Source organism: Mesorhizobium sp. M0052, from assembly GCF_040323255.1.
GTDB lineage: Bacteria > Pseudomonadota > Alphaproteobacteria > Rhizobiales > Rhizobiaceae > Mesorhizobium.
The window spans coordinates 111,984-165,000 of sequence record NZ_JAMYUS010000001.1 but is presented as its reverse complement, the minus strand read 5'-3'; the positions used below and the strand labels follow the sequence as shown (position 1 = coordinate 165,000).

Below are 53,017 nucleotides of genomic sequence, written 5' to 3'. Positions count from 1 at the left end.
AACCCCGCCCGAAATCGCCGAACTGGCCCAGCTCGAAAGCGGCGGCGATTCCGGCGAGGTCGCCAAGACCACCAGGCTGGTGGCGCCGCGCCAGATCGCCAAGGCCAAGGACCGCCGGCGCATGGAAGTGTCGATGGTGACCAAGGTCGGCGACCGCGACGTTATCCACACCATGCCGTTCGTGCAGATCAAGATGGCGCTGGCAGCCGGCCACACCACCAACCGCGCCTATCCGCCTTTCGACCCGATGCAGGTGTTCGGCGACGATGGCGACTCGACGCCGGCGCAGCCGGCGACGGCCTCCGCAGTTGGCGGCCAGATCTACGGCGCCAAGGTCGAAAGCGAGATGAGCCTCAAGACGGTCGATTTCCCGGTTGAGACGGCCTCCTTCGACGAAAAAAGCGACCTGTCCGCCGACGAGGTTGAAAAAGTGGTGCGCGAAGCCGGCACCGACCTCAGCGACGGCGCCGTGCAGGTCGCCTCCCTGCATTATGTCGACCCGCAGCGATTCGGCGATGCCTTCGCCGAATCGATGGCCGGCTCCTACGACGTCAAGATCGTGCCGGAAAATGTCTCGGTGGCGCCGCGCGTCGCGCTCGACGACCAGACCCCGGCTTTCGCCGAGGAAATCATTCCCTTCACCAGGGACCGCGACATTGCCGAGGCTTTCGCTGATTCGGGCTATACGGGCGATGACGCCACCGGCATGGCGGAGGCGATCGGCAAGCTGCTCAACGCACCGGCGCTGAAGACCGGAACCGTGCTGCGCGTCGGGCTCGAGGTACATGGCGACGCCGCCAAGGTCGTTCGCACCAGCGTCTATGACAAGACAACGCACATCGTCACCATCGCGCTCGACGACCGCGGCCAGTATGTGCCGGCGCAGGAACCGGAGCCGAACCCCGAATTGCTGACCGCGTTCGATGATTCGTCGGCGCCGGTGGTGGTGCGCGGCAATCTGCCGAACGTCTATGACGGCATCTACCGCGCCGCCTATTCCTACGGCATGTCGAAGAAGCTGACCCAGCAACTGGTCAAGCTCCTGGCCTCCGGCGTCGACTTCCAGTCCAGGCTCAATCCATCGGACCGCATCGACGTGCTGTTCTCGCAGCCGGACGGCGACGACCAGGCCTCCGACGAATCGGAACTGCTCTATGTCTCGTCGACCTTCGGCGGCCAGACGCGCAATTTCTACCGATTCCAGATGCAGGACGGCTCGACCGACTATTTCGACGAGGACGGATCGAGCGCCGAGCAGTTCCTGTTGCGCAACCCCCTGCCCGCCGGGAAATTCCGCTCCGGCTTCGGCGCCCGCCGACATCCGATCCTCGGTTATGTCCGCATGCATACCGGCGTCGACTGGGCGGCGCCGATCGGAACGCCGATTATCGCCGCCGGCAACGGCACCATCGAAAAGGCCGGCTGGGCCGGCGGTTACGGCAAGCAGATCATCATTCGCCATGCCAATGGCTACGAGACCTCCTACAATCACCAGAGCGCCTTTGCCAAAGGCATCGAACCGGGCGTTCATGTCCGCCAGGGCCAGACCATCGGCTTCCTCGGTCAGACCGGCCTCTCCACCGGTCCGCATCTTCACTACGAGCTGATCGTCAACGGCACCAAGGTCGACCCGATGCGCGTGCGCCTGCCGGTCGGCAAGGTGCTGAAGGGCGACGACCTGGTCGCTTTCAAGCGCGAGCGCGAGCGCATCGATGAACTGCTCAAGCAGGAAGACAGCAATCCGCTGAAGGTCGCGAGCGCCAAGATCGAAGGCTAATGCATGTCGCCCAGAAGTGTGCCGCGGCTCTGGGACAAGGACATGCGTCAAAACAAAGACTTAAAGCGCGTCGTATGAATCCGTTTCAGCGCGACGCGCTTTAAGCCGTCACACTCGACGCCGGCGAATCATAATCGCCCCATCAGAGCATTCCGAATCGGGTCGGCTCCGAATCAGGTCGACTGCTCCTCTTCGGCTCGTGACCAAGGCAGCTTTTGCCCCGAAACGGTGGCCCAGGCGATAATAGCGGCAAGGAGGCAAAGCACGGCCGTCACTGTCGACACGGCCGCGAACGCCGCATCGCTGGCGGCGAGCCGTGTTGCATCAAGGTCTGGCGCCAGGCCGGCCAATGCCGGTTCGCCGAATCCCGGAATGCCCGGCCTGACGCTGGTATCGAGCATCGTCGAATAGACCCAGGCCGCGAGCGAGCCCATCGCCGCCACAGCAATCAGCCCGCCAATGCGCGAAACCGCATTGTTGATGCCGGAAGCGGCGCCGGTATCCTTGTCCTCGACCGCGGTCATGACCGCCGTCGACAGCGGCGACACCACCAGCGCCATGCCGAGCCCCATCACGGCCATCAGCGGAAAGATACCGGTCCAGAAATTGTGCATGCCGGCATGAGTGAGCAAAGCCAGCCCGGCAAAGGCGATGGCAACTACCAGGCAGCCGCTGGCGATCGGAAAACGCGGACCGATGCGATCCGACCACTGGCCGACGAGACCCGACAGCAGCGCGATCGACGCCGACAGCGGCAGGAAGATGAAACCGACCTCTTTGGTGCTCAGCCCCCATCCGGCGATCAACAGCATCGGCAGGTAGAACAGATTGGCCGACAGGGCGAAATACAGGAAGAAGGTGGCGAGGTTGGCGCCGGCAAAGGCGCCGATCCGAAACAGCTTGAGATCGATCATCGGCTCGCGCTGCCGAAGCTCGAAGACGATGAAGATGATAAGCAGCACGGCGCCTGCGGCGATGCTCGGCCCCGACATCAGCCCGCTGCCTTCGGCGCTCATCGAGGTCAGTCCGTAGGCAAGCGCCCCGAAGGCAAGCGTGGCGAGAGCGGCGCCGCCGAGATCGAGGCTTCGCTTCTCCGTCGGCGCGTCGGCGGGAATCTTGGCCAGCAGGAGATAGATCGAGATCAGCCCGAGCGGCAGGTTGACGGCGAAGATCGCCCGCCAGATACCGCCGCCAAAGGCCGACAGGACGAAGCCGCCGAGCACCGGACCGAGCGCCGTCGTCAGCGCCGAGGCGGCGGCCCAGATGCCGATCGCCCGGCCGCGCTCCTTCTTCGGATAGCCCTTGGCGATGATGGCGAGGCTGCCCGGCACCATGATCGCCGCACCAATGCCCTGAATGGCGCGAAAGGCGATGAGCACCAGCGCATTCGGCGCCACCGCGCAGGCCAGCGAAGCGACGATGAACAGCGCAATGCCGGCAACGAAGGCGCGCCTGAGGCCAAACCGGTCGCCGGCGGCGCCGCCGGCCAGAATCAGCGCCGACAGCGTCAGCGCATAGGCGTTGGAAATCCACTGGACCTCGGCCAGGCTGGCGCCTAGGTCGACGCGCATTGCCGGCATGGCAATGGCCAGGATCGACCCGTCGATGAAGCCGAGCGCTGACGCCAGGATCGCCGCTACCAGCACGAACTTGCGCTGCGACTGCGGGCAAAATGTACCGTTGGAAAGCGACCTGGTCAGGGGAACGGCTGCGGCTTCGCTCGGAGACTTCATGAGCGTCTGCTTAGACTTGTTGCGGGCCGGCAACAACCAGCCAGCACCCTGCGCTCATGAATCCAGCTTTGGATCGGCCTGCCTTGTGGGCAGGCCGATATCACTGCGCTGGAGCGCTCACTTGCTCCGCAACATCATCGGCCGAGGGACCGCCGACGAACTCGACGGTGACGCCCGGCGACACCAGCTTGGCCAGTTCACGCGCATCCCAATTTGTCAGGCGCACGCAGCCATGGCTTTCGGTCTTGCCGATCTTGGAGGGATCGGGCGTGCCGTGAATGCCATAGGTCGGCTTGTCCAGCGCGATCCACACCGAGCCGACCGGGCCGTTCGGACCCGGCGGGATGGTCAGGATCTTGTCGTTCTGGCCCTGCTTGAAATTGATGCTGGGGTTGTAGGTGTAGTTCGGATCGAGCGCGACGCGCGACACCGTATGGGTGCCGGTCGGCGAGGGCGTGTCGGCTGAACCGATGGTGGCCGGATAGGCCGCGACCAGCTTGCCACCGGCGTCATAGGCGAACACCTGCTTCTTGTCCTTGTCGGCGACGATGCGAGCGACCGGCGTCGCCACCAGCCTGCCGAAATTGGCGACCTTGATGATGGTGCCGGGACGGCTGAAGTCTGCCTCGGGATTGAGCCCCTTCAGGTAGTTCTCATCCATGTGGAAGCGTTCGGCCAAGGCTTCGGTGACGGAGGTGTAAGCCATGCGGTCGAGTTGCGCCTTCTGGCTGTAATCTTCCGGTATCGAGGCGACATAAGGCCCCGCCGCGTCTTCGGGCGTGATCGTATAATTGGCGAAAGCATCGCCACCGGTTTGCGCCAGCGCAGCCTGGATGCCGACCGCGTCGGTCGAGCGCAGATTGCTGCCGGTGATCTGGTTATAGGAGGCAAGCGCCTTGTCGACATTGGAGCCGAAGCGCCCGTCGACGACGCCGGGTGAAGCGCCGGCGCGGTCGAGCAGCACCTGCAAGGCGGCTACATCCTGGCGTGCGCCGAGTGAAAGCGAGGGATCGACCACGGTCTTGCCACCGGCTTTCGGCGGCAGCGCGGCCTGGTCGGCGGGCGCCGCCGGTTCGGCGGGATCGATAGAGGCTTCGTTCAGCGGCTGGCGCTTGACGGGCCGCGGTTCAGCGGATTTCGGCGCTTCCGGATAGGTGTCGCTGTCATTGGCATCATCCTGCGGAGCGGCCCCCAGGAATCTGTCGCTTTCAGGATCGTATTCATCAACCGGCGGGCCGGGGATTCGTCCCTGATCGTCCAGTTGCCTGCGGCGGAAACGCGCCATGTCTTCGGGATCGTCGAGATAGTAGCGGTCGTCGTCTTCGACCGGTGCGCGTCCAAGCTCACGTGCCCGCATTTCCCGGCGCAGCGCGCGGCGGTCGAGCCTGGTCTGCGGCGGCTGGATGGCGATGACCTTGCCGGTCTCGGCATCGACGATGACGCGGTTGCCCCTGGCGTCGTAATAGATGTCGAGATTGCCGTCCTGGGCAAGCACAATGCCGCCGCTATCGGCGGCGCGGACGGCCGGCAGTGCGTTGTCCACAGTCGGCGATGCCATGGCGCTGGACGTGAGCAGCCCGGCGGCGAGCACCGAAAAGGCAAGGATCGTGCGGAACATGGTGGTCAAACTCTCCGGTACTTACAGCGCCGCGCGTCCGTTTGGACGCGCAAAGGACGCTGTAACACTTCATGTCTGCGCATGATCCTTTCCGAAAATCGAATTTCGATTTTCGGGGTCATGCGTAATTGCCGCCGCCCGGCAGTGTTCCCACCAGAACGTTCTCGCCACCGTTTGGATGCGCAAGGAACGCCCTGATCGTCAAAAGCCTGCAGGCAAACCCCTTCGCCAGCAAACCACAACATAAGCTTTCCAACATGAACCGGGCATGAAGATGGCGGATTACTGGTTGCTACAGGCCCAATTCCTTGCGCGTCTGCTTCGTCAGCTTGAGGACGACGAGGCGGTGGCTTTCGCCGAGATAGTCCTTCAGCGCATCATCATCCATGCTCTGGCTTGTCTGACGCTGGATCCATTTCATGCCGCGCGAGGCGAGATAGGGCGCCGGCCGGCAGCCGGGCTGATCCTTCAGCACGTCATAAGCCATTTCAGAGCATTTGAAGGTGACGAAGACGCCACCCTCCCGGTCATGGCCGGCGATGGTGAAGACCTTGCCACCGACTTTCCAGACATCGGCCCCGCCCCACTGCACGACGTGCGTCGTCTGCGGCAGCGAGGCGCAGAAGCTGTTGTAGTCGTCCAGCGTCATCTGCACCCCCGTCAAAGGATTGTTGTTTCATAAGAAAATGCCGCGCGTCCGGTCGGACGCGCGGCGTTGGATCAGGCTGCCGCGTCGGTCGGCACCACAGTGGGCCTGGACCGGAAATTCAACCGGTCGGAGCCGGCGGTGACCTTGACGGTCGAGCCGTCGAGTATCTCGCCAAGCAGGATTTTTTCCGCCAGCGGATCTTGCAGGTCCTTCTGCATCACCCGCTTCAGCGGCCGTGCGCCATAGGCCGGGTCGTAGCCCTTCGCCGCCAGCCAGTCGATCGAATCCTGGTCGAGCGACAGTGTGATCTTGCGGTCGGCTAGCAGGCTTTCCAGCCGCTTGAGCTGGATCTCGACGATGCGGCCCATATCCTGCCGGCGCAGCCGGTGGAACAGGATCACCTCGTCGACGCGGTTGAGGAACTCCGGCCTGAACGAGGCTCTCACCACGCTCATAACCTCGTCGCGCACGGCATCGACGTCCTGCTCTTCGCTGAGATTGACCAGATATTCGGCGCCGAGGTTCGACGTCATGACGATCAGCGTGTTGCGGAAGTCGACCGTGCGGCCCTGCCCGTCGGTCAGCCGCCCGTCGTCGAGCACCTGCAACAGCACGTTGAAGACATCCGGATGCGCCTTCTCGATCTCGTCGAACAGCACGACCTGATAGGGCCGGCGCCGCACCGCTTCGGTCAGCGCACCGCCTTCCTCATAGCCGACATAACCGGGAGGCGCTCCGATCAGCCGGGCGACCGAGTGCTTCTCCATGTATTCCGACATGTCGATGCGCACCATAGCGCTCTCGTCGTCGAACAGGAAATTGGCCAGCGCCTTGGTCAGTTCGGTCTTGCCGACGCCGGTCGGTCCGAGGAACATGAACGAGCCGATCGGCCGGTTCGGATCCTGCAGCCCGGCCCGGGCACGACGCACGGCCTTGGACACCGCCTGTACCGCTTCGCCCTGGCCGACGACTCGCTTGCCGATCTCGTCTTCCATGCGCAGCAGCTTGTCGCGCTCGCCCTGCAGCATCTTGTCGACTGGAATGCCGGTCCAACGCGACACGATATGGGCGACGTGGTCGGGCGTGACCACCTCTTCGACCATGCCGGCCTTGCCGTCCTGGGCTTCGGCTTCCTTCAGCTTCTTTTCCAGTTCCGGGATCTTGCCATAGGCAAGCTCGCCGGCGCGCTGGAATTCACCCTTGCGCTGGGCAATGGCGAGGTCGTTGCGGGCCGCGTCGAGCTGCTTCTTGAGGTCAGCGGCGAGGCCAAGCTTCTGCTTCTCCGACTGCCATTTGGCGGTGATCTCGGTCGATTCCTCCTCGAGGCCGACGAGTTCCTTTTCGAGACGCGCGAGCCGGTCCTTTGACGCCTCGTCCTTCTCGACCTTCAGTGCCTCGCGCTCGATCTTGAGCTGCATGATGCGGCGATCGATCTCGTCCAGCGCCTCGGGCTTGGAATCGACCTGCATCCTCAGCCGCGACGCGGCTTCGTCGACAAGGTCGATCGCCTTGTCCGGCAGGAAACGGTCGGCGATGTAGCGGTTGGACAAGGTCGCCGCCGCGACCAGCGCCGAATCCGATATGCGCACCTTGTGGTGCTGCTCGTACTTCTCCTTCAGGCCACGTAGGATCGACACGGTATCTTCCACCGACGGCTCGTTGACGAAGACCGGCTGGAACCGGCGGGCAAGGGCCGCGTCCTTCTCGACATGCTTCCTGTATTCATCGAGCGTGGTCGCGCCGACGCAGTGCAGTTCGCCGCGCGCCAGCGCCGGCTTCAACAGGTTCGAAGCGTCCATGGCGCCATCGGCCTTGCCGGCGCCGACCAGCGTGTGCATCTCGTCGATGAACAGGATGATGCCGCCGGCCGCCGAGGTGACTTCGTTGAGCACGGCCTTCAGCCGCTCCTCGAACTCGCCGCGATATTTGGCGCCGGCAATCAGCGCGCCCATGTCGAGCGCCATCAACTGCTTGTCCTTCAGCGATTCGGGCACGTCGCCATTGACGATGCGCAGCGCCAGGCCTTCGGCGATCGCCGTTTTGCCGACGCCCGGCTCGCCGATCAGCACCGGGTTGTTCTTGGTACGCCGCGACAGCACCTGGATGGTGCGGCGGATCTCGTCGTCACGGCCAATCACAGGGTCGAGCTTGCCGGCGCGGGCATCGGCGGTGAGGTCGCGCGCGTATTTCTTCAGCGCGTCATAGCCCTGCTCGGCGCTCGCCGAATCGGCGGTACGGCCCTTGCGGACGTCGTTGATCACCTGGTTCAGCGCCTGCGCTGTGACGCCGGCCTTGGACAGGATATCGGCCGTCTTGGCCGACTTCTCCATCGCCAGCGCCTGCAGCAGTCGCTCGACCGTGACAAAACTGTCGCCGGCTTTCTTGGCCAATTCCTCGGCGGTCGAAAACACCTTGGCCAGCGGCTGCGCCAGATAAAGCTGGCCGTTGCCGCCTTCCACCTTCGGCATGGCCTCAAGGGCGGTCTCGACGCCAAGCTTGACGTCGCGCACGTTGCCGCCGGCGCGCTCGATCAGCGAGGCGGCCAGCCCCTCGTCGTCATCGACGAGGACCTTCAGCATATGTTCGGGAGTGAATTGCTGGTGATTGCGCGAGAGCGCCATGGTCTGGGCGGACTGAATGAATCCGCGGACGCGCTCGGAGTATTTCTCGAGGTTCATATCTGTCTCCTTCCATCACCGGCCCGCTTTGCGGCACCGGATCAGATTGCGGTGACGGGCCCGCTCATCCGAGCCGGGTCCAGTTCACGCCAGATATGGGGCGCAAGCCATTGCCGCTCAAGACGTCCGGCTGATGATATTGCATGGCCGAGCAAACGAAAACGGCGGAGATTTCTCTCCGCCGTTTCATCGACTTATGTCTTGTGGGTCAGTTGTTGGCGTCGACGGCGAACGGGTCGCCGGCAGGGCTTTCGGCCGGCGCCGCATCAACCACGTCAACAGCGGCAGCGGTCTCGCCGGCGCCATCCACCACCTGGCCACCACCAGACTGTTCGTCACCGACCTGATCGGCATTGTTGCGCGGGCGGCGCGGACGTCGCGGGCGACGGGCAGCGCCGCTCTCGGCGGCTGCCTCATTGAGTTCGGCCCGGGCGGCAAGAGCCGCCGGCGACAGGTTTTCGTACAGCGGCGCCGACTCGGAGAAACCGCTCTCGGCTTCGGGCTCAACCGCGGAAACGGTTTCCGCCTGTGCCGGGGTTTCGGTGAAGCGCTGCTGGTCGCCGCGCTGGCCGTTCTGCTCGCCACGCTGGGCAAAGTCGCCACGCTGGTCGTTCTGGCCATAGCCGCCATTGGGGCGGCGGTCACGGTTGCGGCCATTGTTGTCGCGGCCGTTGTTGTTGCGGCCATTATTGTCACGGCCATTATTGTCACGGCCACTGTTGTTCTCGCGGCCGTTTTCCTGGCCGTATGCGAGTTCGGCCGGCGTGCCCTCAATCGTCGGCTGCGGACCGTTGCCGTGGTTCGCCATCGGCGCTTGCGTCTCGCCGCCATTGCCGCTGCCGGCATTGTCAAAATCGTCGCGATCTTCATCGTCGTCGAATTCGTCGCGGTTCTGCGGGGCATTCTGGATCGGCATCTGCGCCTGTGCGGCGGCAATGATGCGGTTGTAGTGCTCGGCGTGCTGGAGGTAATTTTCCGCCATAACCCGGTCGCCGGAGCTTTGCGCATCACGGGCCAGAGTGGCGTATTTTTCGGCGATCTGCTGAGCCGATCCACGGATTTTCACGTCCGGGCCGTTGCTCTCGTAGTTGCGCGTCAGGGGATTTGGGCCCTTGCGGTTGTTGTTGTTGTTATTGTTGTTGCCACCGCCGCCGCCATTGTTGTTGCGACCGCGCATGCGCCTGTTCTGCTGTTGTGGCCTCATAAGACTCTCTTCATTTTGAAATTTTCGAAAAACGTTTCACGAACGGAGGCGCTCATGCAGCCAGCCGTTTCGTTTCTTCACCGGCGTTCGCCCGCATCAATTGCGTTGGCGCCACGTGTCATCCCGTTCCGGTTACATCACTTGCCGGACGATTCCCGCACGAAGCTTGGGCGTCGTTTGCGCAAGAAGGCAGCTATTTCCAAGGAAAACCGAATCGCTAAGAGCACTGCCTGCTTCGTCTCATCCGGTTAGGGCGGACCCTAGCCGCATTCCCCGGCATTGCCAAGCGCTTTTTTGCACTGCATCAAGGCTTTCCCTGTTCAAACATAAGAACCCTGTCGTTTCCGCCAAGATCGACGAATGCCCCGGCCAGCCTGTAGCCGGCTGCCGCGAATATGTCTCTGACCTCATTGCGCTGCGAGTGGCCGATCTCGACCGCTATCTTGCCTTCTGCTTCCAGAAACTTTGCCGCCTCGGCGGCGATGATCCTGTAGGGGCCAAGACCGTCCACACCGCCATCAAGGGCTCTGTGCGGATCGAAATCGCGGACTTCGTCCTGCAGATTTCCAATGTCTCCAGACGATATATAGGGAGGGTTTGCGGCAATTACATGGTATCGGCCCGAAACTTCTTCGAACCAGTCGGAATGCAGCCCCACGAACCGGCCGGCGAGTCCGAGTTGCTCGGCATTACGTATCGCGGTTGCCAGCGCGTCTTGTGAAATATCGACCCCGGTGGCGGTCGCGGCCGGAACCGCGCTGAGCAGCGCCAGCGCAATCGCGCCGGTACCGGTGCCGAGATCGAGGATACGGCATTCCCCCAGCCTTTCGGCCGTCGCGCCGGCAAAAGGCAGGATCGCCTCGACCAGCGTTTCGGTGTCCGGCCGCGGCTCCAGCGTTTCCGGCGACAGCGACAGCCGCAGGCCGTAAAACTCGCGAAACCCGAGGATGCGGTGAACCGGTTCGCCGGCCATGCGGCGCTGCAGAGCAGCGCCGATTGCGGCAACCGCACCCGCATCGACCGTCCGTTGCGGGTCGGCGATCGCCTGCGTACGGTCCGTGCCGGAAAAATGCTCGACGATAAGCCTGGCATCCAGCGCCGGGTCGGAAAGGCCGGCCGCGGCAAGCCGCTCCCGCGCCACCCGCAACAACGGCCCGAGCGCGCCGGGCAACATGTCAGCCATCGAAGCCGATATCGGCGAGCAGCTTCGACTGATGGTCGGCGATCAGCGCATTGATGACCTCATCGAGCTCGCCCATCATCACCCGGTCGAGCTTGTAGAGCGTCAGGTTGATACGATGGTCGGTAAGGCGGCCCTGCGGGAAGTTGTAGGTGCGGATGCGCTCCGAACGGTCGCCCGAACCAACCTGCGATTTGCGTGACTCCGAGCGCTCCTCGTCCGCCTTGCTGCGCTCGAGGTCGTAAAGCCGCGCACGCAGAATCTGCATGGCTTTCGCCCGGTTCTGATGCTGCGACTTCTCCGCCTGCACCACCATGATGCCGGTCGGCAAATGGGTGATGCGCACCGCAGAATCGGTGGTGTTGACGTGCTGGCCGCCCGAACCCGAGGCGCGCATCGTGTCGATACGGATGTCTTCGGCGCGAATGTCGATGTCGACCTCTTCGGCCTCCGGCAGTACGGCAACCGTCGCCGCCGAAGTGTGGATGCGCCCGCTGGCCTCGGTCGCCGGCACGCGCTGCACGCGGTGCACGCCGGATTCAAATTTCAGATGGGCAAAGACTCCCCTACCGGAAATGGTGGCGATGATTTCCTTGAAGCCGCCGGCATCGCCGTCGCTGGCCGACACCGTCTCGAAGCGCCAGCCGCGTTCGGCGGCATAGCGCTCATACATGCGAAAAAGGTCGCCGGCAAACAATGCCGCCTCGTCGCCGCCGGTGCCGGCGCGGATTTCAAGGATGGCGTTCTTGTCGTCGGCCGCATCCTTGGGCAACAGCAGGATCTGGATGTCCTTCTGCAGCTCTTCGATACGCGCTTCGACGCCGGGCAGATCTGCCTCCGCCAGGGCCCGCATCTCTGCGTCGGTGCCCTTGTCGGCAAGCATCGCCTCGAGGTCGGCTTGCTCGCGCTCGACTGAGCGCAGTTCCCTGACCTTGGCCACCATGTCCTGCAGCTCGGCATATTCGGAAGCCATCTTCACATAGGCATCGGCTGCCGGGCCGGCCGACATCTGCGCTTCGAGCATCTCGAAACGCTTGACGACCTGATCCATACGCTCGCGGGGAAGATTGACCATGGCTAATGCTATAGCGGGATGGAGCGGTCGTCGGCGAAGGCCTGCAGCAGCGCTCGCATCGGCAGCCCTTGAGCTGGCGCCATCAGATTGTCGGCAAAGAAAGCCTCCAATTCCTCCAGTGGCAGTTCGGTCAACATCGCCTTGACCGGGCCGATCGAGGCTGGAGACATCGAGATCGAGCGGTAGCCGAGGCCGATCAGCGCCATGGCGGAAATGGGTTTTCCGGCAAGCTCGCCGCACAGCGTCACCGGCGTGTGGTTGCGAACCCCGGCGTCGGCGATCTGCTTCAGAACCCGCAGGAACGGCGTCGACAGCGTGTCGAAGCGGTCGGAGAGCTGCGTGTTCCCCCGATCGACCGCCATGACGAACTGGAACAGGTCGTTGGAGCCGACCGAGACGAAATCGACCGCCTTCATCAACTCGTCGAGCTGGAACAGCAGCGACGGCACTTCCAGCATGGCGCCCACCTTGAGGCTGGTCGGCAGATGGTGGGCAAAGCGGGAGAGATGCCGCACTTCGCGGTCGATGATCTCGCGCGCCTGGGCGATTTCGCCGAGCTCGGTCACCATCGGCAGCATCAGCTTCAGTTCGCGCCCGCCGCAGGCCTTCAGCAGAGCGCGGATCTGGGTCCTGAGCAGACCCGGCCGGTCGAGCGTCAGCCGGATCGCGCGCCAGCCGAGCGCAGGGTTTTCTTCCTGGACAGCGCCCTTGAAGTAGGGCAGCACCTTGTCGCCGCCGATGTCGATGGTGCGGAAGGTGACCGGCTTGCCACGCGCCGCGTCCAGCACGTCGCGGTAGAGCCGCTCCTGCGCCTCGGCGCGCGGGAAGGTCGAGGCGACCATGAACTGCAATTCGGTGCGGAACAGGCCGATGCCGGCCGCACCCGCCTCGGCCAGCTGCGGCAGGTCGACGGCCAGGCCCGCATTCATCAGCAGGTCGACCTGGACGCCGTCCTTGGTCACCGACGGCTTCTTGCGCAGTTCCCGGTAGACTTCCTGCCGGCGCGCCCGGAAGCGCACTTTTTCGGCATAGGCAGCTTCGAGGTCGGGCTGCGGCCGCAGATGGATGGTGCCTTCCTCGCCGTCGACGATGATGGCATCGCCGTTTTCCGCCATGGAAACGGCGCCCTTCATCTGGCCGGCGACCGGAATGCCCATGGCGCGCGCTACGATGACGACATGGCTGGTGGCGGCGCCGTCTTCCAGCACCACGCCGCGCAGCTTGTCCCTGGGATAATCAAGCAGTTCGGCCGCGCCCATCGAGCGCGCGACCAGGATGGCATCCTTCGGCAGTGACGCCGCGACGTCGTCAGGCCCGCGCCCCATCAGCTGGCGCAGCAGCCGGTTGGCGAGATCGTCGAAGTCGCTCATCCTCTCGCGCAAATAAGGATCGGTCATGTGCAGCATGCGGGCGCGCATGTCGCTTTGGACCTTTTCCACCGCCGCTTCCGCCGTCAGGCCGTTGCGGATCGCCTCTTCCAGCCGGCGCACCCAGCCGCGGTCGTTGGCAAACATGCGATACGCTTCGAGCACCTCGCGATGTTCGCCCTCGAAGGCGACATCGCGCCGCTCCAGCATGTCGTCGATGGAAAGCCTGAGCGAACCGAGCGACGTCTCCAGCCGGCGCACCTCTTCCTCACTGTCCTCGTTGAACAGATTGGTGACGACGATGCGTGGCTCATGCAGCACGACATGGCCGAGGCCGACGCCCTCGTTGAAGGACAGGCCGGTAAAGCTGACGGGACGGCGCAGATCGAGTTCGAGGCCGGGCCGGGTCAGGCGAGCGAGATCGCCGGTGGCGATCATCTCGGCGATCACCATGGCGGTCGTTTCCAGCGCCTCGACCTCGTCGTCGCGGTAGTGGCGCATGGTCTTGTTCTGCACCACCAGCACGCCCAGCGTGCGCCCTGCCCTGAGTACGGGCACGCCGAGGAAGGAATTGTAGATCTCTTCGCCCGTCTCCGGCAGGTAGGCGAAGGCCGGATGTTCCTGCGCATTGGAGAGGTTGAGCGGCCGCGCGCTGGCGGCAATGGTGCCGACGAGGCCCTGCCCCAGCCGCAGTTGCGCCAAATGGACGGCGTTCGGGTTCAGACCTTCGGTGGCATAGAGTTCGAGCACCGAATCGGCGCGCAGCACATAGAGCGAGCAGACCTCGGCGACCATGTTGGAGGCGATGTCGCGCACGATCCGGTCGAGCCGCTCCTGCGGCTCCAGCGGCTCCTGCATGAGCTCGCGGAGCCGTTTCAGCAGAACGCGCGGGCCACTGGCCGTATCACGCATCGCGGCTTCTTCTCCAATGGGCATTTTGCCCGCCGCAGTTTCCACTGCGACCGGCGCACACGCAACAACTCAAATCGCTCTCGCTACTGCTTATCCAGACCGTACACGGAATGCAAAGTACGAACCGCGAGTTCCGTGTAGGGACCGTCGATCAGTATCGAAATCTTGATCTCGGAGGTGGTGATGGCGCGGATGTTGATCGCCTTGTCGGCCAGCGCCTTGAAAGCGGTGGCGGCCACACCGGCATGGCTGCGCATGCCGATGCCGATGACCGAAACCTTCGACATGCCGGCTTCCGACTGCACCACGTCATAGCCGATCGAAGCCTTCAGACGCTCCAGCACGGCCAACGCCTTGTCCACGTCGCCGGACGGCACGGTGAAGGTCATGTCGGTGAACTTGCCGTCCTCTGAGATGTTCTGGACGATCATGTCGACATTGATGTTGGCCTCGGCCAGCGGGCCGAAAATGCCGGCGGCAACGCCCGGGCGGTCGCCGACGCGACGCAGAGAAATCTGCGCTTCGTCCTTGGCGTAGGCAATTCCGGTGACGACCTGCTGTTCCACGATCTCTTCCTCGTCGCAAATGAGCGTTCCCGGAGGATTGAGCAAATCCCCCATTCCGGGCGCATCGGGGTCGTCGAAGGACGACCGCACGAACGTACGCACCCTGTGCACCATGGCAAGCTCGACCGAGCGCACCTGCAAGACCTTGGCGCCGAGCGACGCCATTTCGAGCATTTCCTCGAACGAAATCTTGTTGAGCCGCCGCGCCTTCGGCTCGATGCGCGGATCGGTGGTGTAGACGCCGTCGACATCGGTGTAGATGTCGCAACGGTCGGCCTTGACCGCCGCGGCAATGGCCACCGCGCTTGTGTCGGAGCCGCCGCGGCCGAGCGTGGCGATGCGGTTGTCCGGGCCGATGCCCTGGAAGCCGGCGACGACAGCCACCTGGCCCTCGCCGAAGCGCTTGATCAGGAACGCGCCGTCAATGTCGAGGATGCGCGCCGCGCCATGCGCGTTGTCGGTCTTGATCGGGATCTGCCAGCCCTGCCAGGAGCGGGCATGGACGCCCATATTCTGCAGTGTGATCGCCAGCAGGCCGGCAGTCACCTGCTCGCCCGAGGCGACCACGGCGTCATACTCGCGCGCGTCGTGCATGGGCGAGGCTTCGCGCGTCCAGCCAACCAGTTCGTTGGTCTTGCCCGCCATCGCCGAAACCACGACAGCGACCTCATGGCCGGCATCGACCTCGCGTTTGACGTGACGCGCCACATTGCGGATGCGGGCGATGTCGGCGACGGAGGTTCCGCCGAATTTCATCACGATGCGCGCCATGGAAGCGAAATGCCTTTGACTGAAGCCGGCCCAGGACCGAAAGGGGAAGTAAGCGCTCGACAGAAGCCGGCCGCTGAATGCGCGCCTCCTTAGCCAAATGATCACGGTTTCGCAAGGCTGGCGGCGGATGCCGGCTTCAGGATCGCGGCATATTGCGTTCGGCCCCGCCGCCGCTTACCAAATGCTGCCCGCGGGAAACTCCTTTTGGTCCGGCATATCGAATGATTGTTCGCCTTCGACGCGCCATGCGGTGGCAATCGCTGCCGCTGTTCATCGGCTTCGCCGTGCTGGCGTTGATCGTCGGCACACGCGCCGTGCTGGTCGAGACCCAGAGAGCCAATCGTGAGGCCGCGCGCGAGGCGGTCGAGTATCAGGAATTGCTTTCCGGTTTGCTTGCGATGGCTCAGGAGGCCGAGACCAGCCAGCGCGGCTATCTCCTGACCGGCGAGAAATCCTACCTCCAGCCTTATCGGCAGGCGGTCGACGCCATTCCGGGCCAGCTTGCCCGCATCGACGGCATGACCGCGCCGGACGACGAACTCGTGCAGCAGATCAACCACGTCAAGGACGCGCTTTCACAAAACCAGGCCGAATTGGCTGAGACGATTGCACTCTACGATCGCGGCGATGCGGCAAAAGCTCTGGAACTGGTCCGCAGCGGCCAAGGCAAGGCCGCCATGGACCAGATCCGGGCCAGCATGGACACGATCCGGCGCATTGGCGGCGCAGCCATCGCCGCGCGCGACGCTCATACCGACCGGGTCGAAAACTGGCTGCGAATCGGCTCGATAGCGGCGCTGCTGGCGATCTTCCTGCTTGGCGCCTACACGGTTCGCCTTTCGCGCCGCCGGTTCCGCGCAGTGGCGATCGCCCAGGAAGAGCTGATGCGCAAGAACATCGAGCTCGGCAACGAAATCCAGACGCGTGAAAAGGCCGAATCGCAGATCCGCCAGATGCAGAAGATGGAGGCTGTGGGCCAGCTGACCGGCGGTATCGCCCACGATTTCAACAACATGCTGGCGGTGATCATCAGCGCCATGAACCTCGCCCAGCGCAAGCTGACGCGGGGCGAGCACGACATCATGAAATTCATCGAAGCGGCGACCGATGCGGCGACCCGGGCCGCAAACTTGACGTCACGGCTGCTTGCCTTCTCGCGCCAGCAGCCGCTCGCGCCTCAGGTTGTAGACGCCAATCGTCTGGTCGCCGGCATGTCGGACCTGCTTCGGCGGGCGCTCGGCGAAACCATCCGCATCGAAACCGTGCTGGCTGGCGGCCTGTGGAAGACCCATGCCGATCCGAGCCAGCTCGAAAATGCCATTCTCAACCTGGCGGTCAATGCGCGCGACGCCATGGGCGAGGACGGCAAGATGACCATCGAGACCGCCAACAGCCACCTCGACGAGGGCTACGCCGCCACCCATGCCGAGGTCAAAGCCGGCCAGTATGTGATGATCGCGGTCAGCGACACCGGCGCCGGCATGCCGGCGGACGTCATGGAGCGGGCTTTCGAGCCGTTTTTCACCACCAAGCCGGTCGACAAGGGCACCGGCCTCGGGCTGAGCCAAGTGTTCGGCTTCGTCAAACAGTCCGGCGGACACGTCAAGATTTACTCGGAACCCGGCCAAGGCACCACGATCAGGATCTACCTGCCGCGCTTCTTCGGCCCGGAAGAGGCCGCCATATCTTCGGAACGAGCCGGAAATCCTGCCGTGCCGGTCACCGAAACCATCCTTGTCGTGGAGGACGATCCACGCGTGCGGGCTTCCACCACGGATGCCATGCGCGAACTCGGCTACACCGTCATTCATGCCGCAAGCGGCCAGGAAGCGCTGGAAAAGCTGGGCGACAACCCTGGTGTGGCGCTCATGTTCACCGATATCGTCATGCCGGTGATGAATGGCCGCAAGCTCGCGGAGGAGGCGCTGGCGCGCATGCCGAAGCTGAAGGTGATCTTCACCACCGGCTTCACCAGGAACGCCGTCGTCCACAATGGCGTGCTCGACCATGACGTGCATTTCCTGGCCAAGCCCTTCACCATCGAGCAGCTGGCGGCGAAATTGCGCGACGTGCTGGACGCAAAATGACCGAGACCCTGGAAATCGTCACCTTTCGCCTCAAGCCTGGAGCGGAAGCGGGCTTTGCCGCCGCCAACGACCTGGTCGCCGACTGGCTGGCGCGGCAACCTGGTTTCGTAAACCGCTGCCTGGCGCGGCGGGACGATGGCGGATGGGTCGATGTGGTGCGCTGGCGAAGTCGCGAGCAGGCTCTCGCCGCCGCAGGCCGGATCATGGCCGAGATCGGCGATTGCGAAGCGATGCGGGCCATCGATCCCGCAAGTGTTGCGATGGAACATGCGGCGATTGTGATCTCGAGGCCATAGGTCGACTAGCCAGCAGTCGCAAAAACCGGCCTTGACTTTCTTGCCCCGGCACCCGACTTCCTAGCGTCCGAGGAGACCCGCCCTATGCCAGAGGCCCGACGATCGACAATCGATGCCGGAGAAGTGGAACGCTTTTCCGCGCTTGCCGCCGAATGGTGGAACCCGAACGGCAAATTCCGTCCGCTGCACAAATTCAACCCGGTCCGGCTTGCCTATATCCGGGACCAGGTGGCGGCGCGCTTCGGCCGCGATCCGCGGGCGGCGCGGCCGTTCGAAGGCCTGCGTTTCCTCGATATCGGCTGCGGCGGTGGGTTGTTGTGCGAGCCGATGGCAAGGCTTGGCGCCGAAGTGGTCGGCGCCGACGCCTCGGCAACCAACATCGAGGTGGCGAAGCTGCACGCGGCCGAAGGCGGCGTGACGGTGGATTATCGCGCTACGACCGCTGAGGATTTGGCCGATTCCGGCGAGAAATTCGACGTCGTCCTCAACATGGAAGTCGTCGAGCATGTTGCCGATGTCGACCTGTTCATCGGCAAGTGCGGCGAGATGGTCAAGCCCGGCGGCATCATGTTCGTGGCCACCATCAACCGCACGCTGAAGGCACTGGGCCTGGCCATCATCGGCGCCGAATATGTGCTGCGCTGGCTGCCGCGCGGCACCCACCAGTTCGGCAAGCTGGTGCGGCCCGAAGAGCTTGAAAAGGCGCTTGGCAGCGCCGCCATGACCATCATCGACCGCACCGGCGTGACCTACAATCCTCTCGCCGACCGCTGGGCACGCTCCAAGGACATGGACGTCAACTATATGGTGCTGGCGGAAAAACGATCGGTCTGAACGAAAGGGGGCGGCCGTGGACACTATGAGGGCCCGAGAGCTGGCGCTCGATCTTCCCGAAACGGTCGAGCAATCGCATTTCGGCAAGGCTGACTTCCGCGTCCGCAACCGTATCTTCGTCTCGCTGCCCGAAGCCGACCGTGCTGTCGTCAAGCTCGACCGGGACCAGCAAGAGATGATGGCCGCGGCTGAGCCATCGGTTTTCAGGCCCGTGACAGGCGGCTGGGGCCAAAAGGGATGGACGTCGATCATGCTCGAAGCCTGCGACGAACAGACATTCCGCAGCGCCGTTCGGACGGCCTGGCGAAACGTCGCCCCGCCGGCGCTACGGAAGCGCCTCGACGCGAGCCAAATTTAAGCTTGAGCAGTTCGAGCAAAGTGTGAAGCGGTTTTCCCGGGAAAAGCGCATAGCGCTTTGCCTAGGGAATTGCGTAAACCAAAGACCCTATGCCTTCTGGCTCTGCGCCTTGGTGGTGATGATCACGCCGATGGTGATGATCACCGCGCCGGCCCAGGTCAGCAACTGGTAGTGCTCGCCGAGGAAGATGGTTCCGGCAAACAGGCCGACGGCCGCCGCCACATAGCCGATCTGGCTGAGATAGACCGGACCGCCCACGGCCTGCAGCCGGAAGAAGAAGGCAAACATCGCCGAGGCCGAAGCGACTTGCGCCACGACAACCAGCGGCACGGCCCTGAGCGGGGCGAAGGCACTGAGGCCGAACAGCGTGAGAATGCCGATCAGCAGCAGCGTCGCCGAGGCCAGGTGGCTGCCGACGGCCAGTTCGATCGGACCGGTGCCTTCGGGCCAGTCGACGGTGCGATAGATATTGCCGGCGGCAAGGCTGACCGGGATCAAAAGTCCGGCCAGCACCCAGTAGACATCGGCCGGCTGGCCGGCCTCGCCGCGCGTCACCGCCACCATGACGGCGCCGATGAAGCCGACGGCGATACCGATACTGCCGAGCGTATTTGGCCGTCGAACGCCGAGCAGGATCGAAAACACCAGTGTGATGACCGGCGACAGCGTGAACATGATGCCGGTATAGCCGGCGCCGAGATGCGGGATAGCCGAAAACATCAGCAGATTGGGCACGGCGTAGGACACGGCGGCGGTGATGAAGAAATAGCGCAGTCTGTGCGAGGTGAGCCGCATGCGCTCGCCGTTCGCGAGCAACGCGCACAGCAGCACGCCCCCGGCGCCGAACGAGATGACGAAGGCCCAGACCATGGCCGGAACGCCGACAGCCGTCGCCAGCTTGCCGAACGGCAGGGTCAGGCCGAGCAGGCCGCCGGTGACGACCAGCAGGCCAAGCGCCGATTCCCAGAGAAATTTCATCGGATGGTCCCGTCACTCACTTGCGGCACTGGGTCGAAACTGTATCTTTAGGTAGCATACCACAAAGATTCTTAACGTCAAGATACTTAGCGGTGAGACAGATGGATCGCGCGGCAAAGGCGGTGGAGCAATGGAAGCGGGAACGGCCGGACCTGGAGGTGTCGCCAATGCTGGTGCTTGGGCGGCTGAACGAAGCCTCGTCGCTAATCGCCCGCGAGCGCCTCGCCCCGCTGTTTGCCCGTTTCGGACTGCAGGCCGGCGAATTCGATGTGCTGGCGACGCTGCGCCGCTCCGGCCAGCCCTACGCGCTGACACCGACCGCTCTATACGAGGCGACGATGGTGACCTCCGGCGCCATGACCAACCGGCTCGACCGGCTTGAGAAGGCCGGACTGATCCTGCGCGGCCCGCACCCCAACGACCGGCGTGGCATTGTCGTGCAACTGACCGAAAAAGGTCTGGCCTTGATCGACGAAGCCCTGACCGCCCACGTCGCCAACGAGCATGAAATCCTCGCCGGGCTCACCGGCACGGAGCGGGGGGCACTGGCTCAGTTGCTTGGCAAATTGATCGATAGCGCCAGCTGATCGCTCAATTGCGCTCCTCGGGAAAACTCGGGATCGGCATGAAATCGATGCCATCCTCGGCCAAGCTCTTGGCTTCGTCCAACGTCGCCTCGCCATAGATGCCGCGCGCATCGCTCTCGCCGAAATGGATCTTGCGCGCTTCTTCGGCAAACTTGTCGCCGACATAGTCGGCATTCTCGCGCACCTTCTCGGCCATCGCCTTCAGTTGCGCCAAAGCCTGCTTCTGGGTTTCGCCCATGGCCAGCGCAATTGTTTCCTGCTTCCGCGCGGTGGAGACGGCTGGCGCCATCAGCGCCTTTTGCACCTTGTGCGAGCCGCAGCTCGGGCAATCGACGAAGCCGCGCTTCTTCTGCGTGTCGAAATCGTCATTGCTGCGAAACCAGCCCTCGAATTCGTGCTCGTGCTCGCAGATCAGGGCAAAGCGGATCACGAAGCCGCGCCCCTGAGCCGCGGCGCTTCCACTGCGCCGGCATTGACGGCAAAATCACGCGCGTTCTTGAGATTGGGGATTTTCTTACGCGCGGCCGACGACTGCGCCGTGTCGATCTCGGCGATGATCACCTCCGGATCGTCATGGTCGGCCTCGGCGAGAATTCGACCCCATGGGTCGACGATCAGCGAATGGCCATAGGTTTCGCGGCCATCCTCATGCAGGCCACCTTGTGCTGCAGCAACCACATAGGCGCCGTTCTCGATGGCACGGGCTCGCAGCAGCACATGCCAGTGCGCCTCGCCGGTCTGGCGGGTGAAGGCGGCAGGCACCGACAAGAGGTCGGCGCCGGCCATCGCCTCGGCGCGGAACAGCTGTGGAAAGCGTAGATCGTAGCAGACGGCAAAGCCGAGACTAGCGCCGTCGATCTCGGTGACGACGGCCTCGGTGCCCGGCTCATAGGCGGCGGATTCGCGCCAGCTCTCGCCATTGTCGAGGTCGACATCGAACATGTGGATCTTGTCGTAGGTGGCAAGGGTGGCGCCGTCCGGCCCAAACAGCAGCGCCCGGTTGGCGAGCTTGCCGTCGGTGCGCAGGATGGCGGTCGAGCCGATGTGCAGGAAGACGCCGAGTTCGCTGGCGAGCTTGCGCGCGGCCGCCACGACGATGTCCTTGTCTTCCAAGGTGAAGGAAGCAGCCCTGGCTTCCTTGTCGCGGATCAGCGCACCGGTCATTTCCGGGGTCTGGATGTAGGTTGCACCGAGGCCTGCCGCTTCGCGCACCAGCCGTTCGAGATCGACCGCGTTGCGCTCGGGGCTCTCGCCCGAACGCATCTGAATCGCCGCCGCCTTGAAAATACCCATCGTCACGTCCTCTTTGAGCAATTCCAGGAAAAGTGTGTAACGGTTTTCCGTCCGGAATTGCGTAAAAACAAAGACATAGAGCGGCGCTACGAACCGCTCTTTGTCGTCGAGCCGTTGGCAAGCAGCCTATCCAGCTGCCCCCGTGCCTCCAACTCGTGGAGGTCGTCGGAGCCGCCGACATGCGTGTCGCCGATGAAAATCTGCGGAAAGGTCGAGCGGCCATGCGCCCGCGAAATCATTTCCTGGCGCAATTCCGGCGAAAACGAAGCGTCATGCTCGGTGTAGGCGACGCCCTTGCGGTCGAGCAACCGCTTGGCCGCTGCGCAATAGCCGCACATCATACGGGTGTAAATCGTCACATCGAGCATCGGTCCGTGCCTTTCTTTGACCTTATATAGTCGCGGACTCGTCGGCCCGAAAGTCCCCCGGCAGGACACGCGCAAAGGTCAGCACATCGACCGCTCCGGCGCCGCCCTTCTTCAGCGCCTTGGCGACCGAGCGCACGGTAGCGCCGGTGGTGTAGACATCGTCGACCAGAAGCACGCGGCGCCCAGTGATCTCGATTTCGGCTTCCGCAGGCACACGGAAGGCGGCGCGCACATTGTCCTCGCGCTCCTGCCGCTCCAGCCCGACCTGCTGGCGCGTGAGCTTGACGCGCCGGACCGCCGAGGGCGAGAAAGGCAGCCCGCTAAGCTGCGCAACCGCCCTTGCCAACTCCGCCGACTGGTTGAACTGCCGCCGAAAGAAGCGCCGCCAGTGCAGCGGCACCGGTACGACGACATCGGCGTCTGCAATTACCTCAGCGCCGGCGCGCAGCATCCAGCGCGCCATCCACGGCGCCAGATCGGTGCGATCCTGGTATTTCAGACCTTGCACCATCTGGCGGGCGACACCTGAATAGGCCACGGCCGCCCGCGCCCGCTCGAACGGCGGCGGATCGGCGATCGCCTCGGCCGACAGGAATCCCTCGCCCATATCGTGCGTGAATGGCGTGCCCATCACCGCGCACCATGGCCGCTCCAGCAGCCTGAGTTTCGGCCAGCAGGCACCGCACAAAACGCCGGGTTGCGAGACGTGCCTGCGACAGCCGGCACAGACCGGCGGGAACAGCATCCGCGCCGGCCAGTCCAACATGGCCAGTTTCAACATGGTTTGAGCGAGGCTCTTGATCTCCATCACCGGATCGGCCACGTGGTTTTGTCGTCCGCGCCAGGATATCACTAGACGGACAAACAGGGATGTCTACCGTTGCCGCCGATCATCGATACTGAACTTTGGCTGGTGCGCAAGCGCAGGGCGCTGGCCCACCCCGTAGCCGGCGCGGATTTTCTGATGCGGCGGGCGGCGGAAGACCTTGCCGACCGGCTCGGCGCGGTCGAGCGGAAATTCGGCAAGGCCGCGGTGCTGTTTTGCCAGACGCCGGACGCAACGGACGTGGTCGCTGCAAGCGGCAAGGCAGCGGAGATCGTGCGCGTCGAGGCAGATCCAGCGTTTCTGGACGGCCGGCCAGGGCTGATAGCACCGCTGGAAACAGTGCCGTTCCAGCCGGAAAGCCTCGACCTCGTCGTTTCACTTCTGTCGTTGCAGGCGATGAACGACATTCCCGGCATGCTGGTGCAGATCCGCCGCGCTCTGCGGCCCGACGGGCTTTTCCTCGGCGCCTTTGCCGGCGCCGGCACGCTTTCCGAATTGCGCGAAAGCCTGCTCGCCGCCGAGACCGAACTCTGTGGCGGCGCCAGCCCGCGTGTCATCCCCTTCACCGATGTTCGCGACGCCGGCGCACTGCTGCAGCGCGCCGGACTGGCGCTGCCGGTGGCCGACGTCGAAACGGTGACCGTCCGCTACGATACCCTCTTCGACCTCATTGCCGATCTCAGGGCGATGGGCGAAACCAGCGCGCTGACTGATCGCAGCCGGCGACCGGGAGCGCGAAAGCTTTTTACCCGTGCCGCCGAAATCTATGCCGAACGCTTTTCGGACGCTGATGGCCGCATCAGGGCAAGCTTTTCCATCGTCTGGATGTCGGGCTGGGCGCCCGATGCCTCGCAGCAAAAGCCCTTGAAACCGGGTTCGGCGAAGGTCTCGCTGAAGACGATACTGGAAAACCCCGGCGGGCGGTGACGGCGCTCCGGATCAGTGCTCGGCGAAGGCGTTTGCGAGCCTGCTGTTGTTGTCGCTGAACAGAAACTGGATCGCATTGCTGGCCTTGCCGACACCCCCGACGATGGCAAGCGACAGCACCGCAACGATCAGGCCATATTCAATGGCCGTGGCGCCTGTTTCGTCCTGCAAAAATCGGCGCAGCAATGGCTTCATGATCGTCGATCCCTCTCATCCCCGACCATATCGCCGACCTGTTAAGAAAGGTTAACGGCACAAGCTTAACAGGCTGTGAAATGGGCCTGCGTTGAGGAAGTTCTCAAGCTGGTGTCGACCTTGTTGGTCAGCAGTCGCCGCTGCGTTGGCCGTCGGCGCGGATGATGCAGACTGAGCTCGGTGAGGGCTGCAGCACGCTTCTGCGCAGAGTATAGGTGGCCCGCGAGCCGATCGAACCCGTGCTCATCGGGTCGAGACCGCCTGCAAGAGCATCGCGGCTGGATGATCGCGTCTGGTTGTCCAGCACGGGGACCGCGATCAGCGCCAGCGCCACTGCGGCCGAGCCGAACAACAGCGTGACGCGCAATAAGCCGACGCCGGCGGCGCGAAAGCTGCGATCTGGCCGGATCGAGTCCCATTCCCTGTCGAGGCTCATGCAATCGCTCCCCGCGAACCCGCTTTGCCGCAATTTTTCACGACGAGATAAATCTTCCATTAACGCTGGCTAGATCAGACCGCGAAATGGCTTTGTATCACAACAGGTCGATGAGGAACTGGATTAGCGGCGCGTCGGCCGGCGGCATGGGATAGTCGCGCATCTGCTTTGGCCGCACCCATTTCAACGCCTGCCCTTCCCTGGGCTGCGCGATGCCGCGGAAGCGGCGGCAGACGAACAGGGGCATCAGGAGATGGAAATCATCATAGGAATGGCTGGCGAAGGTGAGCGGCGCCAGGCAAGGAATGTCGGTCTCGATGCCGATTTCTTCCTGCAGTTCGCGGATCAGGCATTGTTCCGGCGTCTCGCCTGGCTCTACCTTGCCGCCGGGAAATTCCCACAGGCCGGCAAGCTGTTTGCCCTCGGGCCGCTGCGCCAGAAGCACGCGGCCATCGGTATCGACCAGCGCGCACGCGGCGACCAGCAGCAGGCGTTTGCCGGTGATCTCGCTCATGCGCCCGGCGGCCGGCGATAGTGGTAGCGATAGACTTCGTCGAAGCCCAGCGAGTGATAGAGCGCCAGCGCCGGCGCATTGCTGGCCTCGACCTGCAGCCAGGCTTCGCGAGCGCCACGCAGCCTCGCCCACTTCAGCGCCGACAGGATCAGGTTGCGGCCATGGCCCTGATTGCGCGCCGACTTGGCGGTGGCGATCTCAAACAGGCCGGCAAGATCGCCGTCATGGACGCAGATCAGCACCGCCAGAGGGTCGGCCCCTTCCTCCAGCGCAAACAGCCCGACTTCGGGTTGGATAGCGCCGATGATTTCCGAAAGACCGGGCCGCAGCGATGCATCCGAGCCGCTGACCTTGAGCGACGCGCCGAGAAAGCGGCTGATATCCTTCAGCGGAATCTGGTCCATGGCCGGCGCCAGTTGCGCGTCCGCCAGCGGCAGCCGCATCACCAGGGATTCGTCGAATGTGCTCCAGCCCTCATTGTCGAGATGCTTGGCCAGGTCCGGCCCCGACAGCGGCGAGATGCGGAAGGTCAGCGGCCTGCCATAGGCGTCGAAGCGCCGGCTGGCGCGGCCGATGCGCTCGGCAATGTGCTGGGTGTCGCCGGGATCGAGCGGGTTGACCGAGTTCAGCCGCTTGGCCGGATGGCCGGCTGTCAGCCGCACCACCCAGGTGCCGTCATAATGCACGGCCGCCGCCGGCCAGGCGCGAAACCCCGCAGCCTCGTAGCGGCGCACGATGGCCAGCATGCTTGCCGGATGCCTGGAAGCCAACTCCATCAGCTCCGGTAATCGCCATTGATGGCGACATATTCCTTGGTGAGGTCGCAGGTCCACACCGTCGCCTTGCCGCGGCCGATACCGATATCGGCGCGGATGCGAATGTCGTCGCGCTTCATATAGGCCGAGGTCGCTTCCTCGGAGTAGCCCGGGTCGCGTTCGCCCTCATGCGCCAGACGGTTGTCGCCGAACCAGATCGACAGCCGGTCGCGATCGGCCGGCTCGCCGGCCTTGCCGACGGCCATGACGACGCGGCCCCAATTGGCGTCCTCGCCGGCAACCGCCGTCTTGACCAGCGGCGAATTGGCGATGGACAGCGCGATGCGCTTGGCCGAGCGCGCCGATTTGGCGCCGGTAACGGTGACTTCGACCTGCTTGCGGGCGCCCTCGCCGTCGCGCACCACTTGCAGCGCCAGCGATTTGAGCACCTTGCCCAGCGCCCGGCGGAACGCGCCGAGACGCGCATCCTTGGGATCGCTGATGGCGGGCGCGCCGCGCTCGGCAGCGGCTCCGGTGGCGAACAACAGCAGCGTGTCGCTGGTCGAGGTGTCGCTGTCGACGGTGACGGCGTTGAAGGTCTTGGCCGTGCCGCGCGACAACAAGTCCTGCAGCACGGGGGCGGCGATCGGCGCATCGGTGGCGATGAAGGACAGCATAGTCGCCATATCGGGCGCGATCATGCCGGCGCCCTTGGAGATGCCATTGATGATGACGTCGGTGTCGCCAAGCTTGACCGTCGCTGTCGCCACTTTCGGATAGGTGTCGGTGGTCATGATGGCCTTTGCCGCCTCGGTCCACAGATCCGGCTTGCCGTCCTTGACCAGTCCGGCCAGCAAATGGCTGAATTTGGTGGTGTCGAGCGGCTCGCCGATTACCCCGGTAGAAGCGAGGAACACTTCGCCTGGCGTGCAGCCTGCGGCCTTGGCCGCGGCCTCGCCGGTCAGTTGGGTGGAGGCGCGGCCCTTCTTGCCGGTGAAGGCGTTGGCGTTGCCGGAATTGACCACAAGCACCCGCGCCTTGCCGGCGCCAAGGTTCTCGCGGCAGAAGTCGACCGGCGCCGAGGGGCATTTCGACTTCGTGAACACGCCGGCAACCGCTGTGCCGGCATCGAAGACCATGGCCAAGAGGTCGGTACGGTTCTTGTACTTGATCCCGGCCTCTGCGGTGGCGATGCGCACGCCCTCAATGGCAGGCATTTTGGGATATTTCTTCGGCGCGAGCGGCGAAATCGTTGCGGACATTGGGGACCTCGGGCGACGGAAAAACGCTAGGCGAAGGCCGGTTTGCCCGATAGCACGGCCCGGCGCAAGGGCGTTTTCTTGGCCGCCGCTGTGGGCAAGCCACCAGGGATTAAGCTTGCATTTCAAATCCGTTGGCGTCGGCGGGGCCCATGGCGTTATGATATCGGCCATGGGCAGGCTGGTGATCTTGGCGGTGGCGTTTATGGGGCTTTTGCTCCTGAGCGCCGATGCGCAGCCGGAACGGCGCGTGGCGCTGGTCATCGGCAATGGCACCTATGCCGAAGCCGGCACGCTCACCAATCCGGTCAACGATGCGCTCGATATTGCCGGCAAGCTGCGCTCGATCGGCTTCCACGTCATCGAGGGCAACGATCTCGGCAAGCGCGAACTCGAGCGCAAGATCGGCGAATTTTCCGATGCGCTGGAAGGTGCGGGCGTCGGGCTTTTCTATTACGCCGGCCACGGCCTGCAGGTGGAAGGGCGCAACTACATCGTGCCGGTCGACGCCCGGCTCGACATGCCGGTCAAGCTGCAGCTCGAAGCCGTGCCGATCGACGAAGTCCTCGACATCATGGAGCAGCAGACCAAGGTCAGCCTGGTTTTCCTTGACGCCTGCCGCAACAATCCCTTTGCCCGCAGCCTGAGCCGCACCGCCACCACGCGCTCGGCAACGGCGCTTGCCGGTCTGGCGCAGTTCGATTCGACGCGCGGCTCCTTCATCGCCTTCTCGACGGCGCCAGGCGCTGTCGCCATGGACGGCACCGGGCGCAATTCGCCGTTCGCCGCCGCCCTGCTGCGACACATGGCCGAGCCCGGCCAGAGCATCAACGACATGATGATCGCGGTGCGCCGCGACGTGGTCTCCGAAACCCGCGAGGGACAGCGCCCATGGGAACAGGGTTCGCTGCTCGAACGGTTTGAGTTTGTGCCCGGCGGCGAAACGGTTGCACAGCCGAAGCCCGCCGTCCCCCCGGCGCCCGAAACAAAGGTTGCGGCACTCGAACGGTCTGTAGGCGACGACAAGACCGCAATCGAGAAATTCCTGCGCGACGACTATCTTGCGCCCGATGCCGCGGCGATCGGCGAGACCGTCAAGCGGCTCTATGCGCCTTCCGCCACCATCTTCGGCACGCGCTATGACAGCGACGCCGTCGTCAAGCTCAAGACGGACTGGTTCGCGCAATTTGCATCCTGGTCGTTCAGTCTCGAGCCCGGCAGCCTCAATGTGACGCGGCAGGGCGAGAACCGCGCCGAAGCCGTGTTCGCGATGAGCTACGACTATATGTCGAAAGACAAATCGGCGGCGCGCATGACCGGCAAGGCACGCGTCACGCTTGGGCTGGTGAAGAGCGACGGCCAGTGGCGGATCGCCTCGGAAACCTCGCAAGCGATGAACTGAAAATCCCCGCGCAGGGCGAACGTGAGGCCTGCTTCTACAAGCGCTGGAAACGGGCCGTTTCGTTTGCCTGCCAGCTCACCTATATTGCCGGCGAGATTGTTGGCCAGGATTGCCGGCGAGATTGTTGGCGAGGACAGACATGGGCGAGGATCCGGCGCGCAGATCGATCGGGGCGCGGCGCAACCCAGACAGCGCCGAGGCCATTCTCGAGGCCGCGGAGGCGGTGCTGGTCGAGGCCGGCTATGCCGGCTTCTCCATAGAGGCCGTGGCGCGGCGGGCGCGCGCCGGCAAACCCACGATCTATCGCTGGTGGCCGAGCAAGGCGGCCTTGCTGTTAGAGGTCTACAAGCGGCAAAAGCGTGTCGACGTCCCCGATACCGGCAGTCTCGAAGACGACCTCGTCGGTTTCCTGAGGAACCTCTTCGCGCATTGGCGCGACACATCCTCGGGCAGCGTATTCCGCTCGCTGATCGCCGAGGCCCAGTCGGACGAAGCGGCGGCCGCGGCCCTGACTGGCTATGCCGATGGGCGCGTGTCCCACACCGCTCGGATCATCGAGCGCGCCAAGGCGCGCGGCGAGGTTGCGGCCGATATCGACGCAGCGCTGGTCGCCGACCTCATCGCTTCCTATGCCTGGAAACACCTTTTGACCAACCGGCTGGACGAAGATGAGGCGACAATCCGTGCCACTGTCCGCTATGTGATGTCAGGCATCTCCCGCAATTGAAAAGGGCGCCGAACGGCGCCCTTTGCATGTTTTTTCGGTGCCGGCCTTACTTGCCGGCTTCCATCGTGTCGACGGCCTTCTTCAGATTGGCGTCGGGGATTTCGACCTTGGCGGCGCCGCGCAGCTGCTTGACCAGTGCGAAATACTTGTCGCGGATCACCGCCTGCTTGGCCTGGTCCTTGACGTCGTCGAAGGCCGGCGGCTGTTTGGTGCGCTTGTCCTCGAGCTTGATGACATGCCAGCCGAATTGCGTTTGCACCGGCTCCTTGGTGTATTTGCCGATTTCGAGCGCAACTGCCGCCTTGTCGAATTCCGGCACCATCTGCCCCGGGCCGAACCAGCCGAGATCACCGCCATTGGTCTTGCCCGAGGGATCGCTGGTATGCTCGTTGGCGAGCTTCTGGAAGTCTGCGCCGCCATCGAGCTGCTTGATGATCGCCTCGGCCTCTTCCTTCGTCTTCACGAGGATGTGACGGGCATGAATCTCATTGACCGGCGGCGTGCTGGCGATTTCCTGGTCGTAGCGGGCGCGCACCTCGGCATCGGTAACCTTGTCGACGACGCCCTTCTCGACCATCTCGCCATGCAGCGCGCGCTGCTGCAGGAACGCCATGCGGCGCTGGAATTCGGGATCCTTGTCGAGCCCGGTAGCGACCGCCTGGGCGGCCATGACGCGGATTTCGATGGCCGCCGAAAGGGCGGCGGCGCGGCGCTGCTCGGGTGGCAACTGCGAGAACTGCTGCGACAGCTCGCCCTCGGCAAGCCCAAGGTCCGCCTCGGTCAGCTTCTGGCCATTGACGGTAGCGATGACGGCGTTCGGATCGACGGGGGCTGCCGCCGGCGCTGCTGCGGCATCGGCCGGGGCGGGAGCGGCTTCCTGGGCCATCAGCGGAGACAGCGACAGGGCCGACAGGCCGAAAGCCAAGCCAAGGCTGGCGAGCGACGCACGGCGAAACAGTAAGGACATCAAGATTAACTCCAAGGGGGGATTGGTAGGGCTTGCAGATCAGCCGGATTGTGGCGGAATTTGGCGCTGCCCATAGGGCTAACGCGGCGTTGACATCAGTTGAGCCCCCTCTTATCTGTCCAACGACTTTGCGTCCAGAACCGTTTTCCGGGCGCTTTTTGTGTTTGTCCGCGTTTCACGCGGAATTGATGGGGCCGGCCGGCGCTCATCTCAAAATTGAGAATTCTATCGAAAGGACCATCGGATGGTCAGTCTCGGCGGTCTCGCCCGTAAGGTTTTCGGTTCCTCCAACGATCGTCGCGTAAAATCGACCCGGCCGCGTGTCGAGGCGATCAACGCCATGGAAAACGAGATGCGGGCGCTGTCCGACGCCGAGCTTCAGGCCCGCACGGAAAAATTCCGCCAGGATATCGCCAACGGCGCTACGCTCGATGACCTGCTGGTGCCGGCCTTCGCCACCGTCCGCGAGGCATCCCGCCGCGTGCTCGGCATGCGCCCCTTCGATGTGCAGCTGATCGGCGGCATGGTGCTGCACAATGGCGGCATCGCCGAAATGCGCACGGGCGAGGGCAAGACCCTGGTCGCCACCCTGCCCGTTTATCTCAACGCGCTTGCCGGCAAGGGCGTCCATGTCGTCACCGTCAACGACTATCTCGCCACCCGCGACTCCGAATGGATGGGCCGCGTCTACAAATTCCTCGGCCTTTCGGTCGGCGTCATCGTCCATGGCCTGTCCGACGAGGAACGCCGCGTCGCCTATGCGTCCGACGTTACCTATGCCACCAACAACGAGCTCGGCTTCGACTATCTGCGCGACAACATGAAGTATGAGCGCGCGCAGATGGTGCAGCGCGGCCACAATTACGCGATCGTCGACGAAGTCGATTCCATCCTGGTCGACGAGGCGCGCACGCCGCTGATCATTTCCGGTCCGCTCGAGGACCGTTCGGAAATGTACAACACCATCGACGCCTTCATGCTGCAGCTCGGCCCGGCCGACTACGAGATCGACGAGAAGCAGAAGACCTCGATCTTCACCGAGGAAGGCACCGAGAAGCTGGAAAACCTGCTGCGCGCGGCCGGCCTGCTCAAGGGCGAGTCGCTCTATGACGTCGAGAACGTCGCCATCGTCCACCACGTCAACAACGCGCTGAAGGCGCACCGGCTGTTCCAGAAGGACAAGGACTACATCGTCCGCAACGACGAGATCGTCATCATCGACGAATTCACCGGCCGCATGATGCCGGGACGCCGCTATTCGGAAGGCCTGCACCAGGCGCTCGAAGCCAAGGAGCATGTGGCGATCCAGCCGGAAAACCAGACGCTGGCCTCCGTCACCTTCCAGAACTATTTCCGCCTCTACAAGAAGCTGTCCGGCATGACCGGCACGGCGCTGACCGAGGCCGAGGAGTTCGGCAACATTTACGGCCTCGAAGTCACCGAGATCCCGACCAATCTGCCGGTCATCCGCAAGGACGAGGACGACGAGGTCTACCGGACGGTCGAGGAGAAGTACAAGGCGATCGTCAAGGAGATCAAGGAAGCGCGCGCCAAGGGCCAGCCGACGCTGGTCGGCACCACCTCCATTGAAAAATCCGAGCAACTGGCCGAGCGCCTGCGCAAGGAAGGGTTCAAGGATTTCGAAGTGCTGAACGCCCGCCATCACGAGCGCGAAGCGGCCATCGTCGCCCAGGCCGGCAAGCCCGGCGCCATCACCATCGCCACCAACATGGCGGGACGCGGCACCGACATCAAGCTCGGCGGCAACGCCGAGATGCGCATCGAGGACGAACTGGGCGACATGCCTGCTGGTCCCGAGCGCGAGGCGCGCGAAAAGGAAATCATTGCCGATGTCGAGCGCCTGAAGGAAAAGGCGCTGGCCGCCGGCGGCCTCTACGTGCTGGCCACCGAGCGCCATGAATCGCGCCGCATCGACAACCAGCTCCGCGGCCGCTCCGGCCGCCAGGGCGACCCCGGCCGTTCGAAATTCTTCCTGTCGCTGCAGGACGATCTGATGCGCATCTTCGGCTCCGAGCGCATGGACGGCATGCTGCAGAAGCTTGGCCTCAAGGAAGACGAGGCCATCATCCATCCGTGGATCAACAAGGCGCTGGAAAAGGCGCAGAAGAAGGTCGAAGCGCGCAACTTCGACATCCGCAAGAACCTGTTGAAATACGACGACGTCTCGAACGACCAGCGCAAGGTGGTGTTCGAGCAGCGCATCGAATTGATGGACGGCGAAGGCCTGTCCGAGACGATCGCCGAGATGCGCGAAGGCGTCATCGAGGAGATCGTCACCAAGAACATCCCCGAAAACGCCTATGCCGAGCAGTGGAACGTCGCCGGCCTCAAGGCCGAGGTCGCCGAATTCCTCAATCTCGACCTGCCGGTCGAGGACTGGGTCAAGGAAGAAGGCATTGCCGAGGACGACATCCGCGAGCGCCTGACCAAGGCCGCCGACGCCGCCGCCAAGGAGCGCGCCGAGCGCTTCGGCCCAGACGTGATGAGCTATGTCGAACGCTCGGTGGTGTTGCAGACGCTCGATCATCTGTGGCGCGAGCACATCGTCAACCTCGACCATCTGCGTTCGGTCGTCGGCTTCCGCGGCTACGCCCAGCGCGACCCGCTGCAGGAATACAAGAGCGAGGCGTTCGAGCTGTTCCAGGCGCTGCTCGGCAATCTGCGCCAGGCCGTCACCGCGCAATTGATGCGCGTCGAACTGGTCCGCCAGGCCGCCGAAGCACCGCCGCCCGAAGCGCCTGAAATGTTCGGCAGCCACATTGACGGCACCACGGGCGAGGACGATTTCGAGGGCGGCGAGACCGCACTTCTGGTCCGCCAGGAGAGCAACGCCATCGTCGCTCCCGAAGACCGCGATCCGAACAACCAGGCGACCTGGGGCAAGATCGGCCGCAACGAAGCCTGCCCCTGCGGCTCCGGCAAGAAATACAAGCACTGCCACGGCGCGTTTGCCTGATTTCGACGGCTAGGTCGGCGGGACAGCACCCCCCTCTGGCCTGCCGGCTATCTCCCCCTCAAGGGGGGAGATTACGCAGTTGCGGGCCCCACTTCCTTTTCAACTTCGACAATTGGCGAAAGCCTTGATCACAGCCAATCTCCCCCCTTGAGGGGGAGATGTCCGGCAGGACAGAGGGGGGCGCGAAGGATCGCGACCTCTCGGTCCAACCCTCGTCAAAACCTCACAACAACCCCGAATCGCGCGCGGTCGCTGTCGCCTCGCCGCGCGACACCGCATCCAGCTTGCCCAGCACCGCCGAGACATGGTGATCGACCGTCTTTGGCGAAATCGTCAATTGCTCGGCGATCCGCTTGTTGGAGAGGCCGCGTTCGATCAGCTGCAGCACCTGCATCTGGCGCAAGGTGAGGCCGGCGAGGTTGGCGCGCGTCGAGCGGCGCGGGCCGCGGGCGATGCCGCCAACGCCGTTCTTGCGCATGATATCGCGCAGGCGCTGGGCTGCCGGCCTTGCCCCCAGGCCGTCGAAAATATCCAATGCCAGCCGCTGCCCCTCGTCGTCGCCGAGGATGAGCGCCAGTCCGCGCTCGTATGGCGCATTCAATTCGGCCCAGAGTGCCGAAGCCGAACGCCAGTCGCCGGCTAGAAGCAGCCGGTATGGTGTCGCCATGTCGGCGGTGTCGCCGGCCGGCATATCGGGAGAGAGCAATGTTCGCCACAGCGCCAGCTCCCCGACATGGGCACGCGAGCGCACCGGCGTTTCGGCGCGGGTGATCAGCGCCAGCGCCTCTTGCCTGTCGGCCAGGCCCAGCCATGCCTGCTCCGCCATCAGCGCCGCGTAAGAGCTCAGCATCTGCAGGTCGCCGCCGCTTCCGGCCAGACGCGCCATTTCGGCGAACAGCGGCTCGGCCGAGGGATCGCCGCGCCTCAGGCGCAGTTTCGCCAGTGCCAGCAGCGCCGGAAACCGGCCCACGGTGGTTGTCCGCTCATTGTCGATGACATCGCTTGCCGTCGCGGCGGCCTCATCCCATTGGCCCTGGCGCAGTTGCACATCGGCCAGCATGCCCCTGAGATAGTCGCGCCAGGTGCCGAGGTCGTTTTCGGTGCAATAGTGGATGCCGCTCTCAAGCACCGGCCGCGCCGCGTCGTAGCTCATCTGGGTGATCTCGAAACAGGCGCGGTTGGTGAAGGCGCGCGCGGCATGTTCCTGGAAATTGCCTTGGAGCGCAATTTCAAGGCTTTGGTCGAGGCGCAGGCGTCCGGCGGCCGGATTGAGCCACTGCTCGACGCAGCCGACATTGTTGAGGGCATGCGAGGCGATGTCGGGACGGTTCATGCGCGCAGCCAGCGCCGCTGCCTTCTCGCCATAGAACAGCGTGTCTTCCACCCTCTCCGAAAGCATCGCCAGATGCGAAAGGTTCGAATAGGCCATGGCGAGTTCGGGACCGGCGGGAGCCGCTTCCAGCATCGCCACAGCCTCGGCGCCGAAGGCGGCCGCCGCCTCGCGGTCATCGCCCATTTCGCTCAGCCGGGAGAGCCATCTCAGGCTGTCGCCCTCCTTCAGCCTGTTGCCGTCTGCCTGATGCAACCGGCGCGCCTGTCCCTGCGCTGCAAGCGCGTCGTCGATCTTGCCGATGAGATGGCACTCGAAGGCATGACTTTCGTAGAGCGCGGCGCGCTCGATCACCGGCAGGCTGTCGGCCTGCCGCAAGGCGATCTCGTAATAGCCGGCGGCATCGCGATGGGCGCCGACGCGCGACGCCTCGCGCGCGGCGATTGGCGCAAGTTCGCGCACCGCCGCCAGATTATGCGCCTCGACCGCATGATGCACCAGGCGGCCTGTGGAGACGTCGCCATTTTCGAGCAGTGCCGCCAGCGCACGCTGGTTGAACTGCCGCCTGTGCGACGTCGTCAGCATCATTTCGATGGCGCGTCGCGCGATGTCGTGGCGGAAGGCGTAGCCGTCGCCCAGATCGTCGAGCAGGCCGTTGGCGACACACTCGGCCAACTGGCCGGCGCTGGCGACGCCGCACAGGCCCTGCAGGGCCCAGGCGTCGGCCCGGCGCGGAAACACCGACACCGCGTCGAGCATGGCCCGGGCGCCAACCGACAGCCGCTCGGCCCGCGCCAGCACCGCGTCGCGCACGCTTGCCGGCAGTGCCATTTCGTTTTCGGCCGACAGCAATTCGGTGACGAAGAAGGCATTGCCGGCGGTCGCCCGGTAGATGGCGTCGCCATCGCGGCCGGCCGCATCGGCGAGCGACAGCACGGCCGCCTCGCTGAGCAGCGGCACGTCGATGCGCGCCACGCTGCCGGCCGGGATTTCGCCCAAGGCGCGGCGCACCCGCATCTGTCCCTCGCTGCGGTCGGTGCGCGCCGTGAGCAACAGCAGGATGTGGGTGTTGGCGATACGCCGGCCGAGGAAGCGCACGAAATCGAGCGTCGCATCGTCGGCCCAGTGCAGGTCTTCGATCACCAGCAGGCTCGGTCCCTTGGCCGCAAAGGCGTCGAGCGCATCGGAAAACAGCGGCAGTCTCTGCCCATGCCGGGCGTCGATTGCGCGCGGCAGCGCCCATTGCGCCTCACGGGCCAGATCGTAAAGCGGCCCCAGCGGATCGGGGATCGACAGATCCTCGCAAGCGCTGCGCAACATTGCCGCGCTCTGCCCGACACGGGCCGCGAACGCCTCGACAATCGCCGTCTTGCCGGCGCCGGCCTCCCCCGCCAGCACCGCGACGCGGCCATGGCCGCCTATTGCATCGCCAAGCAGTGTCTCCAGCTGCTGCAGCTGCGTCTGCCGTTCCAGAAGCATCATTGTCATCGTCTCACAGGATCGGAGTTTTCCCACCATGGCGGGCCGCTCACGACTAGCCCGTGAAGAAAGCGCGGCAATGTGACTTTGCACACATTGCCGTGCCTCTTTCCACAAAGAACGACGCCAATATAGGGAATCGTCCCGTCCAATATGGGGAATCGTTCCGATGCGCGGGCTGGGCCGGCGTGGTCAACGTCCAGCCGCGCTCCGATCGAGCGTGAACCAATGGAAAGGAAGCCTTCCATGCCTCGCTATCTGATTGAACGCACATTTCCGGACGGCCTCAACATTCCGATGACCGACATCGGCGCCACTGCGGTGGGCGGCGTCGTCATGCGCAATGCCGAAAAGGGCGTCACCTGGATCCAGTCCTTCGTCACGCCCGACAAGAAGCACAGCTTCTGCATCTACGACGCGCCGACGCCCGAAGCTATCCGCAGCACCGCTCAGAAAAACTCGCTGCCGGTCGACAAGATCACGGAGGTGCGGGTTCTTGACCCTTACTTTTACCTCTGATCCTGCGTCCGGTCGCCACGATGATGAGCATCAAACTGTCCTTCGCGGCCATGGCGAACTGCCTGATGGCCTGCCGCTCGGCGGAATCGGACCTGTCCTGGGAAAGACCGGCCGGCCAACCTCCGTGCTCGGCCGTCTATGGCGGTTCGCGTCGAAGCTGCCTGCGTATCTGTCTGAAAGGCGGCGCCTGCCCCCGGAAGGCGACTATCTGAGGCGCGACATCGGGCTCTCGGAGCGGGAAGCCCCGCAGGAATATTGGCAATATTACTTTTTGGATCGTTGATTTTGCTGAATTTTTTAGCGCGGAGGTCAAAGCTCGGCAACCGAAGCGGCATATCCATCGCACAGCCGGCAGGGACAAAACTGTCCCCAATTCTTAAACCACGCCACCGGCGTTTCGGCATCGGCCGCCGTCGCCTCAAGCGTCAACAAACGAACGGAAGACCATGACCATAATTCTTTGGAAGACACGCTTCGCGGCCTTCGCCGCCATCTCGATCGCGGCCGGTGCGGCGCAGGCACACGACGCCAATCCGCTGGCCGAAAAGGTGCGCGCAGCCAACAGCCGCTTCGAAAATGTGGCAGCCGCCACCGCCGAAGGCTATGCCCCCATCCCTTGCGCCAGCGGCATCACCGGCGGCGCCATGGGCATCCACTATGTCAACGGCGCCTATCTCAAGGACGATGCCGTCGATGTCGCCAAGCCCGAAGCGGTGATGTACGAGCCGACGGCCGACGGCAGCCTGAAGCTGATAGCGGTCGAATACATCACCTCGAAGGGCCCGGCCTCGCTCGAAGGCCAGCTGTTCAACTTCAACAGCGCCCCCAATCGCTACGGCCTCGGCCCGTTCTACGAACTGCACGTCTGGGCATGGAAACAGAACCCGACGGGCGCCTTCGCCGACATGAACCCGAACGTGTCGTGCGACGCCATGAAGGGGATGTAACGCTCCGACACCTCCGGCACCGGACACACCCGGTGCCTGGCCATCCCCCTTGGCGGGGGAGGGGCGAGCGAAACGCCGACCGGCTCCCCAGTCTTCCCCGGCGTTCGCTCGCCTTTTATTATGCCCCGGCATACGATGACGCACCTTGCACACGCGGCCGTCCTTGGCCCCTCGGCGCACCCGCACCTGCCCACCCTTTCTTAAGGTGTTTCGGATACATCGAAAGCTTGAAAAGAGGCGGAAAACGGAGAGACATCGGGGTGCGGTTTTCCGCGGCGACGACGGCCGGGCGGTTCTTGCCGCAGCGCTTGGCGCTGCGCATGGGGCCGCTGCTTGGCCGGATCGATGCGGTGCTGTTCACCGCCGACGAGCGCGGCGAAGCCGGGCGCATGTCGCTGATCGCCTTTGCCATCCGCATCGTCAGCGCCGTCATCGCCTTCATCAGCCAGGTGCTGATGGCGCGCTGGATGGGCTCGTTCGAATACGGAATCTTCGTCCTCGTCTGGGTGACGATGGTCATCGTCGGCAACCTCGCCTGCCTCGGCTTCCACACTTCGGTGATCCGCTTCATCCCCGAATACCGCGAACGCAACATGCTCGCCGAACTGCGCGGCATCGTGGTCGCCAGCCGCCTGTTCGTGCTGATTGCCTCGACCGCGATCGCCGGGCTTGGCGCACTGGGCGTCTGGCTGTGCGCGAACTGGATCGAGAGCTACTATGTAATGCCCTTCATCCTCGGCCTGTTCTGCCTGCCGATGATCGCCATGGGCGATCTGCTGCAAGGCCAGTCACGCGCCAATTCCTGGGCGTTGTTTGCGTTGTCGCCGACCTATCTGGTGCGGCCGGTGCTGATCCTGGCGCTGATGGCGCTGATGCTGGCAATGGGCTATGCGCCCGACGCCAGGACAGCGATCTTCGCCTCGATCGCCGCCACCTACGCCACCACGCTCGGCCAGCTCATCGGCGTGACCACGCGCATGGGCAGGAATATCCCGTCCGGGCCGATGAAGGTGCATTTCGCCGAGTGGTTCATCGTCTCGCTGCCGATCTTCCTGGTCGAAAGCTTCTTCTTCCTGCTCACCAACGCCGACGTGCTGATGGTCGGCGCCTATCTCCAGCCCAATGACGTCGCCGTCTATTTCGCCACCGTCAAGACGCTGGCGCTGGTGCATTTCGTCTATTTCTCCGTCAAGGCCGGCGTTGCCCAGCGTTATGCGCAGTTCACCCATGGCGAACCGGAAAAGCTCGCCGCCTTCGCCCGCGAGACCGTGTCGTGGACGTTCTGGCCGTCGCTGTTGATGGCGCTGCTGGTGCTGGCGCTCGGCGAACCGATGCTGGTTCTGTTCGGCCCGGAATTCACCGCCGGCTATCCGCTGTTGTTCCTGCTGGTGTTCGGCGTCGTGGCGCGCGCCGCCGTCGGCCCGTGCGAAAGCCTTCTGACGATGAGCGGCAACCAGAACATCTGCGCCGCCGTCTATGCCATGACGCTGGCCTTCAACATCGGTCTCAACGTGGTGCTGATCCCGTTCTTCGGCCTGTGGGGGGCGGCGATCGCCACCAGCCTCGCCATGGTCTTCGAGGCCAGCGCCCTGTCCTTCACCGTCTGGCGCAAGCTCGGCATCGTCATGCTGATCTTCGTGCCCGCCGCCAAGGGAGATGCCTGATGGCCGCCATCCCGCTGATCGAGGAAACCAGCGGCGGTCCGGCCGGCGCCATGGTGTCCGGCCTTGCCGGCCTGGCGCGCGACGCCGATCCGGCGCATCTCGAGATCCTCGCCAGCAACCGGCCGCTGCGCAAGCTGGCGATCTATCCGGCTTCGGCCGGCTTCGAGCTGGTCGAGGAACTCGACTTTCTGTGCACCCGCACGATCGAGCCCAACGTCTTCTTCAACCCGCGCTTTCTTGCGCCGGCCATGCCCCGGCTGGAAGATCGCGAGGTCAAGCTGGCGGTGATCCGCGACGGCGACGAATACCGCAACCGGCTGCGCCTGCTGGTGCCGTTCTCGGTCGAAAGGCCGGCCGTGCCGCTCGGCGTTCCGGTGATGCGCACCTGGTCGAGCCCGTTCGGCCCGATCGGCACACCGCTGGTCGACCACGACGACCCGATCGGCGTCGTCGAGGATTTCTTCGGCATGCTGTCGCGGCCGCATCTCAAGCTGCCGAAGGTCTTCGTGCTGCCCGACATGCGCCTCGACGGCCCATTGGCCAGCGTGCTGGCCACCGTTGCCGAGACGCGCGGCCTGACGATGGTCACCACCGGCAAGGCGGACCGGCCGGTGCTCGAAAGTACGCTCGACGGCGAGGCGTATCTGAAGGCATCGCTGCGCGCGCACCACTACCGCGAATTCCGCCGCCTAAAGCGGCGCCTGGGGGATCTCGGCAGGCTGGAACATGTCGTGGCGCGGGGACCGGACGAAATCCGCCACGCCATCGAAAGTTTTTTGACGCTGGAAGCCGCCGGCTGGAAGGGCCGCGAGCGCACCGCCATGGCCATCGACCGCTACCGCGCCGCCTTTGCCCGCGAAGCCGTGCACCGGCTGGCCGAGCACGACATGTGCCGCATCCATTCGCTGACGCTGGACGGCCGCACGATCGCCTGCCTGGTCGTCTTCGTCGAGGCCGGCGTCGCCTACACCTGGAAGACCGCCTATGACGAGACGCTGGCGACCTATTCGCCGGGCACGCTGTTGATGATCAAGGTGACCAGGCAGCATCTCGACGACCCCAACATTATGATGACCGATTCCTGCGCCGTGCCCGACCATCCGGTGATGAGCCGGCTGTGGAGCGAGCGCAAGCCGATGGGCTCGCTGGTGATCGGGCTGACTCCGGATGCCGACCGCCTCGCCCGCCAGGCAGCCTCGCAGTTGCATCTCTACCGCGAGACCCGCAACATGGCCCGCCTGCTGCGCAACCGCGTGAAGAGTTTGCTGGGACGGCGATAGCCACTGGATCAACGGCAAGACACCAGCTATGGGTCGGCGCGGCAATTTCGGCCGGCCTTCACGACAAGCCATCCTGATGATCAGAACCTTTTTGCGTCACGCCGGTCCCCGTGCGGCCTTTTCGCTGCTTGCACTGCTGCCTGTCCGCGCCTGGGCCGATAGCTGTCCCGAGGATTGCAGCGAGCCCGCGCCGTCCATTAACATCTACAGCCACACCGCCGCCGGCCATCTCAGCCCGGCCACGCTGGGTGCACTGCCGCGCGTCTATGTGCCGAACCGCTCCTCCAACAGCGTCACGGTGATCGACACCATGACGCTCAAGGAAGTCGACAGGTTCCCGGTCGGCAGCAAACCGCAGCACGTCGTGCCGTCATGGGACCTGAAGACGCTGTGGGTCGCCAACAATGGCACCGGCAAGAACGGCAGCCTGACGCCGATCGACCCGATGACCGGCAAGCCCGGCCCGCAGATCGCCGTGGACGATCCCTACAATTTGTATTTCATGCCGGGCGCGGCCATCGTCGTCGACGAAGCCCTGGAGCGGCTCGATTTCCGCGATCCTCGCACCATGGCGCTGAAGTCGGCCCTGCCGACGCCCACTTGTCCCGGCATCAACCACGCCGATTTCTCCGTCGACGGCGCCTACGCGATCTTCACCTGCGAATACGGCAATGGCGGGTTGGCCAAGATCGACCTGAAGAACCAGAAGGTGCTTGGCCATCTCGACTTCTCGAAAATGGGCATGCCGCAGGACATCCGCCTCTCGCCCGACGGCAAGGTTTTTTACGTCGCCGACATGATGAATGACGGCGTGTTCCTCGTCGATGGCGACAGTTTCAAGGAGATCGGCTTCATCCCGACCGGCATCGGCGCCCATGGCTTCGTCGTCAGCCGCGACGGCAAGCGGCTCTATGTCTCGAACCGGGGCTCGCACAAGATGGAGCAGGGCAAGGCAAAGGGACCGGGCAGCGTGAGCGTGATCGACTTCGCCAACCGCGCGGTCGTAGCACTTTGGCCGATCCCCGGCGGCGGCAGCCCCGACATGGGCAATGTCAGCGCCGACGGCAAACAACTATGGCTGTCCGGCCGCTTCGACAGTGCCGCCTACATGATCGACACGACATCGGGCGCCGTGACCAAGTTTCGGGTTGGCTCAGAGCCGCACGGCCTGACGGTGTGGCCGCAGCCGGGACGGTATTCGCAAGGGCATACGGGGAATATGCGCTAAGTCCGTGTTCGAGGCGCGGCTCGAACGCAAAAGGTCGCAAGGGCAACCGCCCATCGGCCGGGACCCGGAACGAGCAGGGGCTTTCCTTGGACACCGCGAAGCTGTAGCTCCACACACTGGTTTCGGATACCGCCAGAAGATGAACCTCCGCCGCATCGTCCTCACCGTCGCGCTTCTCAATCTTGCCTATTTCGGGATCGAGTTCGCTGTGGCGCTCGCCATTGGATCAGTGTCCCTGTTCGCCGACAGCATCGACTTTCTTGAAGATGCTTCCGTGAACCTCCTCATCCTGCTCGCACTTGGCTGGTCTGTGCGTTCCCGTGCGCGGGTGGGGATGGCATTGGCGCTCATCCTTCTCATGCCGGGTCTGGCAACGCTCTGGACGGCTTGGGAAAAGTTCAACGTGCCGGTGCCGCCGCAGCCCATCGCCTTGACCTTGGCGGGACTTGGCGCTCTCGCCGTCAACCTGTCCTGTGCCTACATGCTGGCCGCGCACCGGCATCGTGGCGGCAGCCTCTCAAAGGCGGCCTTCCTGTCGGCCCGCAACGACGCCTTGGCCAACATCGCCATTATTGCCGCAGGGTTGGTCACGGCCTTGCTCTGGCATTCCGCGTGGCCCGATTTGGCGGTGGGATTGGGGATCGCGGTCATGAACGCCGACGCGGCCCGCGAAGTGTGGGAAGCTGCCCGTGAAGAACACCGTGCGGCGGCCTGAGAGCACGTAGAGCTGGGCTACCGGCCGCCGCTGATTGGCGCTATCGCTGTCATTCGCAGCAGCCGCGGTTGGCTCTGTGTTCAAGGCACTGTTCGAACCCGGAGGGTTCGCAAGGGCGACCGCCCGTCGGCCGGTCAGGCCGCCCCATCGGAGCCCATGAGCGAAGCGAACTGGCGTGAGATCAAAAATGGTGCCCCTAGCCGGAATCGAACCAGCACTCCTTGCGGAACTCGATTTTGAGTCGAGCGCGTCTACCAATTCCGCCATAGGGGCTCAGGCCCAAAGGCCTGGATGGGCGCGGACTATACGGTTGGAGGCCTGTTCGTCAACTGGCCAAATGCGCCGCCGTGCCCTGCTTGCGGCAAAAGCCCGCCTTTCTGTTTCATGACGCTCCTGCCATTGTGCGGCGCGGAAAATCTTTCTAGACAGATGCGCATCAAAGCGCGTTGCGTCTGGGCAACCTGCATCCAGGAGAGCCGATGCTTCGCGGACTTTACGACTGGACCTTGTCGCTGGCGGCCCGCAAATCCGCCGAATGGTGGCTGGCCTTCATCGCCTTCGTCGAAAGCTCGGTGTTTTTCATACCTGCCGACGTCTTGTACCTGCCCATGGCGTTGGCGCGGCCCGAACGCGCCTATCGGTACGCGCTGACCGCCACCGTTGCGTCCGTGCTGGGCGGCATTGCCGGCTGGCTGATCGGCTACTATGCCTACGACACGATAGCACGGCCGATGCTGGAGCACTTTGGCGGCCTTGACGCGTTCGAGAGGTGGCAGTCGGCCGGCACCGGGCTGATGCTGGTGCTGCTCGTCACATCGGGTGCCGCCCACCTGCCGCCGATCAAGGTGGTCACCATTCTGGCAGGCGCCCTCCACGTCAATCTTGTCGTCTTCATCGTCTCCGCCATCCTGGCGCGTGGCGCTCGTTTCCTGCTTCTTGCCTGGCTGCTGCGCCGCTATGGCGAGGAGATCAAGGAATTCATCGAGAAGCGTTTGGGATTGATCGTCGGCGCCGGCGCCGCCGCCCTGATTTTGCTCTATATCGTCGTCAAATACGCCTTCTAACCGCCCAAGGCGGGCGGTGGGTCAGGACTATGCCGGCGGACGGCGAATTCAACGGACGAAACATGACAGCCACGATGACAGCCGATACCGGACGCCAGCGGACGCGCACCGCTTTGTTTCTCGCCGTCGCCATGGCCGCCACGGTCGGCTCCGCGCTCGCCTTCCAGCACATAGGCGGCTACATCCCCTGCCATCTGTGCCTGGAGCAGCGCACGCCCTATTATATCGGCGCCCCGCTGATGCTGCTGGCGGTGATTGCCTCGATGCTTAGCGCGCCCGCATGGCTGACGCGCGGCCTGCTTGCCGTCGGCGGCCTGCTGATGCTCTATGGCCTCTATCTCGGCGTCTATCATTCGGGCGTCGAATGGGCCTGGTGGCAGGGCCCGGCCGATTGCACGGCCGGCGCCGGCCCGGTCGACACCGGCGGCAAGGGCGTGCTCGACGCGCTCGACAAATTCGTGCCGCCATCCTGCGACAAGGCAGCCCTTCGTATCCTCGGCCTGTCGCTGGCCGGCTGGAACGCCATCGCCAGCTTCATCCTCGCCGCCATCGCCTTCCGCGGCGCGCTGGCGCGCGACTAATCAAGTGCGAGGTCGCGCCATGCGGCCAATCTCTAAATGTTGGCACCGCCCCTCATTGCCCTGCCGGGCATTTCTCCCCGTGTAGTGACGGGGAGAAAGACGCAGTCATCGATGGTTTCGCCAATCCCGAACGCTGAAAAAAGGGCGCCAGATTTGCAGCCAATTCCCTTCTCCCCGTCACAATACGGGGAGAAGGTGGCGGCAGCCGGATGAGGGGCAGCACCTGACATCGGCGATTGCCCTGGCAAGGCCGATCGGGCCAATCCCTACGGCTCCAACTCCACATCCCAGTAGAGATAATCCATCCAGCTTTCATGCAGATGGTTGGGCGGGAACAGCCGGCCATTGTTGTGCAGGTCGTGCACGGTCGGCTGGTAGGGCTTCTGCAGCGGCCACATCTTGGCGTGCGCCGGCATCATGCCACCCTTCCTCAGATTGCAGGGTGAACAGGCGGCCACGACATTCTCCCACGTCGTCGCCCCGCCGCGATGGCGCGGGATGACGTGGTCGAAGGTCAGATCCTCGGGCGTGCCGCAATACTGGCACTGGAAGCGGTCGCGCAGGAACACGTTGAAGCGGGTGAATGCCGGGTGCCTCGACGGCTTCACATAGGCCTTCAGGCTGACGACGCTGGGCAGCTTCATCGAAAAGGTCGGCGAAGACACCGCATGCTCGTATTCGGCGACGATGTTGACCCGGTCGAGGAACACCGCCTTGATGGCGTCCTGCCAGGACCAGAGCGACAAGGGGTAATAGCTGAGCGGACGGTAATCCGCATTCAGCACCAGCGCAGGAAGCCCATCCGGAGATACGGCAACCGTCACTTGTTGACCTCCTCGTTCTAGAACCGATCGGCGCGGATACTGTAAGCCCGACATGACAGGGATGTGAAGCGGATTGTCATCAGCCAAAAGCGGCAAAAATGCAGGATTTTCATGCTTTTTTACGGTTTCAGGCCGGAGGTGCTGCGTCCCGGCCCCTGGTTTCGCGATAATAGGACCAGAAAAGCCGCGATGCGACACCTCGCCACGGGCTCCATGATTCGGCCAGGGCGATCAGCGTTTTCTCCGGCGGACGCGGCTCGATGCCGAGCGCGTGGCCAACCGCGCTCTGCAGCGCGACGTCGCGCGCGGGGAAAATATCGGGGTGGCCGGCGGCAAACAGGAGATAGACTTCCGCCGTCCACGGGCCGATGCCCGGCACCGCGATCATAGCCGCGATCGCCTCTTCGGCGTCGAGCGAACAGAGGTGATGCAGGTCGAGCCCCTCAACCACGGCCTGCGCAACCGCGATCAGACCGCGCTGCTTCGGCCGCGACAGCCCAGACTCACGAAACATGTCCTCGCCGGCGGCAAGGATCGCCTGCGGCGTTAGCGGATCGACCAGTTTCACCAGCCGGCCGAAAATGGCATCGGCGCTCGCACGGGATACTTGTTGCGAAACGATAATGGAGGCCAGGCTTCGAAAGCCGGGCTCCGACAGCCGCAGCGGCACCTCGCCGGCCATGCCGCGCACCTTTTCCAGGCGCGGATCGATTGCGCAAAGCGCATCCAGCCCGCGCGCAATATCGTCCAGTGTCGCGATGCGTTGCATGTTTTCTTGTTCCTGAACCGACCTCACGGTAGCAATTGGCAAAACCGCTGCACAACCCGATTGCCGCTTGTGAGATGACGCTCCTGACATTCCGCTTCGCGCCGAGCCCGAATGGCGAACTGCATCTCGGCCATGCCTATTCGGCACTGCTCAACCAGCAACTGGCGCGTGCGGCCGGCGGCCGCCTGCTGCTGCGCATCGAGGACATCGACACGATCCGCTGCACGCCTGAATTCGAGGCCGGCATCTTTCGCGACCTCGAATGGTTAGGTCTCGAATGGGAACAGCCGGTGCGGCGCCAGGCCGAGCATTTCTCCGACTATCAGGCCGTGCTCGACCGGCTGGTCCGCGAAGAACTCGTCTACCCTGCCTTTATGAGCCGTGGCGAGATCAGGGCCTTCATCGCCGACAGCGAAAAGCGCGGCCGCGGCTGGCCGCGCGACCCGGACGGCGTGCCGCTTTATCCCGCCGCCGACAAGGCGCTGCCGGTCAGCGAACGCAACCGCCGCATCGCCGAAAATGCGCCCTTCGCCTGGCGCCTCGACATTGATGCAGCGCTGGCGCGCGTCGGCACGGATTTGTCCTGGCGCGAATTCACCAACGAGACGCTTTCGGCGACGCAGCGTGTCGAGGCGCGTCCGCAGGACTGGGGCGACGTCATTCTGGCGCGCCGCGACATCCCGACCAGCTATCACCTGGCCGTCGTCGTCGACGACGCTCTGCAAGGCGTCAGCCATGTCGTGCGTGGCCGCGACCTCTATTCCGCGACCGGCATCCAGCGCCTGCTGCAGGAATTGCTCGGCCTCGGCCAGCCGCAGTATTTCCACCACCGTCTCATACTCGGTCCGGATGGGCGCAAACTGTCGAAGAGTTTTGCTGATACCGGCCTTGCCGCGCTGAGGCAGGCAGGCATGTCGCCGGACGAAGTCAGGCGGCTGGCCGGGCTATGACTAAAGCCGGGCCAGCCCCGCCTTGAGCAGCGCCAACGCGCCGATAAACGCGAAGGCGCCGCCCAGTCCCCAGGCAACCGCGAGCTTCAGATCTCTCAGGACGATGCCATGTTCGTTCGCGGCCATGACCGCGGCGAAAAAGCCGAGCGTGAACAGCAGCGTGTTGCCGGTCGACCCAAAACCGTCCTCCTGCATGATGGCGTCGAGCGCTGAGCCGAAGAAGAAGCCGAACACGGCCACACTGGCCACCGTCATCAACAGCCAGCTTGTATCGAGATGCAACAGCATGCGCGCTCCCTGTCGAAGCCAAAACGCCATGTCGCCGGATCGATCGACAGAAGTCGATTGCCCTGACGCCGCCCTTTGAATTCGGCCACCTCCTACATCAGGATGAGCTTATGTACCAATTGTTTCACTTTGCTTGCCGGATTGAACCGCATTAGAGCAATTGCCGTATTTGTCTCTTCACCGAATCGGACCTCTCCACCGGAAACGGCTTCCCCGAAATGCACAGTCTCAAGCGGTTCATCCCCGCCTCGTTTGTCGTCCTGTGGGCGACAGGTTTCATCGGCGCGCGCTACGCCATGCCCTGGGCGGAGCCCTTCACCTTTCTGGCAGCCCGCTTTGTCATCGCCGCCTTGCTGCTTGCCGGGCTGATGCTCGTGCTTGGCTCGAAGCGAGCCACAAGGGCAGAAGCGCTTCACGCCACGGTCGCCGGCATCCTCATGCATGGCATCTATCTCGGCGCCGTGTTCTGGGCGATCCACAGGGGCATGCCCGCCGGGCTTTCGGCGCTGATCGTCGGCCTGCAACCGCTGATCACCGCCGTGCTTGCCGGCCGGTTCCTCGGCGAGGACATCCTGCCGCGCCACTGGGCCGGCCTTGCCGTCGGCCTTGTGGGAGTGATCATCGTGCTGTGGCCGAAGCTCGGCGCTCTCGGCGGCGGCGTTACGCCCGAAACCCTGACGGCGTCGCTGGTCTCGGTGCTGGGCATGAGCGCCGGGACCATCTGGCAGAAGCGCTATGCCTCGGGTGGCGACCTGGTGGCGGCGACGATGTGGCAATATATCGGCGGCGGCTCGCTGATGATCCTGGCTTCGCTGGCACTGGAGACCCACACGGTGATCATCAACGGCGAACTGATCTTCGCCATGGCCTGGCTGGTCCTGGTGCTGTCGATCGGCGCCATCTTCCTGCTGATGGTGATGATCCGCGACGGCGAGATGTCGAAGGTCGCGTCGCTGTTCTACCTGGTGCCGGCCGTCACCGCTGTCATCGCCTGGGCGCTGTTCGGCGAACAGCTCAGCCTCGTGCAGATCGTCGGCATGGCAATCGCGACGCTCGGCGTCGGGCTGGCCACGGCTCGGCCAGCCAAAACCTAGCTGCCGACCCGTGCGCGCGCTTCGAGAAAGCGGCTGATCGCCGCATTGAGTTCGCCGCCGAGGATGAAGATCGCCGACAGCATATAGAGGAAAACCACGGCGATCATGATCGAGGCGAGGCCGGCATAGGTCGTCACATAGGACGAGAAATGGTCGAGGTAGGTCGCGAACATCGTCGAGCCGACAAGCCACGCAGCCAGAGTGAAGATGATGCCAGGCACCAGCGAGACAAAGCGGCGCTTGCCCGCCGGCAGCCAGTAGTGGACGGCAAACAACCCACCAATGATGACGGTTGAGGCGATGACGTAGCGCCACAGCGTGATCGTGCCCGTATAGGGTTTGATCCACTCGAAATGAGCTTCCGCCAGCCGCGCCAGCAAAGGCGCAAAGACCAGGAGCACGCTGATCGCCAGGAAACCGGCCGTCGCGATCAGCACGAAGAAAATGCTCTGCACCCGGCGGTAGATGATGCCGCGCGTTTCGGCGACGCGGTAGGCGCGGTTGAGCGAGGTGCGCAGCGCCTCGATGCCGTTGGAGGCGAAATAGGCCGCCAGAAGCACGCCGTAGGTCAAAAGATCGGTGCGCCGCACGGTCAGCACGTTGAGCACCTCGCGCGCGATAGGCTTGGCGATCTGTTCGGGCCAGGTGTCGAAGACCAGGTGCACGGCAGTATCGGCGAACGCCTGCGCACCGAGGAAGCTCGCCAGCGTGGTGGCGAAGATCAGGAACGGGAACAGCGCCATGAGCGAAGTGATCGCCAGATGGCTGGCCATGGCCCAGCCGTCATCGGTGTTGAAATGGCCAAGCGCGTCATAGAGCACGCGGCGCAGCACGACGATATTCCGCATCAAGAGCCGCGTTCCCTTCGATTGTCTCGACGCCGCGAATATGGGAAGGGATTGTGGCAAATGGCAACCCTTGCTCAAACCACGATGCCGCCTGCCAAAGAGTTGCGCACCATCATCGTCACCGGCGCCTCGTCCGGGATAGGCGCCCACTGCGCCCGTGCGCTGAAGGCGGATGGCTGGCGCGTGTTTGCAACGGCGCGCAAGCCGGATGACATAGCCGCACTTGAAGCCGACGGCATCGAGGCCTTTTATCTCGACTACCGTGAGCCGGATTCCATCGCAGCACTTGCGGCATCGGTGCTGGAGCGGACAGGCGGACGCCTCGACGCCCTGTTCAACAACGGCGCCCATGCACAGCCCGGCGCCGTGGAAGACCTGCCGGTTGCGGCATTGCGCGAGCAGTTCGAGGCCAATTTCTTCGGCTGGCACGACCTCACCCGACGCATCGTACCGGTAATGCGTCGCCAGGGACATGGCCGCCTCGTTCATTGTTCCTCGATCCTTGGGCTAGCGCCGGTGCCTTTTCGCGGCGCCTACTCAGCCTCCAAGCACGCGCTCGAAGGCCTGATGCTGTGCATGCAGCAGGAACTCAGGGGCAGCGGCATCCATGTCTCGCTGATCGAACCGGGGCCGGTGACCTCGAAAATCGCCAGCAACGGGCTGTTCTGGTTCCTGAAAAACATCGACCACGAGAATTCCGTCCACCACGTCGCCTATGCCGCGCAGCTGGCGCGGCTTCGGGCCGGCGGCAGCTCATCACGGCTGAAAAAGGGGCCGGAGGTGGTCTATGCGGCCTTGCGCCATGCACTTCTGTCGCGGCGCCCGCGCCCGCACTATGTGGTAACAGTGCCGGCCAGGATTGGCGTGATGCTCAAGCGCATCCTGCCGGCATCGATGCTCTACCGCGTTCTGGCCGGACGCGCCTGATCGCAACAGAACTGGGAACAGATCATGGCAACCGTCATCAAAGTCCTCCTCGTCCTCGTCATGGTCGCCGTGGTGATCGTGCTTGTCCGCGGCCTCATCAACATGATGCGCGGCGGCTCCGGTGTGAGCTCGAACAAGCTGATGCAGGCACGCGTGCTGCTGCAGGCGCTGGCGTTGGCACTGATCCTGCTGGTGGTGTATTTCACCCGCAAGTGACGGCCGTTCGGGAGGCGACGTGGTCAAGCTCAACAAGATCTACACCCGCACCGGCGATGACGGCACCACTGGCCTCGGCACCGGTGAACGCAGGCTGAAATCCGACCTGCGCGTCGATGCCTACGGCACCGTCGATGAAGCCAATGCCTGCATCGGTATCGCCCGCCTGCACACAGCGGCAAGTTATCCCGCCATCGACGCCATGCTGTCCCGCATCCAGAACGATTTGTTCGACCTCGGCGCCGATCTCGCCGTGCCCGACGACGGCAAGCCGCTGGGCTACGAGCCGCTGCGCATCATCGCCTCGCAGACCGACCGCGTCGAAAAGGATATCGACCTTCTCAACAAGGATCTGCAGCCGCTCAAATCCTTCGTGCTCAATGGCGGCACGCCGGCGGCGGCAGCACTTCATCTTGCCCGCACCGTGGCGCGACGGGCCGAGCGGATCATGGTGGCGCTGGCGCAGGACCCGGCCGAACATGTCAATCGCGAGGGGCTGAAATACATAAACCGCGTCTCGGACTTTCTGTTCGTCGCCGCTCGTGCGGTCAATGACAACGGAAATGCCGACGTGTTATGGGTGCCCGGCAAGAACCGCTGAATTTTCGAAGGCGGGAAAGGGCTTGGGGCATGTTCATCCCGCTTTACGACTCCAACAGGTTGCGCCACATCCGGCTGCAATATGTGACGATCGGCCTGATCGCGGTCAACGCGCTTGTGTTTCTCATCACCACGATCGGCGGCGAAAATTTCAACAACGCAGCCGTGCTCGGCTTCGGCTTCATTCCTTCGGTTGTCCACGACACGGCAGAACTCTCGCCCCAATTCGTCGTCATTCCCGAGAGCCTGAGTTACCTTACCTATGCCTTCCTGCATGCCGATATCTTTCATCTCGGCGGCAACATGCTGTTCCTGTGGGTGTTCGGCGATAATGTCGAGGACGCACTCGGCCACATCCGCTACCTCATCTTCTACCTGCTTTGCGCCATCGCCGGCGCCTTCTTCCAGGGGCTCGTCGCCTGGAGTTCGGAGGTTCCGCTGATCGGTGCCTCCGGCGCCATTGCCGGCGTCGTCGCCGCCTATCTGGTCCTCTACCCCCGGGTGAAAGTGTGGGTGCTGGTCTTTGCCCGGATTCCGCTGCGTATCCCGGCCTTCATCCCGCTGATCCTGTGGATCGGCTTCCAGGTGGTGATGTTTGCCGCCGGCGGCGAAAACCAGATATCCTGGGCCTGCCATATTGGCGGCATCATTGCCGGTGGCGTGCTGGTGCTCATTATGCGCAGCCGCGGCGTGCCGCTGCTCGCCGGTGGCGACGGCGAGCCGCAACCCGCCGATCAGCCAGCCGCTTCTACTGGGCCGGCGCCAGCCGGTCCCGCTCCCGTGCAACCTGAGACGCGTTGGGGCCGGGGTGGCGCTTCCGGTCACAAGTGAACCGATTTGGGTGGTTTGGCCGCTGCCGTGGCATATTGACGTGTTGCGTCGCCACAACTACGGAGAGCGCCACCGCTAGGCGGCAGAAGACCAGAATTCGTCCGGCCAGGATTCCGTTTGGCCGGAATTCAGTCAGGAATGTCGGCTTTCGACAACTCTGCGGAGGCGCACGCTGCTATAGCGCGCCCGGATATCTCAGGAGAGGTGACAGACAATGAAGATCCTTGTGCCCGTGAAGCGGGTTGTGGATGCGAACGTCAAGGTTCGCGTCAAGGCCGATGGTTCGGCGGTGGAACTCGCCAACGTCAAGATGGCGATGAACCCGTTCGACGAGATCGCGGTGGAAGAGGCGCTCCGGCTGAAGGAAGCCGGCAAGGCCGAAGAGATCATCGTCGTTTCGGTCGGCCCGCAGCAGGCGCAGGAAACGCTCCGCACCGCGCTCGCCATGGGCGCCGACCGCGCCATCCTGGTCAAGACCGACGAGCAGACCGAGCCGCTCGGCGTCGCCAAGGTGCTGAAGGGCGTCGTTGACGCCGAACAGCCCGGTCTCGTGATCCTCGGCAAGCAGGCGATCGATGATGACTCGAACCAGACCGGCCAGATGCTGGCCGCCCTGCTCGGCTGGGCACAGGGCACTTTCGCCTCCAAGGTCGTGATCGACGGCGACAAGGCCAAGGTGACGCGCGAAGTCGACGGCGGCCTGCAGACGGTGGAACTGAAGATGCCGGCGATCATCACCGCCGATCTTCGCCTCAACCAGCCGCGCTATGCCTCGCTGCCCAACATCATGAAGGCCAAGAAGAAGCCGCTCGACGAAAAGAGCCCGGCCGATTACGGCGCCGACGTCAAGCCGCGCCTGAAGGTGCTCAAGACCGAGGAGCCCAGCGGCCGCAAGGCGGGCGTGAAGGTCAACAGTGTCGCCGAACTGGTCGACAAGCTCAAGAACGAAGCCGGCGTGCTCTGAGACTGGAAGGAACAGATAAAATGACCATTCTCCTCATCGCAGAACACGACAACGCCAGCCTTTCCGACCAGACCGCGAAGGCGCTCTCGGCGGCGCTGCAGATCGGTTCGGACGTGCATGTGCTGGTCGCCGGCAAAGGCGCCAAGGGCGCGGCCGACGCCGCTGCCAAGCTCGAGGGCGTGAGCAAGGTGCTGCTGGCCGAGGCCGACGAACTGGCCGAGCGCCTCGCCGAACCGCTCGCCGCACTCGTTGTCTCGCTGGCCGGCGCCTACGACACCATAATCGCACCGGCGACCTCTTCGGGCAAGAATGTCGCGCCGCGCGTGGCGGCCCTGCTCGATGTCGCGCAAGTCTCCGAGATCATCGAAGTGGTTTCACCAGACACATTCAAGCGGCCGATCTATGCCGGCAACGCCATTCAGACGGTGCAGTCGAGCGACGCCAAGAAGGTGATCACCGTGCGGACCGCTTCCTTCCAGGGCGCGCCCGAGGGCGGCTCGGCAGCTGTCGAGACGGTGAAGGCCGCGGCCAATCCCGGCCTCTCCACTTTCGTCGAGAACAAACTCTCGGAAACCGACCGTCC

General features: G+C 64.1%; 52 protein-coding genes and 1 tRNA gene (2 of these 53 only partly in view). 27 read left to right on the top strand and 26 right to left on the bottom strand.

Translation table 11 applies throughout. The features are described 5' to 3' along the window. Window positions 1-1,777 carry the 3' portion of a M23 family metallopeptidase gene (locus tag NKJ77_RS00805; protein WP_023701439.1) on the top strand. Its footprint begins 194 nt before the window's first position, so 1,777 of the gene's 1,971 nt are visible here — the last part of the coding sequence; its start codon lies off the left edge, out of view; the stop codon is at window positions 1,775-1,777. A gap of 173 nt (window positions 1,778-1,950) precedes the next feature. Here NKJ77_RS00805 and NKJ77_RS00800 read toward each other — a convergent pair whose 3' ends face one another. The 9 genes from NKJ77_RS00800 to NKJ77_RS00760 all read right to left on the bottom strand — a co-directional run bounded on the left by NKJ77_RS00800 (window position 1,951) and on the right by NKJ77_RS00760 (window position 15,530). Continuing rightward, window positions 1,951-3,510 (bottom strand): MFS transporter, encoded by a 1,560-nt coding sequence (locus tag NKJ77_RS00800; RefSeq protein ID WP_352533947.1) that lies wholly within the window; start codon window positions 3,508-3,510, stop codon window positions 1,951-1,953. 100 nt (window positions 3,511-3,610) lie between these two features. Then, window positions 3,611-5,128, bottom strand: a complete 1,518-nt coding sequence (locus NKJ77_RS00795; RefSeq protein ID WP_352533945.1) for a L,D-transpeptidase family protein — start codon at window positions 5,126-5,128, stop codon at window positions 3,611-3,613. A gap of 292 nt (window positions 5,129-5,420) precedes the next feature. Continuing rightward, the gene (locus NKJ77_RS00790; RefSeq protein WP_023685771.1) at window positions 5,421-5,777 is read right to left on the bottom strand and encodes an MmcQ/YjbR family DNA-binding protein; all 357 of its coding nucleotides are present in this window, start codon (window positions 5,775-5,777) and stop codon (window positions 5,421-5,423) included. Window positions 5,778-5,848: 71 nt separating this feature from the next. Then, a complete protein-coding gene (gene clpB / locus NKJ77_RS00785) occupies window positions 5,849-8,455 on the bottom strand; it encodes an ATP-dependent chaperone ClpB (RefSeq protein WP_023824676.1) in 2,607 nt (868 codons plus the stop codon). A gap of 208 nt (window positions 8,456-8,663) precedes the next feature. After that, entirely contained in the window at window positions 8,664-9,659 is a 996-nt protein-coding gene (locus tag NKJ77_RS00780) for a DUF4167 domain-containing protein (RefSeq protein WP_023686668.1), read from the bottom strand. Between the two features lie 304 nt (window positions 9,660-9,963). Then, the gene (prmC, locus tag NKJ77_RS00775) at window positions 9,964-10,842 is read right to left on the bottom strand and encodes a peptide chain release factor N(5)-glutamine methyltransferase (RefSeq protein ID WP_352533942.1); all 879 of its coding nucleotides are present in this window, start codon (window positions 10,840-10,842) and stop codon (window positions 9,964-9,966) included. Next, window positions 10,835-11,914, bottom strand: a complete 1,080-nt coding sequence (gene prfA / locus NKJ77_RS00770) for a peptide chain release factor 1 (protein ID WP_023824677.1) — start codon at window positions 11,912-11,914, stop codon at window positions 10,835-10,837. Before prfA ends, prmC begins: the two co-directional genes overlap by 8 nt. A gap of 8 nt (window positions 11,915-11,922) precedes the next feature. Continuing rightward, the gene (ptsP, locus tag NKJ77_RS00765) at window positions 11,923-14,193 is read right to left on the bottom strand and encodes a phosphoenolpyruvate--protein phosphotransferase (RefSeq protein ID WP_023672972.1); all 2,271 of its coding nucleotides are present in this window, start codon (window positions 14,191-14,193) and stop codon (window positions 11,923-11,925) included. 83 nt (window positions 14,194-14,276) lie between these two features. Continuing rightward, window positions 14,277-15,530, bottom strand: a complete 1,254-nt coding sequence (locus tag NKJ77_RS00760; RefSeq protein WP_023685777.1) for an aspartate kinase — start codon at window positions 15,528-15,530, stop codon at window positions 14,277-14,279. A 245-nt stretch (window positions 15,531-15,775) separates the two neighbouring features. Between NKJ77_RS00760 and NKJ77_RS00755 the strand changes: the two genes are divergently transcribed. From NKJ77_RS00755 to NKJ77_RS00740, 4 genes are all read left to right on the top strand, one after another. Next, window positions 15,776-17,617, top strand: coding sequence for a CHASE3 domain-containing protein (locus tag NKJ77_RS00755; RefSeq protein WP_023824678.1), 1,842 nt, complete (start codon window positions 15,776-15,778; stop codon window positions 17,615-17,617). After that, the gene (locus NKJ77_RS00750) at window positions 17,614-17,913 is read left to right on the top strand and encodes an antibiotic biosynthesis monooxygenase family protein (protein WP_023693994.1); all 300 of its coding nucleotides are present in this window, start codon (window positions 17,614-17,616) and stop codon (window positions 17,911-17,913) included. Before NKJ77_RS00755 ends, NKJ77_RS00750 begins: the two co-directional genes overlap by 4 nt. 84 nt (window positions 17,914-17,997) lie before the next feature. Then, entirely contained in the window at window positions 17,998-18,747 is a 750-nt protein-coding gene (ubiG, locus tag NKJ77_RS00745; protein ID WP_023672976.1) for a bifunctional 2-polyprenyl-6-hydroxyphenol methylase/3-demethylubiquinol 3-O-methyltransferase UbiG, read from the top strand. Window positions 18,748-18,772: 25 nt separating this feature from the next. Then, window positions 18,773-19,105 carry an MmcQ/YjbR family DNA-binding protein gene (locus NKJ77_RS00740; RefSeq protein ID WP_023685781.1) on the top strand — a complete coding sequence of 111 codons (333 nt, stop codon included), beginning with the start codon at window positions 18,773-18,775 and terminating at the stop codon, window positions 19,103-19,105. A gap of 87 nt (window positions 19,106-19,192) precedes the next feature. Here NKJ77_RS00740 and NKJ77_RS00735 read toward each other — a convergent pair whose 3' ends face one another. After that, the gene (locus tag NKJ77_RS00735; RefSeq protein ID WP_023818505.1) at window positions 19,193-20,083 is read right to left on the bottom strand and encodes a DMT family transporter; all 891 of its coding nucleotides are present in this window, start codon (window positions 20,081-20,083) and stop codon (window positions 19,193-19,195) included. 101 nt (window positions 20,084-20,184) lie between these two features. Here NKJ77_RS00735 and NKJ77_RS00730 point away from each other — a divergent pair, with 101 nt between their 5' ends. Further along, complete coding sequence (locus NKJ77_RS00730; protein WP_023672979.1) at window positions 20,185-20,670, top strand: MarR family winged helix-turn-helix transcriptional regulator; 486 nt, start codon at window positions 20,185-20,187, stop codon at window positions 20,668-20,670. 4 nt (window positions 20,671-20,674) lie between these two features. On the opposite strand, the gene NKJ77_RS00725 is transcribed toward NKJ77_RS00730, so the two are convergent. The 4 genes from NKJ77_RS00725 to NKJ77_RS00710 form a co-directional block, all read right to left on the bottom strand. Next, window positions 20,675-21,100: a DUF1178 family protein gene (locus tag NKJ77_RS00725; RefSeq protein ID WP_023672980.1), complete on the bottom strand. Its 426-nt coding sequence runs from the start codon at window positions 21,098-21,100 to the stop codon at window positions 20,675-20,677. After that, window positions 21,097-21,963: a carbon-nitrogen hydrolase family protein gene (locus tag NKJ77_RS00720; protein WP_023672981.1), complete on the bottom strand. Its 867-nt coding sequence runs from the start codon at window positions 21,961-21,963 to the stop codon at window positions 21,097-21,099. Before NKJ77_RS00720 ends, NKJ77_RS00725 begins: the two co-directional genes overlap by 4 nt. An 86-nt stretch (window positions 21,964-22,049) precedes the next feature. Next, window positions 22,050-22,331, bottom strand: coding sequence for a glutaredoxin 3 (gene grxC, locus NKJ77_RS00715; protein ID WP_023672982.1), 282 nt, complete (start codon window positions 22,329-22,331; stop codon window positions 22,050-22,052). A 22-nt stretch (window positions 22,332-22,353) separates the two neighbouring features. Then, window positions 22,354-23,139 (bottom strand): ComF family protein, encoded by a 786-nt coding sequence (locus tag NKJ77_RS00710; RefSeq protein ID WP_196813620.1) that lies wholly within the window; start codon window positions 23,137-23,139, stop codon window positions 22,354-22,356. 72 nt (window positions 23,140-23,211) lie between these two features. On the opposite strand from NKJ77_RS00710, the gene NKJ77_RS00705 reads away from it, so the two are divergent. Beyond that, window positions 23,212-24,084 (top strand): methyltransferase domain-containing protein, encoded by an 873-nt coding sequence (locus tag NKJ77_RS00705; RefSeq protein ID WP_023832520.1) that lies wholly within the window; start codon window positions 23,212-23,214, stop codon window positions 24,082-24,084. A gap of 12 nt (window positions 24,085-24,096) precedes the next feature. Here NKJ77_RS00705 and NKJ77_RS00700 read toward each other — a convergent pair whose 3' ends face one another. The 5 genes from NKJ77_RS00700 to argJ all read right to left on the bottom strand — a co-directional run bounded on the left by NKJ77_RS00700 (window position 24,097) and on the right by argJ (window position 27,246). Continuing rightward, window positions 24,097-24,279 (bottom strand): Flp family type IVb pilin, encoded by a 183-nt coding sequence (locus NKJ77_RS00700; RefSeq protein ID WP_023672984.1) that lies wholly within the window; start codon window positions 24,277-24,279, stop codon window positions 24,097-24,099. Window positions 24,280-24,406: 127 nt separating this feature from the next. After that, window positions 24,407-24,715 (bottom strand): hypothetical protein, encoded by a 309-nt coding sequence (locus tag NKJ77_RS00695; protein WP_023694000.1) that lies wholly within the window; start codon window positions 24,713-24,715, stop codon window positions 24,407-24,409. A gap of 97 nt (window positions 24,716-24,812) precedes the next feature. Then, window positions 24,813-25,229 carry an 8-oxo-dGTP diphosphatase MutT gene (mutT, locus tag NKJ77_RS00690; RefSeq protein ID WP_023685791.1) on the bottom strand — a complete coding sequence of 139 codons (417 nt, stop codon included), beginning with the start codon at window positions 25,227-25,229 and terminating at the stop codon, window positions 24,813-24,815. Then, on the bottom strand, window positions 25,226-25,975 hold the full coding sequence (locus tag NKJ77_RS00685) for a GNAT family N-acetyltransferase (RefSeq protein WP_031195769.1): 750 nt from the start codon (window positions 25,973-25,975) through the stop codon (window positions 25,226-25,228). The genes mutT and NKJ77_RS00685 overlap by 4 nt, the downstream gene beginning before the upstream one ends. Before the next feature lie 29 nt (window positions 25,976-26,004). Further along, entirely contained in the window at window positions 26,005-27,246 is a 1,242-nt protein-coding gene (gene argJ / locus NKJ77_RS00680) for a bifunctional glutamate N-acetyltransferase/amino-acid acetyltransferase ArgJ (RefSeq protein WP_023822807.1), read from the bottom strand. 169 nt (window positions 27,247-27,415) lie between these two features. On the opposite strand from argJ, the gene NKJ77_RS00675 reads away from it, so the two are divergent. Continuing rightward, window positions 27,416-28,645, top strand: a complete 1,230-nt coding sequence (locus tag NKJ77_RS00675) for a caspase family protein (RefSeq protein ID WP_023832519.1) — start codon at window positions 27,416-27,418, stop codon at window positions 28,643-28,645. A gap of 139 nt (window positions 28,646-28,784) precedes the next feature. Continuing rightward, entirely contained in the window at window positions 28,785-29,372 is a 588-nt protein-coding gene (locus NKJ77_RS00670) for a TetR/AcrR family transcriptional regulator (RefSeq protein WP_023694003.1), read from the top strand. A gap of 46 nt (window positions 29,373-29,418) precedes the next feature. Here NKJ77_RS00670 and NKJ77_RS00665 read toward each other — a convergent pair whose 3' ends face one another. After that, a complete protein-coding gene (locus tag NKJ77_RS00665) occupies window positions 29,419-30,339 on the bottom strand; it encodes a peptidylprolyl isomerase (RefSeq protein ID WP_023686683.1) in 921 nt (306 codons plus the stop codon). A 244-nt stretch (window positions 30,340-30,583) separates the two neighbouring features. Between NKJ77_RS00665 and secA the strand changes: the two genes are divergently transcribed. Further along, on the top strand, window positions 30,584-33,316 hold the full coding sequence (gene secA / locus NKJ77_RS00660) for a preprotein translocase subunit SecA (RefSeq protein ID WP_023672992.1): 2,733 nt from the start codon (window positions 30,584-30,586) through the stop codon (window positions 33,314-33,316). A 223-nt stretch (window positions 33,317-33,539) separates the two neighbouring features. Here secA and NKJ77_RS00655 read toward each other — a convergent pair whose 3' ends face one another. Further along, complete coding sequence (locus tag NKJ77_RS00655) at window positions 33,540-36,128, bottom strand: helix-turn-helix transcriptional regulator (protein ID WP_031195767.1); 2,589 nt, start codon at window positions 36,126-36,128, stop codon at window positions 33,540-33,542. Between the two features lie 243 nt (window positions 36,129-36,371). Here NKJ77_RS00655 and NKJ77_RS00650 point away from each other — a divergent pair, with 243 nt between their 5' ends. From NKJ77_RS00650 to NKJ77_RS00620, 7 genes are all read left to right on the top strand, one after another. Next, entirely contained in the window at window positions 36,372-36,644 is a 273-nt protein-coding gene (locus tag NKJ77_RS00650) for a DUF4242 domain-containing protein (RefSeq protein WP_023685308.1), read from the top strand. Beyond that, window positions 36,622-36,927, top strand: coding sequence for a hypothetical protein (locus NKJ77_RS00645; RefSeq protein ID WP_081732473.1), 306 nt, complete (start codon window positions 36,622-36,624; stop codon window positions 36,925-36,927). Before NKJ77_RS00650 ends, NKJ77_RS00645 begins: the two co-directional genes overlap by 23 nt. Before the next feature lie 163 nt (window positions 36,928-37,090). Beyond that, entirely contained in the window at window positions 37,091-37,591 is a 501-nt protein-coding gene (locus tag NKJ77_RS00640; protein WP_023731048.1) for a hypothetical protein, read from the top strand. A gap of 260 nt (window positions 37,592-37,851) precedes the next feature. Further along, complete coding sequence (locus NKJ77_RS00635) at window positions 37,852-39,255, top strand: lipopolysaccharide biosynthesis protein (protein WP_023818495.1); 1,404 nt, start codon at window positions 37,852-37,854, stop codon at window positions 39,253-39,255. Next, entirely contained in the window at window positions 39,255-40,535 is a 1,281-nt protein-coding gene (locus tag NKJ77_RS00630) for a GNAT family N-acetyltransferase (RefSeq protein WP_023731050.1), read from the top strand. Before NKJ77_RS00635 ends, NKJ77_RS00630 begins: the two co-directional genes overlap by 1 nt. 76 nt (window positions 40,536-40,611) lie before the next feature. Next, complete coding sequence (locus NKJ77_RS00625; RefSeq protein ID WP_352533936.1) at window positions 40,612-41,763, top strand: YncE family protein; 1,152 nt, start codon at window positions 40,612-40,614, stop codon at window positions 41,761-41,763. Between the two features lie 139 nt (window positions 41,764-41,902). Next, entirely contained in the window at window positions 41,903-42,478 is a 576-nt protein-coding gene (locus tag NKJ77_RS00620) for a cation efflux transmembrane domain-containing protein (protein WP_023742871.1), read from the top strand. 188 nt (window positions 42,479-42,666) lie between these two features. Here NKJ77_RS00620 and NKJ77_RS00615 read toward each other — a convergent pair. Beyond that, window positions 42,667-42,751: transfer RNA gene (locus tag NKJ77_RS00615), tRNA-Leu, on the bottom strand. A 206-nt stretch (window positions 42,752-42,957) separates the two neighbouring features. On the opposite strand from NKJ77_RS00615, the gene NKJ77_RS00610 reads away from it, so the two are divergent. Then, a complete protein-coding gene (locus NKJ77_RS00610; protein WP_023685316.1) occupies window positions 42,958-43,542 on the top strand; it encodes a YqaA family protein in 585 nt (194 codons plus the stop codon). A 62-nt stretch (window positions 43,543-43,604) separates the two neighbouring features. Then, entirely contained in the window at window positions 43,605-44,123 is a 519-nt protein-coding gene (locus NKJ77_RS00605) for a disulfide bond formation protein B (RefSeq protein WP_023731053.1), read from the top strand. 266 nt (window positions 44,124-44,389) lie between these two features. Here the strand turns inward: NKJ77_RS00605 and NKJ77_RS00600 are convergent, their stop codons facing one another. Both NKJ77_RS00600 and NKJ77_RS00595 read right to left on the bottom strand, forming a co-directional pair. Continuing rightward, a complete protein-coding gene (locus NKJ77_RS00600; protein ID WP_008874122.1) occupies window positions 44,390-44,947 on the bottom strand; it encodes an HNH endonuclease in 558 nt (185 codons plus the stop codon). Between the two features lie 127 nt (window positions 44,948-45,074). Then, window positions 45,075-45,716: a DNA-3-methyladenine glycosylase family protein gene (locus tag NKJ77_RS00595; protein WP_352533934.1), complete on the bottom strand. Its 642-nt coding sequence runs from the start codon at window positions 45,714-45,716 to the stop codon at window positions 45,075-45,077. A gap of 74 nt (window positions 45,717-45,790) precedes the next feature. On the opposite strand from NKJ77_RS00595, the gene gluQRS reads away from it, so the two are divergent. Further along, a complete protein-coding gene (gene gluQRS / locus NKJ77_RS00590; RefSeq protein ID WP_352533932.1) occupies window positions 45,791-46,666 on the top strand; it encodes a tRNA glutamyl-Q(34) synthetase GluQRS in 876 nt (291 codons plus the stop codon). Here the strand turns inward: gluQRS and NKJ77_RS00585 are convergent, their stop codons facing one another. After that, window positions 46,667-46,954, bottom strand: a complete 288-nt coding sequence (locus NKJ77_RS00585) for a hypothetical protein (RefSeq protein WP_023671677.1) — start codon at window positions 46,952-46,954, stop codon at window positions 46,667-46,669. It lies immediately after the preceding gene. 218 nt (window positions 46,955-47,172) lie between these two features. Between NKJ77_RS00585 and NKJ77_RS00580 the strand changes: the two genes are divergently transcribed. Next, window positions 47,173-48,048 carry a DMT family transporter gene (locus NKJ77_RS00580; RefSeq protein WP_031195766.1) on the top strand — a complete coding sequence of 292 codons (876 nt, stop codon included), beginning with the start codon at window positions 47,173-47,175 and terminating at the stop codon, window positions 48,046-48,048. Here the strand turns inward: NKJ77_RS00580 and NKJ77_RS00575 are convergent. Further along, window positions 48,045-48,896, bottom strand: a complete 852-nt coding sequence (locus NKJ77_RS00575) for a YihY/virulence factor BrkB family protein (protein WP_023671675.1) — start codon at window positions 48,894-48,896, stop codon at window positions 48,045-48,047. The genes NKJ77_RS00580 and NKJ77_RS00575 overlap by 4 nt on opposite strands. Window positions 48,897-48,956: 60 nt before the next feature. Between NKJ77_RS00575 and NKJ77_RS00570 the strand changes: the two genes are divergently transcribed. The 6 genes from NKJ77_RS00570 to NKJ77_RS00545 all read left to right on the top strand — a co-directional run. Continuing rightward, complete coding sequence (locus tag NKJ77_RS00570; protein WP_081732471.1) at window positions 48,957-49,823, top strand: SDR family oxidoreductase; 867 nt, start codon at window positions 48,957-48,959, stop codon at window positions 49,821-49,823. Between the two features lie 24 nt (window positions 49,824-49,847). After that, entirely contained in the window at window positions 49,848-50,039 is a 192-nt protein-coding gene (locus tag NKJ77_RS00565) for a twin transmembrane helix small protein (protein WP_023671673.1), read from the top strand. Between the two features lie 19 nt (window positions 50,040-50,058). Continuing rightward, the gene (locus NKJ77_RS00560) at window positions 50,059-50,640 is read left to right on the top strand and encodes a cob(I)yrinic acid a,c-diamide adenosyltransferase (RefSeq protein ID WP_023671672.1); all 582 of its coding nucleotides are present in this window, start codon (window positions 50,059-50,061) and stop codon (window positions 50,638-50,640) included. Window positions 50,641-50,669: 29 nt separating this feature from the next. Continuing rightward, entirely contained in the window at window positions 50,670-51,470 is an 801-nt protein-coding gene (locus NKJ77_RS00555) for a rhomboid family intramembrane serine protease (RefSeq protein WP_023685321.1), read from the top strand. A gap of 214 nt (window positions 51,471-51,684) precedes the next feature. After that, window positions 51,685-52,434 (top strand): electron transfer flavoprotein subunit beta/FixA family protein, encoded by a 750-nt coding sequence (locus NKJ77_RS00550; protein ID WP_023685322.1) that lies wholly within the window; start codon window positions 51,685-51,687, stop codon window positions 52,432-52,434. 20 nt (window positions 52,435-52,454) lie between these two features. Next, window positions 52,455-53,017, top strand: partial view of an electron transfer flavoprotein subunit alpha/FixB family protein gene (locus NKJ77_RS00545; RefSeq protein ID WP_352533930.1) — the 5' portion only. Its footprint extends 367 nt past the window's final position; only the first 563 of its 930 coding nucleotides appear in the window; the start codon lies at window positions 52,455-52,457; its stop codon lies beyond the right edge, outside the window.

Bases quoted from the DNA above. Each gene is read 5' to 3' on its own strand.
- NKJ77_RS00570 (WP_081732471.1), top strand. From the start codon at position 48,957: ATGGCAACCCTTGCTCAAACCACGATGCCGCCTGCCAAAGAGTTGCGC.
- NKJ77_RS00760 (WP_023685777.1), bottom strand. From the start codon at position 15,530: ATGGCGCGCATCGTGATGAAATTCGGCGGAACCTCCGTCGCCGACATC.
- NKJ77_RS00640 (WP_023731048.1), top strand. From the start codon at position 37,091: ATGACCATAATTCTTTGGAAGACACGCTTCGCGGCCTTCGCCGCCATC.
- NKJ77_RS00580 (WP_031195766.1), top strand. From the start codon at position 47,173: ATGCACAGTCTCAAGCGGTTCATCCCCGCCTCGTTTGTCGTCCTGTGG.
- mutT (WP_023685791.1), bottom strand. From the start codon at position 25,229: ATGAGCGAGATCACCGGCAAACGCCTGCTGCTGGTCGCCGCGTGCGCG.
- NKJ77_RS00565 (WP_023671673.1), top strand. From the start codon at position 49,848: ATGGCAACCGTCATCAAAGTCCTCCTCGTCCTCGTCATGGTCGCCGTG.
- prmC (WP_352533942.1), bottom strand. From the start codon at position 10,842: ATGGCTGACATGTTGCCCGGCGCGCTCGGGCCGTTGTTGCGGGTGGCG.
- prfA (WP_023824677.1), bottom strand. From the start codon at position 11,914: ATGGTCAATCTTCCCCGCGAGCGTATGGATCAGGTCGTCAAGCGTTTC.
- NKJ77_RS00675 (WP_023832519.1), top strand. From the start codon at position 27,416: ATGGGCAGGCTGGTGATCTTGGCGGTGGCGTTTATGGGGCTTTTGCTC.
- NKJ77_RS00575 (WP_023671675.1), bottom strand. From the start codon at position 48,896: ATGCGGAATATCGTCGTGCTGCGCCGCGTGCTCTATGACGCGCTTGGC.
- NKJ77_RS00740 (WP_023685781.1), top strand. From the start codon at position 18,773: ATGAGGGCCCGAGAGCTGGCGCTCGATCTTCCCGAAACGGTCGAGCAA.
- NKJ77_RS00755 (WP_023824678.1), top strand. From the start codon at position 15,776: ATGCGGTGGCAATCGCTGCCGCTGTTCATCGGCTTCGCCGTGCTGGCG.
- clpB (WP_023824676.1), bottom strand. From the start codon at position 8,455: ATGAACCTCGAGAAATACTCCGAGCGCGTCCGCGGATTCATTCAGTCC.
- NKJ77_RS00605 (WP_023731053.1), top strand. From the start codon at position 43,605: ATGACAGCCACGATGACAGCCGATACCGGACGCCAGCGGACGCGCACC.
- NKJ77_RS00650 (WP_023685308.1), top strand. From the start codon at position 36,372: ATGCCTCGCTATCTGATTGAACGCACATTTCCGGACGGCCTCAACATT.
- NKJ77_RS00625 (WP_352533936.1), top strand. From the start codon at position 40,612: ATGATCAGAACCTTTTTGCGTCACGCCGGTCCCCGTGCGGCCTTTTCG.
- NKJ77_RS00610 (WP_023685316.1), top strand. From the start codon at position 42,958: ATGCTTCGCGGACTTTACGACTGGACCTTGTCGCTGGCGGCCCGCAAA.
- NKJ77_RS00790 (WP_023685771.1), bottom strand. From the start codon at position 5,777: ATGACGCTGGACGACTACAACAGCTTCTGCGCCTCGCTGCCGCAGACG.
- NKJ77_RS00685 (WP_031195769.1), bottom strand. From the start codon at position 25,975: ATGCTGGCCATCGTGCGCCGCTACGAGGCTGCGGGGTTTCGCGCCTGG.
- NKJ77_RS00555 (WP_023685321.1), top strand. From the start codon at position 50,670: ATGTTCATCCCGCTTTACGACTCCAACAGGTTGCGCCACATCCGGCTG.
- NKJ77_RS00780 (WP_023686668.1), bottom strand. From the start codon at position 9,659: ATGAGGCCACAACAGCAGAACAGGCGCATGCGCGGTCGCAACAACAAT.
- NKJ77_RS00695 (WP_023694000.1), bottom strand. From the start codon at position 24,715: ATGAGCCTCGACAGGGAATGGGACTCGATCCGGCCAGATCGCAGCTTT.
- NKJ77_RS00720 (WP_023672981.1), bottom strand. From the start codon at position 21,963: ATGGGTATTTTCAAGGCGGCGGCGATTCAGATGCGTTCGGGCGAGAGC.
- NKJ77_RS00665 (WP_023686683.1), bottom strand. From the start codon at position 30,339: ATGTCCTTACTGTTTCGCCGTGCGTCGCTCGCCAGCCTTGGCTTGGCT.
- NKJ77_RS00710 (WP_196813620.1), bottom strand. From the start codon at position 23,139: ATGGAGATCAAGAGCCTCGCTCAAACCATGTTGAAACTGGCCATGTTG.
- NKJ77_RS00655 (WP_031195767.1), bottom strand. From the start codon at position 36,128: ATGATGCTTCTGGAACGGCAGACGCAGCTGCAGCAGCTGGAGACACTG.
- grxC (WP_023672982.1), bottom strand. From the start codon at position 22,331: ATGCTCGATGTGACGATTTACACCCGTATGATGTGCGGCTATTGCGCA.
- NKJ77_RS00550 (WP_023685322.1), top strand. From the start codon at position 51,685: ATGAAGATCCTTGTGCCCGTGAAGCGGGTTGTGGATGCGAACGTCAAG.
- gluQRS (WP_352533932.1), top strand. From the start codon at position 45,791: ATGACGCTCCTGACATTCCGCTTCGCGCCGAGCCCGAATGGCGAACTG.
- NKJ77_RS00800 (WP_352533947.1), bottom strand. From the start codon at position 3,510: ATGAAGTCTCCGAGCGAAGCCGCAGCCGTTCCCCTGACCAGGTCGCTT.
- secA (WP_023672992.1), top strand. From the start codon at position 30,584: ATGGTCAGTCTCGGCGGTCTCGCCCGTAAGGTTTTCGGTTCCTCCAAC.
- argJ (WP_023822807.1), bottom strand. From the start codon at position 27,246: ATGTCCGCAACGATTTCGCCGCTCGCGCCGAAGAAATATCCCAAAATG.
- NKJ77_RS00700 (WP_023672984.1), bottom strand. From the start codon at position 24,279: ATGAAGCCATTGCTGCGCCGATTTTTGCAGGACGAAACAGGCGCCACG.
- NKJ77_RS00585 (WP_023671677.1), bottom strand. From the start codon at position 46,954: ATGCTGTTGCATCTCGATACAAGCTGGCTGTTGATGACGGTGGCCAGT.
- NKJ77_RS00595 (WP_352533934.1), bottom strand. From the start codon at position 45,716: ATGCAACGCATCGCGACACTGGACGATATTGCGCGCGGGCTGGATGCG.
- NKJ77_RS00620 (WP_023742871.1), top strand. From the start codon at position 41,903: ATGAACCTCCGCCGCATCGTCCTCACCGTCGCGCTTCTCAATCTTGCC.
- ptsP (WP_023672972.1), bottom strand. From the start codon at position 14,193: ATGCGTGATACGGCCAGTGGCCCGCGCGTTCTGCTGAAACGGCTCCGC.
- NKJ77_RS00670 (WP_023694003.1), top strand. From the start codon at position 28,785: ATGGGCGAGGATCCGGCGCGCAGATCGATCGGGGCGCGGCGCAACCCA.
- NKJ77_RS00630 (WP_023731050.1), top strand. From the start codon at position 39,255: ATGGCCGCCATCCCGCTGATCGAGGAAACCAGCGGCGGTCCGGCCGGC.
- NKJ77_RS00795 (WP_352533945.1), bottom strand. From the start codon at position 5,128: ATGTTCCGCACGATCCTTGCCTTTTCGGTGCTCGCCGCCGGGCTGCTC.
- NKJ77_RS00735 (WP_023818505.1), bottom strand. From the start codon at position 20,083: ATGAAATTTCTCTGGGAATCGGCGCTTGGCCTGCTGGTCGTCACCGGC.
- NKJ77_RS00730 (WP_023672979.1), top strand. From the start codon at position 20,185: ATGGATCGCGCGGCAAAGGCGGTGGAGCAATGGAAGCGGGAACGGCCG.
- NKJ77_RS00750 (WP_023693994.1), top strand. From the start codon at position 17,614: ATGACCGAGACCCTGGAAATCGTCACCTTTCGCCTCAAGCCTGGAGCG.
- ubiG (WP_023672976.1), top strand. From the start codon at position 17,998: ATGCCAGAGGCCCGACGATCGACAATCGATGCCGGAGAAGTGGAACGC.